We start from the raw sequence: 57,671 nt of genomic DNA, 5'->3' as shown, positions 1-57,671 counted from the left end.
TGCTGAACCCGGAGCGGCGGGATGGGGAGAAGGAGAACGGCGAGTCGCGGATTGCGTTGACGGACGCGGGGATCGAGGTGTTGGACAGCAATCCTTGCTTTGACCTGACGCATGAGAAGTCGATGGTGATCGATGACAGGATGGCGTTTGTCGAGTCGCTGAACTGGGAGACGAAGAATCTTACCGAGACGCGGGACTATGCGATTGTGACGACGCATAAGCACGAGGTCGAAGAGGTGATGGAGTGCTTCGACGCGGACTGGAAGCGGGAGGACTTCAAGGCGGGGGATCACTCGCATCTGATCTGGTGTATCGGCAATGGGAGGCAGCGGCTGGGGCAGCTGATCGATGAGGCGAAGGAGTCGCTGTGGCTGCAGAATGAGCGGTACCAGGACCCGACGATCATTGAACACCTGGTAAGGGCGAATCAGCGGGGGGTGAAGGTCCATATTATGGCGCGGCCTCCGCATAAGCTGAAGAAAGACAAGCTGATTGAGGGTGTGAGCGGGCTGAGGGTGCTCGAAGATATCGGCGTGAAGATTCACAAGCTGAAGCACATCAAGCTGCATGCGAAGCTGCTGCTGGCCGATGATGCGCGGGCGATCATTGGGTCGATCAATCTTGCTCCGGGGAGCTTTGATAGCCGGCGGGAGCTGGCGATCGAGGTGAGGGATGATCACATCCTTGATCGTTTACTCAAGACCGTCCGGTATGACTGGGAGAACTCGAAGAAGTTGGACTTGAGCGATGAGGGACTGCTGGCTGAGTTGGAGCAGTACGATCCGAATGTTGCTGAGGATCTGGGGTTGGAGACGCACAAGGGTGGGAAGAAGTGTTGAATGGGCCGTGTTTGAGACGCTTCTGACTTGAGGCTGGCCCTTGGTTCGCTTGAGAGGATGGCTCTGCGCAGGGCGGTCGAGGCATGTGCACGCAAAGGAAAGAACAACAGCAGATTCCTTCGCTGCGCTGCGGAATGACGAACAAAAGAACAGGCAACCGCAACATCAAAATGCAGATGTTGTGGTTCCGCAGTACTCTTCAACGGAGGAACTTATGCGATCGTTTCTTGCCTCAATCGGTTGCTGTTTCGCGGTGGCCGCTAGTCTAACGGGTTACGCCCGATCGACCCATCCGGCCACAGAGGAGCAAGGCGTCACCACCGTAACGGACAAATTAGTTGGCACATGGCGGCTCGTCAGCGTTGAGACGGTTCGCCCGAACGGCGAAGTCATCTATCCGTTCTACGGCCGACATCCGGAAGGAGTGTTGATCTACGACCGCAGCGGTTGGATGAGCGTGCAGATTGTTTCGGACCCAAAACCAACTTTGTCTAGCAGTAGCTCTCGCGAGGGGTTGCTGGCGGCGGCGCCGTCTGAAAAGGCTAATCTGGTTGACGGTTACTATGCGTATTGCGGTACCTGGACTGTAGACCAGTCAAACTCCACAGTGACCCACCACATCAAACAATCACTATATCCAGCCGAGCGGGGCACGGAGGGTGTCCGGAACTTTTCCCTGGATGGTAGCCGGCTGATATTGGTCGCAAAAGGGATTCATGAGATGGGAGAAGTTCACAAACGGAGTCTAGTTTGGGAGCGCGTTCCGTCTGAGTTGCCATAGCTTCGCGTGGCGACAAGCGGGTAGTGCGTCTAGGGGAGCATGGCCGGCAGGTGAAGGCGGTGGGGGGCGGTGGTGTTGAGCCAGGATTCGAACTCGGGGGCTGGGCGGAGGTTGAGGAGGCGGCGGAGGTAGAGGGCGTCGTGGAAGGATGTGCTCTGGTAGTGGAGCATGATGTCGTCGGCTCCGGGGACGCCCATGATGTAGTTGACGCCTGCGGCGCCGAGCATGGTGAGGAGGACGTCCATGTCGTCCTGGTCGGCTTCGGCGTGGTTGGTGTAGCAGATGTCGCAGCCCATGGGGAGGCCGAGGAGTTTGCCGCAGAAGTGGTCTTCGAGGCTGGCGCGGAGGATCTGCTTGCCGTCGTAGAGATACTCGGGGCCGATGAAACCGACGACGGTGTTGACGAGCATTGGGTTGAAGTGGCGGGCTACGGCGTAGGCGCGGGCTTCGAGGGTTTGCTGGTCGATACCCTGGCCGCGGGCGCCACCCTGACCTCCGGCACCATGATGGGCGTTGGCGCTTAGGCTGCTGCCCTGGCCGGTTTCGAAGTACATGATGTTGGGGGTGGGGTTCTCTGGTGCGCGGTTGAGGCTGCGGGCTTGTTGGTGGGCTTCTTCGAGGAGGGCGAGGTTGATGCCGAAGCTCTTGTTAGTGGCTTCGGTCCCTCCGATGGATTGGAAGAGGAGGTCGAGCGGAGCGCCTTGCTGCATGGCCTGCATCTGGGTGGTGAGGTGGGCGAGGACGCAGGATTGGGTGGGGATGTCGTAGCGGCGGCGGATGTGATCGACGAGGTGGAGCAGGTTGGTGAGGGTGGCAACGCTGTCGGAGACGGGGTTGATGCCGATGACGGCGTCGCCGGAGCCGAGGAGAAGGCCGTCAAGGATGGAGGCGGCGATGCCTGCGGGATCGTCTGTCGGGTGGTTGGGTTGGAGGCGTGTGGAGAGGCGGCCGGGAAGGCCTACGGTGGTGCGAAATTTGGTAACGACATTTATTTTGCGGGCTGCGAGGATGAGGTCCTGGAGGCGCATGAGTTTGGAGACGGCGGCGACCATCTCCGGAGTGAGGCCGGGCGCGAGAGCGGCGAGGCTGGCGGGAGTGGCGTCGTCCGAGAGGAGATGGTCGCGCAGCTCGCCTACGGTGAGGCTGGAGATGGGAGCGAAGGCGGCGATGGCGGCGGGAGTGCGGCTGGTGTCGAGGATGAGGCGGGTGACCTCGTCGGTCTCGTAGGGGACGATGGGTTCGTTGAGAAGGTGGGTGAGGGGGAGATCGGCGAGGGTGCGCTGCGCGGCTACGCGTTGTTGGGCGCTGGTGGCGGCGATGCCTGCGAGTTCGTCGCCCGAGCGGGCGGGGGTGGCTTTGGCGAGGAGATCGGCGAGGGAGTCGAAGGTGTAACGGACGCTCGCTATGGTGTGGGCGTGGGCCATTTGGTACTACGCTAGCAGGGTTCGCTTGAGAGGATGGCTCTGCACGCAGAAGAAAAGAGACAACCGCAGATTCCTCCCCCGTTCGACGAAGCTCAGGGTGCGGAATGACAAGCAAAAGGACAGGCAACCGCAAAAGCGTTGCGTTTCTTTTTGCTGCTATGACTGCCACGACAAACAAAGGCGAAATACAGGGGTCTCTCCACTGCGTCGCGCGATGAAACCGCCGCGACTCCGGTCGAGATGACCATTTTTTTGGGGGGTGAAGAACGAGCAAAAGGCAAAGGCAAAATACAAAAAAGCAGATCCCTGCGGGATGACAACAAAAGAACAAGCAACGACGAGATAAAAGCAGGTGCAAGTGCAAAAGATAGCTGGGAAGAGTTGTGGCTTATTAGTGAGTTTCGAGTTTGATTTTGAGGACGGTGTTGAGGTCGGAGAGGCGCTGCATCTCGCGCTTGTCTTCGTCGATGTCCTGGATGGCGACGACGCCGCCGGAGACTTTGCCGTCCGGGTCGAGAACGGGGGCGCCGGTGAGGCTGATCCAGGCGCTTGAACCGTCGCTGTGGAAGCGGAGGTACTCGGTTGGGCCGATGGATTTTCCTCCCATGATGGCTTTGGCGAGCGGATGGTCATGGTCCTGATCGATATTCCGGGTGGCTTCCGAGTTGGGTCCGGGTGTGAACGAGATGGACTCTTTGCAGTAGTCGTCGATCATGGCTGGAGCGGCCTCGGTGCTGCGAAGGATCTCCTCGGCTCGCGGATTGCTCATGACGACGCGGCCATCGGGTGCTTCAGCGATGACGATCCCTACTGGAACCGCGTCGAAGACCGCTTTGAGACGAGCTTCGCTGCGGCGGAGGGCCTCCTCGGCACTTCTCTGGTCGTTGATGTCCTCGACGGTGCCGTACCAGCGGATGATTTTGCCGTTCTTTCCGCGGCGTGCAGTTGCGCGAGCGCGCATCCATCGCCAGGCGCCATCGACGCGATGGATGCGGTACTGAACGTCGAGTGGGCGGCCGGTGCGGAGGGACTCCGTCCAGATGCGGGAGGTTGGTTTGACGTCGTCGGGGTGGAGGGCGCGGATCCAACCGGTTCCGAGAGAGTCCGAAACGGAAAGGCCGGTGAGGCTCTCCCATCTTTGACTGGCATCGAGGATCATGCCGTCGGGGTCGGCGGTCCAGGGAACCTGGGGGTTGAGTTCGACGGTGTGACGGTAGTGGTCTTCGCTTTCGGCGAGAGCCTGCTCGGCCTGTTTGCGACGGGTGATATCGACGACGGAGACGGAGACTCCGATGACCTCGTCGGCCTCGTCGCGGGCGGGGTGGAAGGAGATGAGATGAGTGCGCTTTTCGTTGAGGGGATTGGGGTCCGGGTAGCAGATCTCGAGGTCGTTGCTGGCTTCGCCGTTGAGTGCGCGGAGGAGGTAGGGTTCGCAGAGGGGGAAGACGGTTGGCATGACCTCGGAGATATAACGGCCGAGGTGCGCGGCTACGGGGAGGTGATGCATTCCGGCGAGGCGTTTGTTGACGCTGACGTAGCGCAGGTTGCGATCGACGAAGCAGAGGCCGACCGGGACACCATCGTAGATGGCGTTGAGCTGGGCGAGGCGTTGGGTGGGCAGAGCTTCGAGGCGCAGAGGTAGGGTGGAGTCGGCTGCGGGGGAGCGGGGCTCGGGGATGGGAGGAGCGGGGTCGAGCCTGGCGGCGAGGACCTCGGGGAGTTGTTCGGGCGGGACGGGGCGACCGTAGAGCCAGCCCTGGCCGAGATCGCAACCTAGCCAGAGGAGCATGTCGGCTATGGTTTGGCTTTCGACGCCTTCGGCTACCGTGGTGAGGCTGAGACTGTTGCCGAGGCCGACGATGGCGGCGGCGATCTTGCGGCTCTCTCGGGTGTGGCCCATGGAACGGACGAAGCTGGCGTCGATTTTGAGCTCGTCGAAGGGAAGTGACTGGAGGTGGCGGAGGCTGGAGTAGCCGGTGCCGAAGTCGTCGAGGGCGAGACGGGAGCCTTGCTCTTTGAGTTCGGTGGCAATGCGGTAGGCGTGCTCTGTGTTGCTGGCGAGAGCGCTTTCGGTGATCTCGAGGATGAGACGGTTGAGGGGAAAGCTGGCTTGCTCGGCGGCGGAGCGGATGTGTTTGGGGAGGGAGAAGTCGGTGAGCTGGGTGAGGGAGATGTTGACCGAGAGGGTGAGGTGGTCGGGGATGTTTTTGGCGGCGGCGAAGACGGCTCGGAGGAGGTTGCCGGTGAGTTGGCCGTTGAGTCCGGTGTCTTCGGCGAGGGGAATGAAGTCGTTGGGAGGGATGAGACCGCGGACGGGGTGCTGCCAACGCGCGAGGACCTCGAATCCGCTGAGCAGGCCTGTGCGAAGCTCCACCAGCGGTTGAAAGTACGGAATAATTTCGTTCTTCTCGAGCGCTCTACGCAGATCGTTCGCGTCTTCCGCAGCCATGGCAAAGACGATACTACGGTCCGGATGCAAGTTATACAGGGATTTTTGGTTTGGCCGCGGACGAACAAATGAGGGCTTATTCGTTTTAGTGTGCGCTCTTACGGAGGTGGGGCCTCTGCTTGCGAAGCATCCTTCTACGGGAGCTTCGATCGCGCTGTGTCTTCTTGATTCGGATCAACGCCTGGGTAGATTTTATCGCGAGCAAGGGGTATCCAGAGGCGCGCATTTTTTTTGGGGTTGTTGTGCTAACTAATGGATTAGTTGATCGTCTCTTCTTTGAATGGGTCCGGGCTTCTGATTGTTTGAGGAGTCTGGACGTTGAGAGGGTGATGCCGCCGAAGAAGTCCATCACGTTGACAGAGGCTGAGTTACGGCTCATGAAGATACTGTGGGCGCGCGGCGAGTCGGCTGTGGGAGAGCTGGTGGCTGCGATGCCAGAGGGGGCGGCGCTGGCTTATAACTCTGTGCTGACGACGATCCGGATTCTGGAGCAGAAGAGGTATGTGAGTCACCGGCAGGAGGGCAGGGCGTTTCTGTATAGCCCCTGCGTTGCAGAGCAGGAGGCGAGCCGGTCCGAGGTTCGTCATATGCTGCAGCGTTTTTTTGGTAATTCGAGGGAGAGGTTGCTGCTTTCGCTGCTTGGGGATGACGAGGTGACGGCGGAGGAGTTGCAGCGCTTGAAAGAGGCGATTGCGGTGGCCGCGGATGACCGCGCGGGAGACGAACTGTGATTGGGATGGATTTGAACCTATTGCATGCTGTCGAAGGTCTGTCGCGAGTGGCGGCTGGTGCTGTGGTGTCGGGGTTGTGGCAGGGGCTGGTGCTGGCTGCCTGTGTGTGGATCTGTCTGCGGCTGGTGCCGAAGACTACGGCTGCGGTTCGGTTTGCGGTTTGGACGGCGGTGTTTGCAGTTCTGGCGTTGCTGCCGCTGCTTCATGCTTACGGAATTCATTCTAGTGATGAGGCGGCCGGTCATGGTGCAGTGGTGCAGCTGGATGTGCGATGGAGCTTTGCGATGGCTGCGCTGTGGCTGACGGTTGCGATGGTGCGCGGGGCGAAGTTGGCGATCAGTGCGGTGCAGCTGCGCGGGATTTGGAAGCGCGCGACGCCGTTGGAGACGGGCTCGGGTTGGGATTTGTCGCTGGCGGCAGCGGGGTGGCGTGGGGTGACGCTTTGCACGTCGGCGGATGTGGACCGGCCGAGTGTGATTGGATTTTTTTCGCCGCGGATCTTGATTCCCCTTGAGGTGTATGAGCGGCTTACTCCAGCGGAACTGGAGCAGATTGTGTTGCACGAGATTGGACATCTGCGGCGGGCCGATGACTGGATGAATCTGGTGCAGAAGATCGTTTTGGTGCTGGTGCCGCTGAATCCGGTTTTGCTATGGATCGAGCGAAGGTTGTGCTTCGAACGGGAGCTGGCGTGCGACGACGCAGTGCTTCGAACGACCAAGGCTCCGAAGGCCTACGCGACGTGCCTGACGGGGCTGGCTGAGCAGCGTTTGAGGCGGAGAGCAGCTGTGCTTTCGCTGGGTGCGTGGGAGAGACGATCGGAGTTGGCGCAGAGAGTGCATAGCATTCTGCGGCGCAGTGAAGGGATGGGCAGGACGCAGGCTCGCGTGTTGATGAGTGTGCTTGTGCTCGGACTCGTTGGGGGAGCGGCTGAGCTTTCACGTTGTCCGCAGGTTGTTGCGTTCTCCGGTGGTGCAGCTGCTTTGCATGCCGACATGCAGCGTTCCGCTGCGGCCGATGCAGAGTATCAAGCTGTCGCGTTTCGTCCTTCTGTAGCGAATATTCCTGCTGCGGGCGCGACACACGAGACTCTGCTAAAGGCTTCTATGCCGATGGGTTCGACTGGCCAGATTATTCAGCCAACGAAGGCAACTGCGGCTAAACGGCGTCGCTCGGTGCATTCGGCTGCGCTGCTGCGCGCGAAGCAGGATCGAGGGATGGTGCGGATGCAGAGATGGGTTGTGCTGACCTCTTGGGAGGAGTCGTTGCAGCCAAGGATGGTGCTCACGGTGTCGAGTGAGCGGGTGTTTTCTTCTTCGTTTGCAGCCGTGCCTACCGCGGGCGGCTGGCTGGTCATTCAACTTTAAACAAAGCTGTACGAACCGTTGTGAGGATCGATCATGTCGTTTGAAACTAATAAATTAGTAGGTAATGCGGGACGGGTTGCCGTTCCCGCGGGTGCTGCCGCGGCTCTGGTGCTGGCAGCTGGGATGTTCGTTCATCACAATGGCGTGCATGCGGCAATGATTGCATCGCCGATCTCTTCTCCCGCACCGATGGATGACAACAGTGTGTCTTCACTGGTTGCGCTGGACAACGCTGTGGAGGCGGTTGCGGCGCGGGTTACGCCGGCGGTGGTTAACGTTGCGGTGACATCGCGTGGCTCGGCGGAACACCAGGTGGGTGAGGATCAGGAGGACGGTCAGGAGCAGGGTCAGGCATTGCCGCCGGGGCTTCAGCAGTTCTTTGGACAGCTGCCGCCGGGGATGATGCAGCAGCTCCATCCGCAGCAGCCGCAACTGGAGCATGGGATTGGTAGCGGGATCATCATCTCACCGGATGGTTATATCGTGACGAACAATCATGTGATCGATGGTGCGGTGGAGATGCGTGTGACGCTGCATGACCGGCGTGTGCTGAAGGCGAAGCTGGTTGGGCGTGATCCTCTGACAGACATCGCGGTGATCAAGGTGGAAGCGCACGACCTGCCGAGCATTGCGTGGGGCGATTCGACGAAGCTGAAGCCGGGACAGACGGTGCTGGCGTTCGGTAGTCCGTTTGGATACTTCCAGTTTTCGGTGACGCGCGGCATTGTGAGCGCTGTGGACCGGCAGAATCCGTATCGCGATGATGCGCGGAAGCCTGGCGGATATATTCAGACCGATGCTGCGATCAATCCTGGCAACTCGGGCGGACCGTTGGTGAATGCGCGCGGGGAGCTGGTTGGAATCAATACGTTCATCATCTCGAACGGTGGTTCGTTTGCGGGCGCGGGGTTTGCGATTCCTTCGCAGATGGTGCGGGCGACGGCGGAGCAGTTGATCAAGACGGGCGCGGTGCATCATGGCTATCTTGGGATCGGTATGAACGATGTGACGCCTGAGAATGCGAGCTTCTTCAACCTGAAGGAGGCGACGGGTGCGATTGTGACGCAGGTGTCGCCTGACTCTCCAGCTGCGCAGGCGGGGCTGAAGAACGGCGACGTGATCGATGAGCTGAATGGGCAGAAGGTGATCAACGGAGGCGCGCTGCAAGTCGCGGTGAGCGAAGATACTCCGGGGACGACGATTGCTTTGGGCCTTATTCGAAACGGGTCTTCGCAGACGGTGAACGTGAAGGTTGGCGAATATCACAAGGATGCCGAGGTGGCGAGCAATGGTGAGAGCGCGGGTCCGCAGAAGGGGAGGCTTGGACTTGCTGTTGCTGAGCTGACGCCTGATGTTCGGCAGCAGTTGCATATTCCTTCGCAGGTGCAGGGCGTTGCGATTCAGAGCGTTCGTCCGGGAAGTCCGGCGGATGAGGCGAGCCTTGCTCCTGGGGATGTGATCCTTGAGGTGGATCGGCATCCGGTAACTTCGGCGGAGCAGTTTGTGAATGCAGCGCACGCGAATCCGACAGGGAAGGATCTGTTGCTGCTGGTCTGGTCGCAGGGCGGTGCGAGCTATCGCGTGGTTCATCCGGATGCAGGAAACCAGAGCGGTATGTAAGCGCTTGACGTAGTGAAGGCCGCTGCGGGAGATCGTGGCGGCCTTTTTTTTAGTGTCGTGCTTAGTCTGATGTGTAACCGAGTATGTGGTGTGCGCCGTTGTAGATGTTGAAGTGACCTTCGCGGAGGAAGCCTGCGAGGGTGATGTCGAAGTCCTTTGCAACTTGTACGGCGAGGCTTGAGGGAGCACCGACAGAGGCGACCATGGCGACTCCGCCCATTAGAGCTTTCTGCAGGAGCTCGAAGCTGGCGCGGCCGGAGAGTAAGAGCAGTGTGTCGCGGAGGGGAGTGCGGTCGGCGAGAAACTCTGCACCGAGGAGCTTGTCGACGGCGTTGTGGCGGCCAACATCTTCGCGGACGGAGAGGAATTCACCGGCGGAGTTGAAGAGAGCTGCGCCGTGAATTCCGCCGGTTTGATTGAAGAGGGTTTGTGCTTCGCGCAGGCGATTCGGGAGCTGATAAAGAGTGTCGGCTTCAATTTGAAAGACGTTTTTTCTGCGTGGTGGACAGACGGTCTGGAGCGCAAGCAGCGAGGCTTTGCCGCAGATGCCGCAGCTGGAGGTGGTGTAGAAGTTTCGCTCGAGATTGGCGAGGCTCACGGCCACATCGGGTGCGAGGTCTACGCGGACGACGTTTTTCTCCGGCCGATAAGGGAGCGCGCTCTCCATCTGGAGATTTGCTGCGGGGAGTTCGGTGCTGTTGGCGAGATAGACGATCTGGTCGATGTCGTTTGGGTCGCGCACGACTCCTTCGGTCATGAGGAAGCCCGCGACGAGGTCGAAGTCGTGGCCGGGTGTGCGCATAGTGACGGAGATGGACTTTACGGATCTTGCGTCGAGAGCGCCGTGGGCAAGTTGGATCTCGAGTGGCTCCTCGACGGCGAGGGAGTCCTGGGCGTGATGCGAGCTGAAGCCCACGACTTTTTCGATCGCCAGAGCGTGGGTGGCCCGGCTCAGCTCTGGATTTGCTTGGAGATTTTGCTGTGAGATTGGAGCGGAGCTCTTCATGAGGGGTGCGAGTCCTTCTGAAAATCTAGCGAGCAGCTTAGTGAACGGACCTAGACATAGTGAGGCGTGTGATGTCGTGAGCCGGCTTTCATTAGATCTTCGATGGTTTCGAGGGGTTGGATTCCGCCTCTGGCGCCTACGGCGGTGCAGTTCAGAGCAGCTGCGGCGCAGGCAAAGTCGAGTTGGCGTGCAAGAGGCCATTCTTGCAGCAGGCCGTAGATGAATCCTGCGTGGAAGATATCTCCGGCGCCGGTGGTGTCGACAACGGAGACGCAAAAGGCGGGAGTGTGATGGAACTGCTTGCCATCCCAGGCGACGACGCCCTCTTCGCCCAGCGTGGCGGCTACGAGAGTGCATTTATAGCGACGTTGGATTAGCTGTAGCGCTTTTTCGAGGCTGGGCTCCGACGTCAGACGTTGGGGGAAATCCCGGCTCACAATGAGGTAGTCGATGTTTTCGATGAGCTCTTCTACGCCGAGATAGAGCTCATCTAAATCGGCGATGACCGGTATGCCGGCAGCGCGAGCCCAGGTCGCCGCGAGGGTTGCAGCGGCGGTGTCGTGTCCATCGACATGAAGCGCCCGCGCGTTGACGATCCATTCGCGGTTGAGGTCGGTCGGCTGAAGGATGAGTCGCTCGTCTCGGCGGCAGAGGACGGTTCTTTCGCCGCCGGCGTCGACGAGGATCAAGGACTGTGGACTGGCGGCGCCTGCGGCTGTGATGATTTGGGTCTCGACTCCCGCGTGAGCGAAGGCTTCGCGATGAAGTGCGGCGGCTGCGTCGTCGCCCAGCTTGCCTACATATCGTGTTTTGATTCCCCAGCGCTGGCAGGCGACGACTGTCGACGCGACTTGTCCTCCCGGTAGGACGGTCGCAGTTTGGTACTCAACCTTAGAGCCACGTGGTGGGTAGTTTGTCAGGGGGATAACGGTGTCGGTGGCGTTGAGCCCCACGCCCACGAGATCGACCTTCGACAGTTTCGTCATCTTGTCACTGTAAATGGAATTATGTGTCCGGCGATATCGCCGGACACATGATGGTTGGGTGTGGTTTAGATCTTGATGAAGATTTTGCGGCGGTAGAGGACGGCTACGAAGAGCCAGCATACGGCTACGAACGCGAGGGCGTAGAGCAGAGAGGCGAAGGGCACGTTTGGAACGGCATGAAGGATGGAGCGAAAGATTGATTGTGCTAGGTTGACGCCGGGGTGCACTGGAATGCTGAAGAGTGCAGCGGCCAGGAGCTCGGAGAAGACGTAGGCCACGATGGCGTTGGTTCCAAAGATGAAAAAGGGCTTGAGGAGGCCGTCGTGATTTTGTTTGGCGTTTTGTTTCTTGGGTAGATCGACGATGAACAGGCTCAGGGCGAGGAGGGAGAGGCTGAGGCCGCCGGCGAAGAGGACGTAGGAACTGGTCCAGAGTTTTTTGTTGATGGGGAAGGAGAGGTTCCAGAGTCCTCCGAGAAGAATGCCGCTGAGGCCTGCTGTGGCGATGCCGGTTATCTTCTGATTGAGCGTGCGCTGGGTGCGCAGCCAGATGCCGGTGAGGACGCCGAGGAGAGCGGTGGCGAGGGCGGGGATGGTGCTGAGAAGACCTTCGGGGTCGCGGGTGTGCTCGTAGAGATGAGAGGCGGAGAAGATCTGTCGGTCGAGCCATGCGGTGAGGTTGGCGTCGCGGTCGAGGAGAGGAATGTCGTGGGTGGGAACGCCGTATCCCGGGACAGGGACGAAGCGCATCAGGATCCAGTAGGCAAGGAGTGCGGAGACGGCTAGAACTGCTTTGCTGCGCCAGCCGGGGCTGATGAGATAGAGCGAGGCAACGACGAAGTAGCAGATGGCGATGCGGGGGAGCACTCCGTAGAAGCGCATGGTGTGGAGGTTGAAGAAGGGAAAGCTGTTGACCAGGAGGCCGAGCAGGAAGAGGATCACGGCACGGCGGAGGACGTGGAGCAAGAGGGATTGTCGGGTGGCGCCTTGAGCGAGCCTCGAGGCAGTGGAGAAGACGGTCGAGATACCGACGAGAAAGAGGAAGGTGGGAAAGACGAGATCGGTTGGGGTGAAGCCGTTCCAGGCGGCGTGTTTGAGGGGCCAGTAGGCTCGGAGTTCATCGCCGTTGTTGTTGACGAGAATCATGAAGGCGATGGTGAGGCCGCGCAGGAAGTCGAGTGAGAGAAGGCGTGCTGGACGGGCGCCGGTAAGAGAGGGCCAAGGGGTTTCGGAGGGTGCGCTCATTGTGGTCATAGTTTACTTGTGAGCCTCGGATTGTTGGTTGGGAGCGAGGTGAAGGGTGCGGGCGATAGCAAGAGCAGCGGCGTAGGAGTCGCCGTGCGGCTCGGCGTCGTAGGTTTTGCGGCTGTGATTCCAATCGTCGCCGAAGGAATACCAGTCCATGGGCTTTGGGGCTTCGCCGGTATCGAGCGAGGCAGAGAGCGAGTCGAAGTACATCTGCCAGCGGACCATGTAGTAGTCACTCGTCAAGCCAGCCCAGTCTCGGTTGCCGTACTCGTGAAGGCCGTACTCGCTGGCCTTGCGGTCGCCCCAGGTGGTGAGGATGGAGCGGGCATCGTAGTTGAGCCGTTCGAGCTCCCCTGGTGACGATGCCCAGGGCGGGACGAAGGAGAGCCATCTGCCGAGAAGGAAGAAGGGGCTGGTCTGGAGGAGTTGGTCCTGTAGCTCCATGTCGTGAAGCCATTCCTTCGTGAGTTTGGCGAAGGCCGTCTTGTCTTTGGAGTCGTAGGCTTGCTTGATCAGCGGCAAGAGGCGGCGGCTCTCATTGGCCATCGCCTGCCGGGCTACGTCGACGAGGTCGTAGTGATAGGTTTCGGTGGAGCGTAATGCGGGGTCGACTTCGAGAAGTTCGGTGAGTGCGGGGGCGAAGTCGGCTGGGTTGTAGCGCAAGACGTCGGGGGACCATGTTGCGGCGCGTGCTGCGGTCAGGGATGGCTGGGAGTTGAAGACGGAGTCTTGTGAGGCGTCGCGTTCTCCGTGCTGTGTGTTGCCGTCGGCTCGGTAGCCGTAGGCTGTTTGGAGTAGGATCTGCCAGGCGCGACGAGCGTGTGAGTCGTCCGCTCCGTATCGGCGGGTTGCGTAGGCGTTGGTCCATTCGGCCAGGTCGACGGAATCAGTGTGCCAGGCCATCTCGGTGTAGAAGTCGAAGGCGAAGGGGTTGGTGTCCATGCCTTCGGTGAAGACGGCGGTCCCGACGATGCGGCTGTTGGGGAGCGCGGCCAATTTGGGGAGGCGAACGGCGTAGTCGTAGAGGGGCGCTCCCATGGTGGTGCGTCCGCCGAACTCCCAGAGTCCACCGTAGAGCCAGGATGCACCACGAAACTCGCGGTCACGGTTCTCTCGGGGGATGCGGCCTTGCTCGATCTCGGCTATGAGAACGTGACTGGTGTCTACGGCAGAGAGTAACTCCTGGGTTGGGTTCTGCTGCCATCCGAGGAGCATCCAGAGCGCGTTGGGGTGGTCGCGCATGAGGGCTTGTTGCACTTTTTTTGCGGCGGCTGGAACCGGGACGTCGCCGGCTGCGCCGCCCTCCTGGAAGATCTCCATGTCGTAGATGGCCGAATCGCCATAGAGGGCGTGCTGATGGCGGTAGAAAGATGTCGCTAGTTTGTCGAAGTTTGGATCGCGGGGATCGAGCCAACCGGGGCGAGTGAATCCATTCCAGTCGCCTTGCGTGATGACGTGTGCGCCGGGGTGAAGGGAGGCAAAGTCGGCGGGGACGATGCCGTAGTAGCCGGGCAGAACGGGCGTGATGCCGAGGCTGCGGAGTGCGGCGATGAGTTGTTGTGCTGAGTGAGAACGTTTTTCGAGAAGCTCCATGGAGATGGGACCCTGGAAGCAACACATGTTGCCCATCAGCTGCCAGTTTTGGTGAGCTGGCTGAACGATCCAGTTTCGGATGGCCTCGTCTGAGTAGCCGGAGTCGCGAAAGGTTTGGTAGAGAACAAGGTCCATGCCGCGTTCGATGAGGATGGCGTTGGTGCCGCTCAGGGCGAGGATGTCTATCTCATGCTGCCAGCGTTCCTGATCCCAGTAAGGAGCGGAGTAGCCATCGACGTTCTCATTCAGGGCGTAGCGCCAGGGGTAAAGAGCGGGCTTCTCGATTGGGACGTCAGGTGCGGGGAGGATCAGGCCGGGAGAGCCGAGCTGTGAGCCATTGGGTGAAATCTGCAAGTGGGCTACGTACTTCAGATACCAGTTGACGCCATACAGCAAGGTAGGCTGCGTGGCTGCTGCAACGAGAATGTGGCCTCGGGTGCCGGTGATCCGGAAATAGTCCTTGTGGTCGGGCTTCGGGACGAGAGCGAGTTGTAACTGTGGCGCAAGATGAGGCATGAGCCGATGGAGCACTCCTTCGGCTGGTAACGTGGACGACTCGGCACACGCGGATGCAGGCGGCACGATGAGGCCGATGGCGACAAGCGGAATTGCGAGGAACAGCCTCAAATGCATGCACACCAATGTAGCGAAGTTTAATGGAGAGCGTAACCACTTACTATGGACAAGATCGTTTGGAGGTTGATGTGAGTTTCGGAAAAAGGGTAAAGACGATTGCTACCGACAGCCACTTCCTAATTCCACTCTGTGTGCTTGTGCTGGGGATTGCTCTGCTGGCGGCGTTGCATTAAAGCGGTGGAATACGGGCGGTTTGAAGGAAAGCATCGAGGGAGTCGAATGGCGCTTGCGTTAGATCGGGTGAGAAGAACGCGGTTGTCTCTGCATGGTTTGGGTGTCATCTGCGGATTGACGGCGGGCGTTTGGCTGGGCGCGGCGGAGGCTCCGACGAAGCTTGTGAATGCAGGGTTCTCTCCGTTTGCGATCTCGCTGTGTATGGTTGCGGGGGTATTTACGGCGCGATGGACCTTTCCTACCCTGTTGAAGGGGACGGGTTACGTCTTCGAGGATCTGTCGGAGAGGAAGCATTTGATCGTGTGGGCGCTGATGGCGGGCGCGCTGTGGGCGGTGGCCAATACTCTCACCGTCTTTGCGATTCGTGATGTGGGATTGGCTGTGGCGTTTCCGATGTGGAATGCGAACTCGCTGATTGGGTTGTTCTGGGGACGAGTTCTGTTTCGAGAGTTGGAGGGAGCGAGCGGAAGGAATATTGCAAAGGTTGTCGTGGGCGCGATGGCAATCGTGATTGCTGCGGTGATGCTGGGTTTCAGCACGATCCACGGCGGAGTGGTAGGGAGTCATGCTTTTCGCGGGATTATTGCGGCGTTGGGCGCGAGCCTGATGTGGGGGACCATGTATGTTCCGTATCGCAAGGCTTATCTGAGCGGGATGAATCCGCTGTCGTTTGTGACAGTGTTTACGGTGGGCGAGTTGGGAACAGTGCTGGCGTTAACGCTGACTCTGGATGGCGGGCTGCACTCGTCGGCGTTCCGGCTGTTTCAAATGCCGGGAGTGTTGTTCTGGCTATTTCTTGGGGGATTTGTGTGGGTGATCGGGGATCTGTTTCAACAGTTTGCGGCGAAGTATCTGGGGATTGGACGGGGGATCCCGCTTTCGAATACGAATCAGCTTTGGGGACTTGCGTGGGGTGCGCTGGTATTCGGCGAATTAGCGGCGGCTGACTGGCAGCATAAGTCGATGGTGATTGCAGGGTCAGTCATTATGATCCTTGGTGCACTCGCTATCAGCACAGCGGTGGCATCGGCAAAGGAGCGAAGTTCGACGAATGAGGCTGTAATGCGGGAGTGCAATCGGTACGGCTTGAACTACCAGCGAACGATGATGGCGCAGGCCGGAGATGAACTCGACGGAAGAGACAGACGGCGTCGTTGGTGGGACTACGTCATCGTTCTGACTGCGACTGCGGTCTTTGTCACTCTGGGAGTTCGGGCAATGACGCCACCGCTGACGATGGACTTTCGTTGGGCCGTGTTTCTGAGTGTGGTGTTGATGATTAGTCTCTTCGTCGGAGGGTGGTGTCTTTGGCGGCGGACTCGATTCACGTGAAGTCGCAGCCGCGTTGATGATCTTATGGGGCCATTGGTTCAGGCTACAAATCGGGTCTGGTCACTTCTTTATGGGGCCAAACGCGACTCTAGATAGGCAGCGAGAGCGAGTTTGTATTCCTTGACAAGTTCTTCCCGTTCTTTGAAATTGGCTTCTGCGTAGAGCTTGTTCATGCTTTTGATGATACCCAGAGAGACGTTCGCCATTCGGAACGCCATTTCTTGCGAAATGGCAGGTCTTTTGCTGCGGAATACGTTGGCGATTCTCTCCCTTAGTCGGTTTCTTGCTTCTTGACTGCGCTTGTATTTCACCGGAGCGTCAAGAATTGCGAAATAGGCTGGGTGTTCGTCTACGAAACGAGTCGTCAGTTGGACGAGATGGTGAGCTATCTGCCTCACAGTCATCTCCGCCACGGTCTGCTCGTTGAGGTGCGCCCAGCGCTCTTCCATCTCTGCGACGTATTGTCTCCGGAGTGCCAGGACGATCGCCGGCTTATTGGGAAAGTATTGATAGAGGGTTCCGATGGAAGCACTGGCGCGGTCGGCGATCTCAGTCATGGTGGCAGCGTCGTAACCAACCTCAGCCAGCAGAGACGCGGCGGCTTCCAGCAACTGGCTAAGACGTCGTTCTCCTCGCTCTTGCTGTGGAGCCCGCCTCGGGCTTGACATTGTTGAGGACATGCTCATATTCTAAGCCCTTAGAACGAACTTGAGGGTTACCTCATGTTTAGACTCACCGATCCCTGCTCGACAGCTCTCAGGCTTATCAATCCAGAAGCGGCGTTATTGGTGTGTCGCTAGCTCCGTACTCGACGACCGATTCACCAGTAGCTCACGGTTCCTGTCGAAATTTTTCTAATGCTCCGCATTCCAGGCTAACCGCAGTTCGAAACAAAAGAAGGAGAACACCATGGCAATAACGGCTGTTGACCCGAAGACCGCTCTTGTGATCATCGATCTGCAGAATGGTATCGTTGCGATGCCCACCGCACATCCCGTGGGGGGTGTCGTGAAGCATGCCAGTTTATTAGCGGATGCGTTCCGTCGACATGACTTGCCGGTAGTGTTGGTCAACGTCTCCGCCGGAGCACCGGGGCGAACGGAACAGGCACCCAGAGTTCGTGAGTTTCCTGCCGGATGGACGGATCTCGTTCCTGAGTTGAACCAGCAGCCGCGAGACCACACGGTGACGAAGCGGACGTGGGGAGCCTTCACGAATACGGGTCTTGAGGAACATCTGAAGAAGCTGGGTGTCACGCAGGTTGTGGTCGCCGGGGTCGCCACGAGTTCCGGTATCGAATCCACTGCCCGGCAGGCGCACGAGAACGGTTTCAACGTCACCCTCGCTGTGGACGCTATGACGGATATGAACCTCGATGCTCACATCAACAGCATCACCAGGGTCTTCCCGCGCTTGGGTGAAACCGGCACGACCAAAGAGATCGTCGCTCTCCTCGACAGCACCCGCGCGTGAGGTGGCGTCACCGCGCTCTGGAACAGGTTTGAGGCGAATGTAACTAAGAAAAATTCTTGTTCAACGAAAAGGAGCATCCTTCCAAATGGAATGGGGTCAATCTGCAGCGTACTTGTTTGGCGGCGTTTTTCTCACAAACGCTATTCCGCATTTTGTGAGCGGCGTGATGGGACGTCCCTTTCAAAGCCCATTTGCTAAACCGCCTGGCGAAGGACTTTCTTCTTCGTTGGTGAACGTGCTTTGGGGATTTTTTAATCTGATGGTTGCTTATGTTCTGATTTGTCGTGTTGGCAGCTTCAGTTTGCGTTCTACGGATCATGTCGTTTCTTTGGGATTGGGCATTCTTCTGATGGGTGTGATGACGGCGCGCAGTTTCGGACGGTTCCACGGCGGCAACTCACATGGGAACTCATGAGCGGGCCGACGAAAGGGACCTTCCGTTCGCTGAACAGCTTCAACTATCGAGTGTGGGCTTGTGGGGCGCTGGTCTCTAACGTGGGAACGTGGATGCAGCGCACCGCGCAGGATTGGATCGTCCTCACGCAGTTGACCCACCACAATGCGACGGCTGTCGGTGTGGTCATGGCGCTCCAGTTCGGACCGCAGGTGCTCTTATTGCCGCTGACTGGTTTTGCCGCAGATCATCTCGATCGGCGAAAACTCCTGATCGCTACTCAGGCGGCGATGGGAGCGCTGGCCCTGGGACTGGGGATCCTCACTGTTGTTGGACTGATTCAGCTGTGGCATGTGTATGTGTTTGCGTTTCTTCTAGGTTGCGTGACTGCGTTCGATTCGCCGACGCGCCAAAGCTTCGTCTCAGAGTTGGTGGGAGAGGCTGATTTGTCGAATGCAGTGGGACTAAATTCCACCTCGTTCAACGCTGCGCGGATGATCGGTCCGGCGATCGCAGGCGTTCTTATTGCTGCCGTGGGCTCCGGGTGGGTGTTCCTTATCAATGCGGCTTCTTTTGTCGCCGTGCTTTGCTCGCTGAGCCTTCTTCGCGTGGAGGACCTTCATCGCGAGGCGAGAGCCGTTCGCAAACGTGGGAGCCTCATCGAAGGGTTTCGTCACGTTTGGAAGAGACCGGATCTAAAGGCTATTTTTCTAATGCTCTTTCTGATTGGTACGTTCGGAATCAACTTCCCGATATTTATCTCAACCATGTCCGTGACCGTGTTCCACGCAGAGGCGAGCCTGTACGGACTCTTGACGTCGACTATGGCGATTGGATCAGTTGCCGGGGCGCTTCTCGCCGCGAGACGAGAAAGACCTAACATGACTCCGTTGCTGGCAGGTGCGGCAGTCTTCGGGGTCGGCTTGGCACTAGCGGCGATCATGCCCAACTACTGGCTCTTTGGCCTCGCTCTTATCGTTATCGGCGTGTCTGCGCAGACTTTCACTACCTCGACGAACAGCTTGGTACAACTCTCAACCGAGCCTGCCATGCGTGGACGTGTGTTGGCCATCCTTCTCGCAGTAGTCTTCGGTGGCACACCGATCGGTGCGCCAGTTGTCGGGTGGGTCGCTGATAGGTTCGGTCCGCGTTGGGCGCTTGGCATTGGGGCTGCTTCAGGGTTTGCCGCAGCGATTGTCGGCATCTACTATCTCGCGAAGCACCGTCATCTGCGGGTGAGCCTCGACGCTGGCCGTCTCCGCTTCACCGTGGACGAAGGTAGCCTCGTTGCACGTTGATGCCGCGTTCGGGTTAGTTCGGGCACCATCTCAGGCATAGACCACGCGGTTGTCGGAAGCCGGTGTGGTCACCACGCAAGGCCTGTTGCTTTGGATGATCGACTCAGATATTCATCGCTGGGCGAGCTTGGCCTGGCCGAAGTGGTACGCGAGATGAGCTGTTCTGCCGAGCAGGACGGTGAATCGGTTGCGATGAGGTTCCAGCTTGAAGTCCTCTGCGAAGACAGCGGTGTGTCTCTGTGCCCAGTCCGAGGGTGACAAGTTTGAAAAAGCCGCCCACAGCGCATTGTTGACTTCATCCCAGACTTTCTTCAGGTCCGCTCCTGAGAGCACGTCCTGCGAGTATCCGTCAGGATTGGATATAAAGATCGAATCGAGTTCCGGATGGAGTCTCCGACCTAACCCGAGCAGAGGAAGGAGCGCATCGCTGCTGGCCGTTAGGTGACCCCAGAGATAGATAAGCCTGTTCTTCCCGGGAGCGACCTGTTCGAGAAGCTGCTCTTCTGTAAGAGCGCCGAAGAGTTTCGTTGTGCGGTCAACGTTTGACTTCCAACCGCGGAGCGCCGAGTCGATGAGCGAAGCTTCTGGGTTCATGCTGTAGTACCTCTCTTATCGAAAAAGCCAAAATGACTATGAATTCAATCATTGGTAGTTCCTACTCTGGTCTGAACTGGGGCCGCCACGCTGCTTGATGCTGACGGACAGCGTGGCGAGTTCACTCAGTTTGTTTCATCGATATCTAGTTGTGTTAGATCTGTGCTGTTCCGCCGTCTACGAATAGCTCAATACCGTTGACGAAGCTTGAGTCGTCAGAGGCGAGGAAGAGCGCTACGGTCGCGATCTCTTCGGGGCGACCGATTTCGCCACGTGGGATAAGTGTCTTGAAGTACTCCTTCGCGTCGGGTCCTAGAGGATCGAGGATTGGGGTATCGATGGTCCCTGGGCTGAGGACGTTGACGCGGATTTTGCGGTCCTTGAGGTCATTGAGCCATGTGCGCGCAAAGGATCGCACCGCGGCTTTGCTGGCGCTGTAGACGCCGAAGGCAGGGAAGCCCTTGATGCTGGCGATGGAGCCGTTCATGAAGATCGAGCCGCCGTCGTTGAAGAGCGGGAGTGCCTTCTGCACGGTGAACAGTGTGCCGCGCACGTTGAGGTCGAAGGTTTTATCGAAGTGCTCTTCGGTGACTTCACCGATCTTCGCGAACTCGCCCTGGCCTGCGCTGGCGAAGAGGATATCGATCTTTCCTTTTTCTTTCTTGACGGTTTCGTATAAGCGATCGAGGTCAGCGAGGTTTGCAGCGTCGCCCTGGACGCCGGTCACGTTCTTGCCGATGGCCTTGACGGCTTCATCGAGTTTGTCCTGACGGCGGCCGGTGATGAAGACATATGCGCCCTCTTTCACGAAGAGTTTTGCTGTGGCAAGCGCCATGCCTGATGTTGCTGCTGTGATGACTGCTACTTTTCCTTCGAGCTTTCCCATGTCAATCCTTCCTTTCACGGTTGGTGTTCTTGCTTTTCGGTTGCGATTTGAAGGCACCCAATTGCGGAATGATGCTCGGCGTTGAGTGGCCTTTGTGAAGTTAGCGGAGACCGCCGCCGGTGATCACGCGCTCGCCGGTAATCCACTTTGCGTCTTCGGACGCGAAGAAGGTTACGACGGAGGCGATGTCGTCGACCTGGCCGGCGCGGCCGAGGGGAGTTTGCGCGACGAGAGCCTTCTCGAAGTCGGATCCAATAAACCCGGCGGACTGTGTGCCTTCGGTGTCGACGATGCCGGGGTTGACTGAGTTGACGCGGATCTTACGCGCACCAAGTTCCTTTGCGAGGACACCGGTGATGGCATCGAGAGCGCCTTTGGTGCCTGTGTAGACGGCGCTGTTGGGAGGGGTGATACTGCTGACGCCAGAGCCGATGTTAATGATGCTAGCCCCCTCGCCGAGGTGCTTGACCGCTGCCTGGGTGGTGAGGAGCACGCCGAGTACATTGATGTTGAAGATCTTGTGGAACTGCTCTTCGGTTACGGTTTCGATGGGAGAGAACTCATAGACGCCCGAGTTGTTAACGAGGATGTCGAGGCGGCCGTAGTTCTTGATGGCTGCGTCGATTATGCCCTGTGCTTCTGCGGCCTTGGAGACGTCTCCACCGACAGCGACGGCTTTGCCTCCGGCTGCGGTGATGGCGGAGACGACGGTGTCTGCACCAGACTTGCTGGAGGCGTAGTTGACGACAACGGATGCGCCTTCTGCGGCGAGCGACTTGGCGATGGCGGCTCCGATACCCTTGGATGCCCCGGTGACGACTGCTACTTTACCTTTTAGCTTGCTCATGTCTGAGTCCTCTTCGAGATTGCTCTGTCGAACTTGGGATTTCTGAATTGCCCGTGAAGGCAGGCTCTTATTACTGCTGAGTAGATGGAGTTCGATCAGGAGAAGATTCATTAGTTCTGGTTTTATGCACTATTGAACAATTTATGTAAAAAGACTATCGTGGTGTTCATGAGGCCTCTATTCCACCCCTCGGTCCAGGACGTGACGGTTGAAGCGATCCTTCATGCCTTGTCTGACCCGGTGCGTGTGGCGATCTATGCCGACATTGTGGGACAGGAGTGTTCCCACAACTGTTTGGCGTTTTCGAATATCAGCGAGAAACCGATACCGAAGTCAACGCTTTCGCAGCACTTCAAAATACTTCGCGAGGCCGGGTTGATACGGGGCGAGCGTCAAGGTGTCGAGATGCACAACACTTCTCGTTGCGCGGAGATCGACAAGCGCTTCCCAGGGTTGATCGGAGCTATTGTTACGGCGCACAATATCCAGCTGGCCGACGGGGTGCGGCAGACTAAGGCGATCAGACGGAAGTCTTCTCAGCGGATTGTAAGAAGTAAGTAAAGGCACAGCGACAAGATCAGAGACTCGCGACCCCGACCGTGCGTGATGCTGTCCGGCCGACAAGCCACTCCCAACGAAGAATGAAAGTGTGAATCGATCAGGAGCCCGTCTGCTTTCAATGTCCCATCTGGCTCAGCGCATCGAGAATCGGGGTCGGCAATATCTTGAGAACTCCGCTGAATGGCGTATACATCTCCAGGATGAGGAAGATCGCAGAGGAAACCGCCATCGCTCCAAGAGCTAGTATTATCAGGACCGTGGGGTTGGGCGGGGCGAAAAGACCGAAGCTGACAAAGATGGCGGCCAGCCACGAGACCAAGACCAACAGGAGTGGAATCGGAACGGCGTTCTGCTCCGCCCTGAGGAACATTAGCCATTGAGTCTGCCGTAAGCCAAAAACCATTGTCATGATCTGGGCTTTCTCGGCGACCTGTCTGTCATCTTTCGGGGCCAGCAACTCCAGCTTGCCGAAAAGAATTTCGCCGTGATCCCCCGGTCTGAGTTCGAACTTCCGGGATGCCTGACTTGGCCAGATGCGCTCGAGACCAGCCTCCACTGTCTGGTGAAACTCCGCACGAATTGGCCCGGTCTCGGGGCCATACTTTACCAGTAGGCGATCAATGGCGACAATCTCCGAGGACATCTCCGCTACCTCGTTCTTGCGAGCATCGTAGGAAGACTTTGCGGAAGAGATCAGCATCCCGAGGACCAGCGCGGCCATGGTCGCAATGAGCCCAGTCGCGAGCCTGATGACTTCCTTTGCATCTGATTCGACGTGATCGTCCGGAACGACCCGGCGGACAGCCATGCCGACGAGAGCCGCGGCGAAGACGGATACGAAGATGATCGAGCTGACTACGATTGAATTCATCAGTATCCCCTTTCGACTACGCCATTCTTGCAAGGCAGGTAGATTTCTGCCCGTAGCAAAGTTTGGCGCGGACCGTTCTGCAAACTGCGGGGTCCGCCTTCTGTCGGAATCACTATAGGAGGGTGCATGACCCAAAGACAACGTTGCAGACCCTAAAATGCTAGCCGTGTATGCATTAATCCGTTAGCGTCCCGAAGGACCTAGTGGGAAAGCGGCTTGGTCCAGTAGCAACCAAAATTGCAACCGAAACGGTGACACAATGCAACCGGCCCGGGGAAAGGGCGAATAGCGGGCAGCCACAATAGTGGCACAGGTCACCTTCCTGCGACACTATTGTTTTAATTTAGGTCTTTTAGAATCTTTGGTGTCCCCGATGGGATTCGAACCCATGTTATCGCCGTGAAAGGGCGGTGTCCTGGGCCGGGCTAGACGACGGGGACGCACCAGGTAGAAGGCACCCGCAGCACCCTCACCACTTCTAACGCTAACAACCGAGCCATGCTCTGTCAAAAACTGGCGCGCCTCACGTTGGCACGGCATACTGGTATCGATGCCGTCGCAACTCCACACGATCCAACCGGCCCCCACGCCATCGACTCTTCGCAGTTTCAAGTATCTTGACGCCCTCACGACCGCATTCGTCGTCATCCTGCTCGTCTCGAACCTCATCGCGCAAAAGGTCTGCCTCTTCGGGCCAATCTCGATCGGCAGCCGGTCCATCGGCCCATTCGCGGTCAGCGGAGCGGTTCTCCTGTTTCCCATCACCTATATCTTCGGAGACGTCTTTACCGAGGTGTACGGCTTCGCCGCCTCACGGAGAGCCATCTGGCTGGGCTTCCTCGGCACCGCCCTCCTGTATCTCATCGGAGCCGTCGTCATCGCACTGCCCTCTGCTCCGGGGTGGAAGAATCAGCAGGCGTTCTCTGCGGTCTTTGGTTTTATCCCGCGCATCCTGGCCGCCAGTCTTACCGCCTTCTGGGCCGGTGAGTTCGCCAACTCCTATACTATGGCGCGGCTCAAGCTCTTCACGAACGGACGCATGCTTTGGACCCGTACCATCGGTTCCACCGTCGTCGGCCAGGCGGTCGACACGGTTCTTGTCATTATTCTGACCTTTGGCGGAATATATCCCGTCCGCATCCTCCTCAACATAATCGTCACCGGTTACGCCCTGAAGGTAGGCTATGAGGTGGTCGCTACCCCGATCACGTATCTTGTCATAAACTGGCTCAAGCGAGCCGAGCAAGCCGATGCGTTTGATCGTCACCAGAGCTTCAACCCTTTTGCATTTGCTGAAAAGAGCAGTTTGGACGCCTGACACCCCCGGGGAATTGGTTGGGACACCTTCAAAAACTCTTTAGATACATATTCCCGAACCCTTCTCGGGGACGCAGTCATCTAAAATGGAAATCCTGAGTCGTAGCCAGTAAAACGTTGATCCGCAGAATCTTGCGCCGTAAATCTTCCTGTCCACCACTTATTGCAACCCGTTTGGTGGCTTGTCGTCGAAGTCGTCGCTTGTGAAGGAGAAGTTCTGTGCCCTTGATTTTGAACACCCCCCGCGTCCTCCCAGTGCTTGTCTGCGCGGCTGCATGCCTGGTCGCAGGTTGCAAGTCGGCACCGCCCGCGCAGCCTCCCCCGCAGGCCATGCCGGTGAAGGTAGCACCCGTCTCGTTGTCGCCTGTTCCCAACTCCGACACCTACGTCGCCACCATCAAGAGCCGTCGCTCGTCCACCATGCAACCGCAGGTCGACGGCAACCTGGTCAAGATCTTCGTGAAGTCCGGCGACGCCGTAAAAGCCGGTCAGGTGCTTATGCGAATCGATCCCTTGAAGCAGATGGCATCGGTCCAGTCGCAGCAGGGAACTCAGGCGCAGAAGAAGGCCCTCTACGACTACAACAAGATCGAAGTCGACCGGCAGCGCAAGCTATTCGAAGCCGGGGTGGTCTCGCGGGACACATACGACCAGGCGAATCAGGCCTACGAAAACTCCAAGGCCGACTTCGAGTCCAACCAGGCCCTCACCGATACCCAGAAGCAGCAACTCGCCTACTACGATATCCGCGCCCCCTTTAACGGCGTTGTGGGCGATATCCCAGTTCACCTCGGCGACTACGTCTCACCCACCACGCTGCTGACCACGGTGGACGAGAACGCTGACCTTGAAGCTTATATCTACATCCCAACTGAACGCGCCGGCAGCATTCGTAATGGACTTCCGGTAGAGATTCTAGATACGGCAGGCAACGTCCTGGTCAAAACGAAGGTTGACTTCATCTCGCCGCAGGTTGATAACGGACTGCAAAGCGTCCTCGCTAAGGCAAGTGTCCCACGGACGGCGGACATTCTTCGGAACCAGCAGCTGGTGAAGGCTCGCATCACCTGGAGCACCGCACCTGCGCCCACAGTGCCGGTCCTTGCCGTCAGTCTCGTCGGCGGCCAGACCTTCGTCTACGTCGCAACGCCTAAAGGGGACGGCTACGTTGCGCACCAGGTGCCGGTCACCGTCGGCGAAACAGTCGGTAACACCTATCCCGTTCTTGGGGGTCTCAAGACGGGAGAAAAAGTAATCACCTCTGGCCTGCAGTTTCTGCAGGAGGGTGCGCCGGTCAAGCCACTCGGCTAATCAACTGATTCATCGATCCCTGCGGACTTCATCCTGACTCCGCACAGTCTCACGCTCCACCCCGGGGCCAGCCGCTCCGGTTAGAGGTCAGCCTTGTTCGTAGACTTTTTTATTCGTCGTCCGATCTTCGCCACGGTCTGTGCGCTCCTCATCGTGCTCGCTGGCGCGGTCTGCATTCCGAGCCTTCCGATCTCGCTCTATCCGGATCTCGCGCCGCCTCAGGTCATCGTCTCCAGCAACTACATCGGCGCCAACTCGAAAGACGTCGAGTCCGCCGTCACCATCATCCTCGAGCAGGCCATCAACGGCGTTGAAGGTATGCGGTACATGAGCTCCACCAGCTCCAACGATGGCACCTCTTCTATCATCGTCACCTTCCAGACTGGCTATAACCTCGACATAGCCGCTGTTGACGTACAGAATCGCGTTGCCACCGTTCAAGGCCGTCTCCCCGCCACCGTCAACAACACCGGTATCAGCATCACCAAGGCAAGCTCGAACTTCATCTTCGCCGCCGGCTTCATCTCTCCCGACCACTCCCTCTCCCCGGCCTTCATCTCCAACTACCTCGACGTCTATGTCTCGGATGCACTCAAGCGCGTCCCCGGCGTCGGTGCCGTCATCATCTTCGGCGAGCGCAAGTACGCCATGCGCCTTTGGCTTGATCCCAACCGGCTCGCGGCCCGCGGTCTCACCGCACTCGATGTCACCAATGCCCTCGCAGGGCAGAACGTAGAAGTGCCCGCCGGACAACTCGGGCAACCTCCCTCCGATCCCAAGCAGGTCTTCCAGATGGCGGTTCGAGTCATCGGCCGCTTTGACGACCCGAAACAGTTCGAAAACATCGTCATCAAAAACAATCCCACCGCCGGCGGCGTTGTTCTGTTCAAAGATATCGGCCGCGCGGAGCTAGGCGCCGAAACCTACAGCACAGCCCTCAAATACTCCGGCGGAGATGCCATCGGTGTCGGCGTCCAGCAGCTCTCCAACGCCAACGCCCTCGACGTCGACAAGAAGTGCCGCGCCGTCCTCGCAGAGCTCCAGAAGAACTTCCCCCCTGGCATGAAGGGCATCATCGCAGTCGACACCACCCTTGTCATCGGCGAGTCGGTCAACGAGGTCGTCACCACCATCGGCGAAGCGATCGTCATCGTCATCATCGTGATCTTCCTCTTCCTGCAGGACTGGCGCGCCACCATCATCCCCGCCGTCACCATCCCGGTCTCGCTCATCGGCACCTTCGCCTTCATCAAGATCTTCGGCTTCAGCATCAACTCCCTCACCCTCTTCGGCATCACTCTCGCTACAGGTCTAGTCGTCGACGACGCCATCGTCGTGATCGAAAACGTGCAGCGCCACCTCTCCGGCCACTCCATCATCCCGGAGCGCCACGAACTCAGCGAACCCGACCCCTACGCCCCCGACACTCTCGCGCAGGAGAAGGTTGGCAAAGGCATGCAGCAGACCTCCTCCGATCCCCACAAGGCCACCAGCATCGCCATGGCCGAGGTCACCAGCGCCGTCATCGCCACCTCGCTCGTCCTCATCTCCGTCTTCATCCCAGTCAGCTTCTTTCCCGGCACCACCGGCATTCTCTATAAACAGTTCTCGCTTACCATCGCCTTCTCCATTGCGATCTCAGCCTTCAACGCCCTCACCCTCTCGCCGGCCCTCGCCGCCATCCTCCTGCGTCCGGAACAAAAAAAGACCGGCATCATGGGGCTGCTCCTGAACCCCATCGAAGCCGTCATCCAGTGGGTCATCCGGACTTATGCGCGCATCGTCACCTTCGTCGTGCGCATTCGCTACGTCATGCTTTTGTTCTTCGTCGGAGCTCTCGCAGCCACGGCGTTCATGTACAACTACGTGCCCACTGCCTTCATCCCGCAGGAAGACCAGTCCTACTTCCTCATCATCGTGCAGACGCCCCCGGGAGCCTCGCTTAGCTATACTGGCGAGTTCGCCGATCGCGTAGCTGATCTCGTACGCAAGAACGACGGCGTCTTCGGCACCTTCTCCGTCATGGGTTTCTCGCTCGCCGGCGGCAGCTCGCCAAACTCCGGCCTCATCTTCGCACCGCTTAAGCCCATCAACGACCGCACCAAGATGGGACCCAAGTTTACCGCTCACAACATCGTCCTCGACGTAGGACCCAAGCTCTTCGGCGTCCCCGGCGGTATCGCCTTCGCAGCCGAACCACCCGCCGTCGCTGGCCTCGGCACCGTCGGTGGCTTCCAGTTCATCCTGCAGGACGGTGGCCGCAACTCCTTCGACGATATCTCCCGCGTAGCCCACACACTAGTCGCGCAAGGCAGCGCCCCTGGCTCTGGCCTCACCGCGATGAACACGCAGTTCACTTCGAACGATCCGCAACTTCAGGTCATCATCGATCGGCAAAAGGCCGAGACCATCGGCGTCCCCTTCGCCCAGATCACCGCCGCCCTCGGCACCTTCATGGGCTCCAGCTACATCAACGACTTCAACTTCAACAACCGCTCCTACCGCGTCTACGTTCAGGCCGACGAGCAGTTCCGCCGCAACGCGCAGGATCTCCGCCAGTACTACGTTCGCTCCAACACCAACCAGATGATCCCGCTCGACAACCTCGCCACTGTCACTCAGATCTCGGGCCCACAGGTCATCAACCACTACAACCTCTTCCGCTCGGCCGAGATCGACGGCTCGCCCGCCCCCGGAACTAGCTCGGGTCAAGGCAACGACGCCATGGTCAAGCTCTTCCAGAAGAACAAGCTTCAGGGGATGACCTACTCCTGGACCGGTCTCGCGCTTGAAGAAGTTGAGTCCGCCGGCAAGGCCATCATCATCTTCGGCCTTGGCCTGCTGGTCGTCTACCTCACCCTCTCGGCCCAGTACGAGTCCTTTGCGCTGCCGTTCATCATCCTCCTTGCCGTTCCTATGGCGATCCTCGGCGCTCTCTCTCTCGTCTCTCTCCGCGGCCTGGTCGACGACGTCTACGTCCAGATCGGCCTGGTCATGCTCATCGGCCTCTCAGCCAAAAACTCGATCCTCATCGTCGAGTTCGCCGAGCAACTCCTCGAGCAGGGCCGCTCGATCATCGACGCCGCCATCGAGGCCGCAGAACTCCGCCTCCGACCCATCCTGATGACCTCCATCGCCTTCATTCTCGGCGTCGGTCCTCTCTTTTTCGCCACTGGAGCCGGAGCCTACGGCCGTCACTCCGTCGGCACAGCCATCGTTGGCGGCATGGTGCTCTCTACCGTGCTCAACCTCTTCTTCATCCCGGTCCTCTATGTCATCCTGAAGACTATCCTCGTTAAGTACTCGCGCAAAAAAGCCGTAGCCCCAAACACGGAACTACCCGCTAAATAGGAGCGATGTCCTGCCGGACGGGAGCCCTGCGCGGCGGCGGTCAGTTCGTGTGACGTGTGTACCGTTCCAGGCAGGAAGAATATCCACGGTCCTCCCGCTGGACGGCACGGGCACTAGCTTGCGACCAACGGGAGCACCCCGCGAAGCAACTACAAGTCACGAAGTGACCGCTGCCCGCGCAGGGCGCCCGTCCGGCAGGACAAGATCTCCAGAAAACGCTCAGCCCTCTTGGGTCGGCTATCATGCTCCATGGCAAAACAAAGCATTGCGGCTCACAAGAGCTGGCTTCCCGACGCCAACCACCCCACCACCGACTTTCCGCTCACTCATCTCCCCTACGGCGCTTTCGCGGTCGAGGACCAGCAACATCTCTGCGTCGCCATTGGAGCCCACCTCCTCGATCTTCACGCCTGTGCCGCATCAGGCCTGCTTCCCGCCACCCTCACGGAAGCCTGCCAGGCTCCCACCCTCAACCTGCTCATGTCTCAGGGCTCTCAATCCTGGGCTCTCCTCCGCAAAACCCTCACCACTCTTCTCCACGCCGACGTAAAATCCGAGCACAAGGAAAAAGCCGAAGCCGCGCTACACTCCATCGCCGGATCAACCTTCCAAAAACCGGTCCACATCCCCAACTACACCGACTTCTACGCCTCCATCCACCACGCCACCCGTGTCGGTCAGCTTTTCCGCCCCGACCAGCCTCTCCTCCCCAACTACAAGCACATTCCTATCGGCTATCACGGGCGGGCCTCTTCCATCCTGGTGAGTGGCGAACCCATCGTCCGACCCATCGGCCAAACCCGCCCGTCCGCCGAAGAAATCCAACCCAATTTCATTCCCACCAGCAAGCTGGACTACGAATTGGAACTGGCGCTTTACATAGGGAAGCCCAGTACTCAGGGCACCCCTGTCCCCATCTCCGATGCAGCCGATCGCCTCTTCGGCATCAGCCTCCTCAACGACTGGTCGGCCCGCGACATCCAGTCCTGGGAGTACCAGCCTCTCGGCCCCTTTCTGGCCAAAAACTTCGCTACCACCGTCTCCCCCTGGGTCACCCCAATCGCCGCACTGGAACCCTTCCGAGTCCCCGCAGCCGGTCGCTTGGCCACCGATCCGAAACCTCTTTCCTATCTCCACTCCGCCGCAGACCAGAAGTCCGGAGGATTGGATGTAGCACTTGAAGTCTTTCTCCTAACCGCAACCATGAAAGCTAATAAACTTGAACCTTTCCGGCTCAGCCAATCCAACGCCCAGGACCTTTACTGGACCCCCGCCCAACTGATCACTCACCACACGAGCAACGGCTGCAACCTCCAGGCAGGCGACATCCTCGCCACCGGAACGATCTCCGGCCCCGCCGAAGCCTCCGCCGGCTGTCTCCTCGAGCTCACCCGCAACGGCGCCCAACCCATCCTTCTCCCGACTGCCGAAACCCGCACCTTCCTCGAAGACGGCGACGAGATCATCCTTCGCGGCTCCTGCGAATCGCCAGGCCATCCCCGCATCGGACTAGGCGAGTGCCGCGCCACCATCCACTCAGCCCGCACCTGACCGCCCTAGCCAACTCCAACCCAAGTGAACTATCCTCATCTTGCGCCGCGGGCTACCCACGCCCGCCGCATCGGAGACCTCCTCATGGCAACACACGCCCCGACCCATCCCCAACAAGAATCAGCCACCACCGACTTTCTCCCCCTCAAGGGAACCGACCACGTCGAGTTTTACGTCGGCAACGCTCGTCAGGCCGCTTATTTTTACCGCGCCGCCTTCGGCATGTCGCTCGTCGCCTACTCCGGCCCCGAGACCGGTCAGCGTGACCGCGCCAGCTACGTCCTCCAGCAAGGCAAGGTGCGTTTTGTCCTCACGACTACCCTTCGCACAGACTCCGATATCTCCCGCCACGTCGACAAGCACGGCGACGGCGTCCACTCGATCGCCCTCTGGGTCGATAACGCCCGCCAGTCCTGGCTCGAAACCACCAGTCGCGGAGCGCGCAGCATCCAGGCACCCACCGACGCGAAGGACGCCGGCGGCAGCGTCACCACCGCCAGCATCGCCGCCTACGGCGACACCATTCACACCTTCGTCGAGCGCACCCACTATAGCGGTCCCTTCCTCCCCGGGTATCAGGCCGTCTCCAATGACAACATCGCCCGCCCCGTTGGCCTCCTTCACATCGACCACATCGTCGGCAACGTCGGCTGGAACTCCATGAATCAATGGGTCGACTTCTACCGCGACGTCATGGGTTTTGGTCTCTACCAGCACTTCGACGACAACGACATCTCCACCGAGTACTCCGCCCTCATGTCTAAGGTGATGGCCAACGGCAACGGCTACGTCAAATTCCCCATCAACGAACCCGCCGAAGGCCGCCGAAAGTCCCAGATCGAGGAGTACCTCGACTTCTACCAGGGCCCGGGCGTCCAGCACATGGCTCTCGCCACCAACGACATCCTTGCCACAGTCGCCGCCATGAAGCAGCAGGGCGTCGACTTCCTCACCGTCCCCCACTCCTACTACACGGAGCTGCAGACGCGCATCGGTAAGATCGACGAGCCCATCGAAGAGCTCGAAAAACTGGGCGTCCTCGTCGACCGCGACAACGAAGGCTATATGCTCCAGATCTTCACCAAGCCTGTCGAAGACCGCCCCACCGTCTTCTACGAGATTATCCAGCGCAAGGGAAGCCGCAGCTTCGGCAAAGGAAACTTCAAGGCTCTCTTCGAAGCTATCGAGAGAGAGCAGGAGTTGCGCGGAAATCTGTAGACAACAGGAGCGACGCGGTAAGCTCTAACTAGGCCGCCTCACGCCAACTTCATCGCAGGCAGGTCGAACGAAAGGTAGACTTGGTGGCTCTGCTGACAGAAAAATCACATTCAGCATTGTCGCGTCTCGCTGCCTGTTGCTGTCTCGCCTGGCTGCTCCTTCTGCGCCCAGGCAACGTCTCCGGGGCCATAACACCCGGAGCCGTCTGGCTCGATAATCGCGGCCAGCAGATTCAAGCTCACGGCGGCGGCATCCTGAAGGTCGACGACACCTTCTTCTGGTTTGGGGAGGATCGCTCCCAGGGTCTCGATCCGAATAAGCGCTACGTCAGCTGTTACGCGTCGAAAGATCTCGAGCACTGGACCTTCCGCAATCAGGTCCTCAAGCTCTCCGACCCCGAGAACTTTGGCCTAGGCTGGCTCATTGAACGTCCTAAGGTCTTCTACAACGCAGCGACAAAGAAGTACATCCTCTACGCCCACGTCGACGACGGCACTTACAAACTCGCCCGCGTCGGAATTGCTATCAGCGACACAGTCGACGGAAACTATCGCTACCTCAAAAGCTTTCGCCCTCTCGGATTGGAGAGCCGCGACATAGGCCAGTTCATCGACGACGACGGCACAGCTTACCTCATCTTCGAAAGCCGCCCCACCAAAGGATTTGTCATCGCCCGCCTCTCTCCCGACTACCTCAACGTCGAGAAGCAGATGAGTCTCGTCCCCGCTCCGCTCGAAGGGGGCGCCGTGGTCCACTATAAGGGCCTGTACTACGTCATCGGTTCCCATCTCACAGGATGGAATCCGAACCCCAACGTGTACGCCACCGCCACCAGTCTCGAAGGTCCATGGACAGAGTTCAAAGACATCGCTCCTCCAGCGCTCAAAACCTATAACTCGCAATCCTCCACGCTGCTCAGGATCATAGGCACAAAGACAACCTCGGTGATCTTCATGGCCGATCAGTGGAAGCCAAAAGAGTTATGGGACTCGCGCTACCTATGGATGCCTCTGCAAATTGATGGAGGTCAGCTTCTACTTCCCGAGCCCAGGCCGTGGACGATCGATATCAATACCGGGGAGGCAAAGTATTAGCGCGATCGGCAAGACGCGTTGCCCCATAATGCTTGGTCGAAATAGTGATAGACACGAGCACTTACAAGAACGATGATGCTGGGGCGACGACTTAATCGCCAGCAAAGGGGCAAGATCACGCGCTTATTGGCAATCCTTCTGGGACTATGTGCTCTCGCGGGACGGAGCATGCCGGGTTTCGTGAATGTTTCTTCTCGCTTAAGCTTCGAACCCAGCGCTTGAAAGTTAACGGATGAGAATAAAGAGGTTATGAAACACCTTCAAAAAACGATCCTAACGATCGCTTTGACAGGCGAGCTCTTCGCGGGCGCACTCGGGGCGGCACAGGAAACAGGTAAGGCTGGCGCGGGTTCGACTCAAGACCAGCCCGTCCCGACTGTCCCACATGGCGGGTCTGCGACAGCAGGTGTGTTTGCTGCGGTAAAGGATTCAGAGTTGCGTCCAATTACGGCTGGAGGGTTTGTTAACGACGGACCAGTGATCTTCAAAGATGTCGCCAAACAAGCCGGCCTGACAGGGTGGCATCACGTGATGGGCACGCCGGAAAAGAGGTACATTTTGGAAGCGCCTGGATCGGGGGTAGCCTTACTGGACTATGACAATGACGGCTGGCTTGATATCTACCTGGTAAACGGCTCCACCTACGACGCTTTGAAGGGTACTGCTGATCCACCTCATGCAGCACTGTTTCACAATAACCACGACGGAACGTTTACCGATGTTGCTGCCAAGGCCGGAGTTGCCAACGATCGTTGGGGTTACGGCGTCGCAGTTGGAGATTACGACAACGACGGCTGGCCGGATATCTATGTCTCCAACTTCGGCAAGAACCGGCTCTATCACAATAACCACGATGGAACCTTTACTGACGTGGCAGAGAAGGCGGGCGTAACGTTGGGGAACTGGTCTACCGGTGCCACGTTTGGAGACTACGACGGAGATGGCCGACTCGACCTCTTCGTTCCCGGGTATGTTCACTATGACGTGAACCATCCGCCTGATCCCGGCTCCGAAACAGTCGGGCTAAGTTACTGCCAGTTTCGGGGTGTAAACACCCTGTGCGGTCCGCGTGGACTTCAGGGAGAGGCCGATCATCTCTTTCACAACAACGGGGATGGGACCTTTACTGACGTCAGCGAAAAGGCGGGCGTCTCAGATAAGGCGCGCTACTACGGATTTACGGCAGTGTTCGTCGATATCAACAATGACGGCAAGGTTGATCTGGTCGTGACGAACGATTCGTCGCCGAACTATCTATATATGAACAACGGAGATGGGACCTTTGAAGACGCAAGCTACTACTCTGGTTTTGCATTGAACCAACAGGGACGCGACCAGGCCGGCATGGGCCTGGCTGTTGGTGACTACCTCAATAATGGCTTGGTCGACCTCTACACGGGTACATTCTCCGACGACTATAAGCCGCTCTTCAGAAACGGAGGTGACCAGGGGTTCACCGAGATTAGTCCGGAGATGGGGATCGCAGAGATCACTTATCCTTTTCTCACCTGGGCGACCGAGTTTATTGATTACGACAACGACGGCTGGAAAGATATTTTTCTAGTCAATGGACACGTATATCCTCAGGTGGACAAGTACGACTGGGGAACCTCTTACGCACAGCGTCCGCTGCTATTCCATAACGTAGACAAGGGAAAGAAGTTCGAGGTAATGCCGGCGGTGATCGGAAGTGGGTTGGCGGAGGTGATTCCAGGCAGGGGAGCCGCATTCGGCGACCTTTTCAACGACGGTAAAACGGATGTCGTTATCAACTCAATGGATCATGTGCCGTCGTTGATGCGGGATGTAAGTCCAGATCACCATCACTGGGTTGGATTGAAGTTGATCGGAGGCCCAAAAAGTCCGCGAGATGCTGTGGGGGCTACGGTGTATCTGGTGGCGAACGGAGTGCGTCAGCGAGCAGATGTACTGAGCGGTGGCAGCTATGAATCTTCCAACGATCAGCGGCCACACTTTGGGATAGGTGACGCAACTACCGTGGATTCTGTGGAGATTCGCTGGCCGAGTGGAACTGTGGAACAGCTAACGCTCCCGAGTGTCGATCGTTTTTTCACCGTTCAGGAGGGGAAAGGCATTGTGCCGGGCCTTCTCGATCCGCCGGTAACGGTAAAGAAGACCGCAGAAATCAGCAGACAGAAGACTCACTAGATGAGTAGAATTCCGTCAACCTTCGCAGCAGAGTGGCTTGTAAGTCCGCGAAGAAAAAGTTGGGTACGATGCTGTTTTTCAAGTGGGCCAAAACGCGGGTGAAGGGTGTGGTTGTCAATCGTCGGCGACTGGCTGTCGCGACGGGAGCGTACGTCAGTCTGGTCGGGGTACTCGCCCTTGGGAGCGTCTTTGCTTTTCTTCCTCGAATTCAGGCTCACTCAGATTTGAGCCAGACACAGCAAAAGATTGCAGACGAAGCTGCAGTCCGCAAAGATTATGCAGATAGGGTTGGCAGAACCTACAACTTTGCCTTTGGAAAAGGAAACATCTCAACACCCGGAAATGCTGCGGTCGAGGGCGACAACTTTCTCGAGCCTGATGCGTTTCCGACGGCCGACTACTGCGGCCACTGCCACAAAGAGGCTTACCACCAGTGGCGACAGTCTTTGCATTCCAACTCATTTCGAACGCCGTTCTATCGCACGAGCGTCAATATCCTCATCAGGACTAAGGGGATAGAGTTTTCCCGCCACTGCGATAGCTGTCACAACCCGATCGCCGTCCTGGGCGGCGGGTTGACGCAGAACTCAATGGTTGACCGAAAATTTGATCAGGACGGGTTGACCTGCACCACGTGCCATTCCGTTCAGAAGCTGCAATCGACGCTCGGCAACGGTGGCTATGTGATGGGCGTACCGGCAGTTCTGGTTGATGAAAAGGGGGTTCGTATTCCAGGCTTGGTGCCGGACTCGGAGATATTGGCGCACCTTGATAGGCATTCGAAGGCGGTGATGCAGACCTTCTACCGTACGCCTGAGTTTTGCTCCGCCTGCCACAAAGCCAACTTGCCAAACCCACTGAATGATTACAAATTCATTCGCGCGTTTACCGCATACGATGAGTGGCAGAACTCAAAGTTTTCGCAGCGAAATCCTCTCACGTTCTATCAAGCTGATTTCACCACCTGCCAGGGCTGTCACATGAAGCGCGCGTCGAATGCGCTGCCCGAGCCGGGAGCGAAGAACGGTACATTCGCATCGCATCGCTGGACAGCGGGCAATACCGCCGTTCCTTTCTACTACGGGTTTGATGAGCAACTGGAGAAGACAGTCGAATTTCTGAAGACAGGCAACTATCTAAACGTCGATCTATTTGCAATTCGTAAGGCGAGTGATGACAAGCTGATCGCACCGTTGGGTTCGACTGCGTTCACTCTTGCTTCGGGTGATGTAGTACAGGTGATGACTGTTATTCAAAACAAAAACATCGGCCATTCCCTGATTCCCGAAGTGCGCGATCTGTATGAGGCTTGGGTAGAGTTTGTCGTCACGGACTCGAACGGCAAGGAGATCTATCACAGCGGTTTCATCAAGCCGGATGGAATGCTGGACGAGCGGGCACACAGTTTTACGAACCGTCCAGTCAACACAGACGGGGTGTTCGTCGACAATCACAAAGTATGGACGATCCATTCTGTCGCTTATGACAACACAGTTCAGGCAGGCAGGTCGTCTCTCATTCGCTACGAGTTTCGCATTCCTCCCGAGGCGAAGGGGGCGGTAACTATAACCGCCAAAGTGAACTATCGACATCTCCGGCAGAGCTATCTCAATAACGTTTTTGGCAAGGATCACGTTGCATATCCAATCGTCGAGCTCGCCTCGCGCAGCCGAACGCTCAACATCGGAGACAATCCTGTTAGCGCGCCTGATCCTCACGATAACGCTGACTGGATGCGCTGGAATAACCTTGGCATCGCCTATCTCGATCAACTGCAGTACAGCGACGCGATCCAGGCTTTTTCCCAGGTAATCAAGCTCCGTCCTGACTATGCGGATGGCTACACCAATATCGGCCTAACGAATATCGAATGGGAAAAATATGCTTCAGCTCGCGGGGGTCTTGAAAGAGCGCTAGAGCTAAGTCCCAACAATGCGCGTGCTCTTTACTATCTTGCATTGGTAGAACGACGAGCAGGGCATCCCGATGCTGAAGTAGAAGATCTGAAAAAAGTTCTGGCGCAGTACCCGCAATCGCGAGATGCTCGTCGCGAGCTCGGGATCTCTTACTATCAACAACGCAGGCCTCAGGAAGCGATGGAACAGTTTGAGGCGTTGCAAGCGATCGACCCTGATGACCTGACGGCCCATTACAACCTCGCACTCCTTTACCGTCGTGCTGGAATGAAGGATAAAGCCAAAGAACAATCCGCGAAGTTTGTCACGAAGAAGATAGATCCTGGCGCTCCGACTTATTCCCTGGATTTTCTCCGCAAGCATCCTGAGATCTCGATCGAAAGCGTGCCGTGGCATGTGCATAAGGATGTATCGCAACCGGAAGTAGTGAGTGCGGGGGGAGAGCACTAAGGCGCGTCGTGGGCAACCTCCTCCGCCCTTCGGCATACTCGACAACACTTTACGGTGAGATACTTCCTCCCCAGAAAGAATTACGCTAAGGGAAATAACCGTGAACACAAGAAGTTGGACCACACTAGCCTTTGTGGTGATAGCTGGCACACTCGTCAGCCCCGTGCGATGCAGGGCCCAAACTCAATGCCCTTGGCTAAATGCAGCAACGGCCGCAGGTGTTTTGGGCGGTGAGGTCCAGGCGACCACGACCCCTCTTACGTCACAGGGCGATACCACCTGCGACTTCAAGCGCAGTGAGCATTCGACCGTTTTTGAGTTGACAATTGCTGTGCACACGATGGCGCTTCCCTCGAAAGACTTTGCCATGTATCTTGCGCGATGCTCCGGTACGGCAGTTCCGCTGAAGGCGATTGGCAATGAAGCAGTCCAGTGTGTCCCGAGTAACAACTCCCTCAACGGAGGCGAGCAGATCATCGGCCGGGTACGAGATCGTGTTTTCGTCATTGACATCCAGAGAGGCTCGCCCAGACAGTCAGTTTCAACCCAAACTGGCCTGAGTGAAGAAGCGAGAAACGTTGCCGAGCAAGTAGCGGGAGCGCTCTTTTAGACATGTCCTTTATCGCTCGTTCTCCGCGCATGCATCTGGACTTGATTAAGCTGTGCTTGGTTTGCTGTGTGGGATTAACTCCGATCTCTTATGCGAAGGCACAGCAGGACGCTCGCGCGAGCGCATCAAATACTTCAACTGATTCAGTCCAGCATAGCCCGAGCCCGACAGAGGAAGTACAACGGCTAATCTCCCGTGGCCAGTTGAGCGAAGCCGAGACACGCTTGAACTCCTTGGCAACGCAACAGCCGGAGCCGGCGGGGGTAGAGCGTATGCGTGGAATGATTCGATACCAACGCAATAGCTTTGCAGACGCGAATTTAGCCTTCGAAAAAGCCATAGTTCAGGATGGCAACGATCTGCTGGCGATACAGATGCGCGGTGTGACGCTGTATCGCATGGGGCAACCGGCCGTAGCGATTCCTCTGCTTGAACGTGCGAACAGTCCAATTGCCAGCGTCAACGCCGATGGAACCTATGTTCTGGCGGTCTGTTATCTCGAAGTGCATAGATACGATGATGCGCGTCGCATCTTTGCCCAACAGTACAAAATCCCAGCCGACTCCGCAGCGGCGTATTTATTCTTGGCGCGTATGCTGTTCCGTCGCAACTACCCCGCCGAGTCCGAGCAGATGGCACGCAAAGCCCTCCAAATCGAACCAAGACTGCCTTTAGCTCATCTGTTGTTGGGACAGCTCGCCCTGTCGCGTTCAAACGCCGCTGGAGCTGTCGTCGAATTTGAAGCCGAACGGGCAATCAATCCAATGGATGGAGAGGTGTATGAGCGTCTGGGCGACTCATACCTGAGAGCTCTGCGATACGAAGATGCGCAACAGGCGTTGAACTGTGCGCTTCTACTAGAGCCGAATTCGACAGGGCCATATATTTTGCTGGGGCAGGTTCTGTTGAAACGAGATGATGCCTTGACGGCGCTAAACTATCTGTTGCGTGCGGAACACATGGATTCCAGCAATCACCTTATCCACTTGCTTCTGGGGCAGGCCTTCCGCGCTTTGGGGCGCAAGGAAGATGCGACGCGCGAGTACAAGAGCGCAGAGACTATCCAGAATGCTGTCGAAAGCCAAAGATAGTGTCATGCACGACGCCGTTCTCACTATGCGAATCTTCTTTTGCATGTGGATGCTCGAATCTCTCAGCCAACACTGTCCGAGCAGACCGGACCGTTCGCAGCGTTAGGAACGCTGTTCGTACAGACGAGCTCTAGGGTTGCACTGAAGACTGGCTATCTACTTAGTCTGATTGCGAATTGCACGACTCGAGGGTCGGTTGTAGTAGCGGTGATGCTGCCGAACGCGGGGGAACCAAAACTGCCGTTGGGCTGCGCGAACTCCGGCGTATTGGTAACGTTGAACATCTCGGCGCGGAACTCCAGGTCAGCTTTTTCTACCAGCCGGGTTCGCTTGATGAGCGATACATCCAGGTCGCGGTAGGCAGGGCCACGCACGGGGTTGCGCGATGCGGTGCCAATAACGAATTGAGGGGCTGTGCTGAATGCGGCAGTGTTGAAGTAGTGCGCGGGGGTACGCTGGCCGGCCGTCAAATTGGGGTTGCCAACGATGTCGGGGCGCTGAAGAGAAAAACCTGCGAAAGCGTTGTTATTGGTGGCCTGTGTGACGGTGACCGGCATCCCCGATTGCAGCGACAGGATGGTATTCAAGCTCCAGCCTCCGAGCATCGCGTTGCCTACCCCGGTCGAGGCGAAGCGATGGTTTCGCCCAGCCGGTAAATCGTAGATGCCGCTGAACGAGGTTACATTGGGCATATCGCCATTCGATGAGTCGCGTTCCAGATAAGGGCGGTAGGTGTCCGCTGCGATGAGAGAGCTTGTGTTGGGTGAGGAGAGAACGGTGGAGGAGAAGACGGAAGACGCATCATCGATGAGTTTGGAGTGAGTATAGGCGAAGAGGAAGGAGATACCGTGCGAGAAGCGTTGTTCGGCCTTGGCCTCAATTGCGTTGTAGTTGGTGGTTCCCGAGTTATGGCGGTACGTCGCAACGTTTTGGAAGCGAGGATAAGGTTTGATGAGTTGTGCGGCAGCGATGTTCTTCGTATTCAGAGAACTGGATGGCGGAAGTTGGCCGAAGTAAGGATTTGTGACTGGGGTGAGGAGCGAAGCGCCCTCCGCTAGCTGATCGGCCGTGAGCTGGTTAAGATTCGAGTCGGGGATACCGACGTGAATAATGTTCGACCCTACGTATGCAACCTCAACAGAGAGATTGTTAGTCACGGCGCGCTGGACGGCGAGGTTCCACTGCTGGACGTAACCCGAACCGGCGGTGCGATCGGCAGTGTATACACTTTGGCCAAGACCGGCGTTGGGAGTAAGTGGAATTGGAGCCACGGAAGGTCCGTGCGAGAGTGCAAAGGCGGCGTTCACGCTGTCCTGAGTCTTCTGCGTAACACTTTGGATGAAAGGGAATTGGGGAATAGTAAATGGAGTTGTGATCCCTGACTGGTCGATAAAGACAATTCCAAAGCCAGAGTGAATTACCGTCTTCTCGGTCGCGAGATAGGTGAACCCCACACGAGGAGCAACGTTGCCGTAGTGGAGTTCGCGGGCACTGCGCGAGTTTCCATCGACGCCTACGTAGTCAAGCTGTTGCGTCCCGAGGTTGAAGACAGCTCCTTGGTTGTTCTTTTCGGTAGAGGGATGGTGCAGGGTCCAGCGCGCTCCGATGTTGAGTGTTAGGCGATTGGAGGCCTTCCAGTCGTCTTGAAGAAAATACTCCTCGATGTAGTCGCGAGGACGGAGCTTAGCCTGTTGCAGGTCTATTTGAAAGATGTCGACCTGTCCTAGAAGAAAGCTTGCGATGGAATTACCGTTGGTGAGCTTATCGCCGGGGGCGATGACAAGACCCTGTTGATTTGTGCCGGTGGTGGTGAAGGCAAAGGAGCCGGTGGGGTTGGGCGGCGAAACAGTATTGAGTTGGTACCAACGGAAGTCGATGCCAGCCTTAATGGCGTGGGCACCGCGTGTGTAGACAGCCGTGTCGACGACCTGCCAAACCGAGGTCTGGAAGTTCGCGAAGGTGCTTGCTGAGGGACCAAGCTGCTGGATGCCAGTGAGCGTAAAGAGGGGAAGGGCATTATTGAATTCTGCGTTGGTAGGGATGCCGGGGATGCCGAGCGTGGCGGAGGCGGTACTGTCGAGTTCAGGACCGATGATATTGTTGCTGCGACGGGTGTACCCACCCGTGAGGTTGTTGACCATCCTCGGGGAGAAGATATGGGTCTCGTTGGCGACGGCCTGTTGTCCTCGCACGTTCGAGAGTCCAGGGACTCCGCCAGTACCGAGAGCTGATCCGCTGATGAGGCCGCTACCATCGGGCAACGGGGTGACGGGCTGCTCGACTTCGTTGTAGTAGGTGTAGCGGCCAAAGGCGTGGTCACGAGTACCGTACGCACCGTCGACGCGAACGTCAAACTGATTCTGATGGTCCGCGTCGTTTGCAGTGCGGCTGTAATTGTTGGCGGCATTGCCGTTGGTCGGAAGTGGAAAGCGTGCAAGGAGAGCCTGGGCGGCAGGATCGAATGGTATGTTGATGACGTCTCCGGGAAATTCCTGCCTCACATTCTTTCCATTGACGATGGTTGTGGTGGTGGGATTGTAGATATGCGAGACATTGTGGAAGATGCCGTTGCGTTCGTTGATTGTGGGGATCGTCGAGGTCAGGGTGCGGCCGATGAGCTGCTTGATTCCTTGATAGTCGCCGAAAAAGAAGAGACGATCGCGGAGAATAGGCGCGCCGAGTGTAGCGCCATAGAGGTTGCGACGATACTCAGGCTTGCGGCCCGTCGGCGCGAAGTAGTTGCGGGCATTAAGATCTTCATTGCGAAGATATTCAAAGAGGCTGCCATGCACCTCGTTAGAGCCCGACCGGGTGGCAACGTTGACCACACCACCGTTGAATCGGCCGAACTCCGCCGGCACGTTATTGGCTTCGATGGTGAATTCCGCAATGTCGTCGAGGATAGGAAAGAAGGCTACTTGACCAGGTTCGGGCTGCAGCGCAGAGATGCCGTCGTAGATGTACTCATTGGTACGGGGGCGACCGCCATTGATGCGAGGAAGCAAGGTTCCGGGAGGCAACTCGACCCCCGGGGCCAGTGTCGTGAGCTGAATGAAGTTTCTTGTATTGAGTGGAATCGCGGCAACATAGGCGCCGGAGATGTTGGTCTCGATATTGCTGGTCTCCGCTTGCAGGAGTGGCGCGTCGCTATTGACGGTTACAGTTTGTCGATCGCCTCCAGGACTCAGCGTGAGATCAAGGCTCACCGTCTGTCCAACGATGACGTTGACGCCCTCGCGATCCAGATTTTTGAACCCGGGTGTCCGTACTTCTACACGATAAGAGCCCGGGTTGAGATGGATGAAAAGATAATCGCCGGAGCTGGAGGTGGTCGTAGACTGATGCAGGTTCGTGGAAGACTCGGTTAATTCAATCGGCGCGTTTGCGATCGCGGCGCCAGAGGGATCGAGAACGCGGCCCTTCAGATCCGCTGCGATTTGAGCGGAGGCAATGGCTCCATCTATCAAGATAAAGAGGAAAAAGGCGCAAGAAAGGCGTTGAAGCTTCATGAAATCCGCTCCTGGAAACGCAGCTTTGAGGTGCGTCCGGTGGTAGTAAGGATTAGCGCGAACAGTCGAGCTGAAGACTGGCCTCCCCGCACGTGTTCCACTCGAATAGTACGAAGCTAGTCGATTTAAATCGTATAGTCAAACGATTCATCTAGGTGCCGGAGAGGCATCTACTGTGTCTATGAGGGATCGTCAAGGCGCTCAATCATTACGTCGGTCGACTTAATGAGAGCAGCTGCAAGATCGCCTTTCTTCAACTGAAGCTCGCGAACCGCATTTGCGGTGATGATTGCCGTGACATGCGTGTCTCCTACAGAGAGCACAACCTCGGCAAGCAGCCCTTGTATCTGGATACTCACAACCTTACCGGCGAGTTGATTTCTACCGCTCACCCGGCGATATCGTTGTCGCGAGTCGACTGCGGGTTTCATCTGGTCTCTTGTCAGAAAAGGCTTCAAAGCTGCCTCCGACAAGCGATGGTGCCCACCGGGGGTCTGGACGGTCTTCAACTTTCCGCTCAATATCCATTGTTTGATCGTTGGGTAGCTCACGCCCAGCATTCGGGATGCTTCTCGAGGCGTCAGCATTTGGCGAGTAGTCGACATGGCCTACAGTTTTAGCATTTTTTCGGAGTAGGAGAAACCCTGAATTTGAATTTCACCTAAGTGGTGTCATCGATTGGAGCATCGTGGGAATCAGCTCCGAAACCGTCGGATGAATGTGAACCGCGTGAGAGAGAGTAGTGTAGGGGGCGCCTGCGTACATCGTACTCAGGATGCAGTGAATGGCCTCGTCTCCGCCGGTTCCCAGGATGGCGGCTCCCAGAATTTTTTTGCTCTCTGCGTCCACTAGTATCTTCATGAAACCCTGCGACTCTCCCTTCTCGACGGCACGTCCAACTTTCGTCATTGGGCGAGTTCCAATCAAGGCAGCGCGTCCACTCTTGCGTACCTGCATTTCGGTGAGACCGACCTGTGCCAGAGGCGGGTCAACGTAAAGGGCGCTCACAGGGATGCGGTCACTGACTCGCCGCGAGGCCTTGTCGAGGAGATTATCAGCAACAATCTCAAAGTCGTTGTAAGAGGTATGAGTAAAAGCTCCTCTACCGTTACAATCTCCCAGCGCCCAGATTCCCGCAACGGAGGTTTGGAGCTGATCGTCTGCAGTGATGTAGCCGCGCTCATCAGTCCGCACGCCAGCGGCTGCCAGTCCAAGATCGTCGGTGTTCGGCCGTCTTCCAACGGCAAGCAGGATCCGCGATCCTACGACCCTAGGATGACCCTCAAGGCAGTCGAGCCCGATCGCTACTCCTTCGCCGTCGTTTTCAAGTCGGATACAGTTTGCGTCGAGACGAAGCTGAATACCCTCGGACTGCAGGATCTCCTGAACGCCGGATGAGAGGTCGTGATCCTCGTTGGGTATGATCCGCGCTTTGCGTTCGACAACTGTTACCTCAGCGCCGAAGCGGCGATACATCTGAGCAAATTCCAACCCGACGTAGCTTCCACCTACGACAATGAGGTGTTGTGGCAGTTCATCAAGATCGAGGACGGTCGTGCTGGTCAGAAAAGGAACCTCGTGGACTCCAGGCATATCTGGTACAGCCGGCCTCGCGCCAACGTTCAGAAAGATATTCTTCGCGTGAATCACCTCGTCGCCAACCCGAATCTCATTCGGAGACACGAAGCGCGCAGTCCCTGTAAAGACCGTGCATCGCTCCATGCCTCGCAGCCAGCTTTCGATGCCTGTTCGAGACTTCATAACGATGGCGTCTTTGCGAGCCAGGACTTGCTTCATATCAACGCTCACCGGTTCGCGTCGTATGACTCCGAAGTCGCTTCCTCGGCGCGCAATATGCGCTGCATGCGCGCTCGCGACCATGGCTTTGGTCGGAGTGCATCCGTTGTTTACACAGGTGCCCCCGAATAGCTTGCGCTCGACGATGGCGACCGTCCAGCCGGCCTGCGTGAGTCGGCCTGCCAACGATGGTCCTGCCTGTCCGGCACCAACGATGATTGCGTCGAAAGACTGTTTCATCCGAGTCTCGTAACCACCACGATAGCAAGTATGATCGCCACGGCGTCCTCAAGCAAGGCGGCAGGGAGATCTTTTCCAAAGACCTCACCAAGTTTGGTGCGTACGGCGGCGCCCCCAAGTGTGCCTGCAACCGCGCCCACGGCGCCGGCGACAAGGCCGAACGTCAGCGACTGTCGTGCTGCTCCCACCGCCGCTCCAGCGAACGCCCCGCTGATGACCCGCGCGATGAATTGAGGAGGCACCTTGCGGCTGGGAGTCTTGGGCAGTTTGTCGTTGATCAACTCACCGATAGCGAGGAGCGTAAAGATGTAGGGTGTCGCCGCATATCCTAAAAAGGCGAGAGGAGTGCCCTGGAGTGGCAAGATACCCAGCCGGGCTGCCCAACTTACGGCCGCGGGTGCGGTCATAGCGCGGAGCCCGGAGACAATACCAATCAAAAATGCAAGCGCAATGATGAACATAATGCTCCTGTTGCGGAGAGATATTTTACTTGTCGTGTTGACGGGGGCTTTGCGACCGCATATGAGCCGAAGATAGCTTGCCTATTTACTAAGCGTTGTTGGCTGAGGATATGTCAGGGGTGTGATAAAAGAAAGACCCCAAAAGCATACGCTGCCACCAACCCTTTCGAGGGGCTTCGGTGGCAGAGCCTCACGTCAAAGGGTCGTCGAGCCTAAAGGCCAAGCTCCGTAAGGCCCGGGTGGTCGTCTGGGCGCCGGCCAAGTGGCCAATGAAAGAGCCGCTCACTCTCTTTGATAGGGAGATCGTTGATGCAGGCATAACGATGGTGCATCACGCCGTCGTTGTCGAACTCCCAGTTTTCATTGCCGTAAGAGCGGTACCACTGGCCGGTTGCGTCATGCGATTCGTAGGCAAAACGAACCGCGATGCGGGAGCCTCCAAAGGCCCACAGCTCCTTGATGAGCCGATAATCCAACTCCTTTTGCCATTTGCGAGTGAGAAACTGAACGATCTGCTCTCGTCCGTTGACGAACTCAGAGCGATTGCGCCACTTGCTGTCAAGGGTATAAGCAAGGCAAACCTGTTCGGGATTGCGCGAGTTCCAGCCGTCTTCGGCCTTGCGTACCTTAAGGATCGCCGTCTCCTGCGTGAACGGCGGGACGAGTGCGATTGCCTGTTCCTTGCTCATGTCTATGCTCCTTCGAACTGCGCCGATTGGCCGCTAAACATACCCTATCTGTGAAGCATTACGGTCAGAACAAAAGCAAACAGAGCAATGATACCGACAACTGTGCCAAGAAGGCCCGTCGCGATAAAGATCGTTGCCGAGCGTTTGTTCTCGGGTTTGGGCGGGGTGATGCCGACTGTCATGATGAAGCCGTCGACTACTCCCTGGATAAGTCCCATCTCAGTTTCCTCTCCCTAGAGATACCGGATTTTCAATGGGCGCATGTGGCTGATCTTGCGGTAGGTTGTCTGTTCTTGCTGGATCTATGATGAATAAGGAGATCGTGCATGACTGGGTTCGGTGGCGGGACAGGCAGCGAAGGTCGAGGAAACGGAGTGCTTAGTAGGCTCGACGCCACCCCTTGCCACGACCCGATGAGGTCGAAACGCATCTCCGTCTTGATGGAAGGGGAGTCGGTGCCTCTGCTCCCTGGACAACCCACTACCAATAACGCACGCTCACCCTGGACTGGCATGATGCTGGAGAGGCATCGCCTCGGCGCAGTAGCCATACCGGAACATGAGCACACAACGTTTTGTCTGCATCTTCAATCCAGTGGTCCGGTCGAGATGGACTGGCACAGCTCCGGACAGAAAGGCTGTGTCCGATCAGATGTTGGCAGCCTAATCCTACTGGCGCCGGGGACCCGAGACAGCCTGCTCTGGTATGGGCCTTCGCAGCGTATCGTGGCATCCCTGGAGCCATCGCTGCTTAGTCAGGCTGCCGAACAAATTGGTATCAGAGGGCCGTGCGACTTCGAAAATCAGTGGTCGTTTCAAGATGAACAGTTGCGTCTCCTGCTAACGGAGATGGAGCGAGAGATGAACGCAGGCTGGCCCATGGGATCTCTTTATGGAGATATATTGGGGATGTCCTTGTCGATAGCTCTCATCAAGAAGTATGGGCTTACTTCATCGGCCCCCGCCAGAATAAAAGGCGGGCTTTCGCGCCCGAATCTCCGGCGAGTGCAGTCATACATAGAAGCAAATCTGCATCGGGATATTCGCCTCCAGGAGTTGGCGGCCCTCACAGACTTAAGTGTCTTTCACTTCGCACGGTCTTTTAGGGAGAGTTCAGGATCCACGCCGCATCAATACATCGTGAGTATGAGAGTCCAGAAGGCGAAGACACTTCTCTTGCGAGCAGAGTGGACTATTCAACAGGTTGCTTCCGCTACCGGGTTTTCGGATGGAGGTCGGTTCTCGAAGATCTTCCGGAAGTTCACGGGGATAAGTCCGACCGTCTGGCGACGAACGGTTTAGCTCATCGCACCGGGGATCGTTGCGCAGCGTGCTCACAGACTGAATTACTCAACTGCTGAAACCGTGAAAATCGTCACTGGAGACAATCCTGTTGATATCGCAAACTTTTCTCTTATGCTAGTTTGTAAGAGAAACATCCTAGGTGCCCGCGAGGGCATAAAAGGGAAGCCGGTGTGAGTCCGGCATGGTCCCGCCACTGTAATCAGGAAAAGACCCTTCACTAGCCACTCAGTCCATCGGGGAAGGCGAAGCGTCAGGAGCCGCTCAACAGCAGCTTCGCCTGTAAATCAGGAGACCTACCCAGGAGAAGTCGTGATTCTACCCCGCGTGGAAACGGGGGCGATCGCTCACTCATCCTGAGCTTAGCCTGATTACCACGCCATTTTTTGAGGCGTAATGCTGCTATCGAAGTCAAGCTCTCCTTCCATCAAAACGCTCCTGTCTCTTCTAGCGTTCGCATCGCTCGTTCTAACACATCGCTTCTGCGAGCCGCAACCGGAGGCAGCATCTCCGGTGCCATCACCGACCGGAGCGGGGCCGTTGTCGTAGGAGCAGCGCTCAAGCTGGTCAACACCGCTCAGCAGACAACCTACAACACAGTCTCCGACAAACAGGGCTTCTACACCTTTCCAAATCTTCCAGTAGGTCACTACGACATTGACATCGCCGCGATAGGCTTCAACGCGCAGCGAAAAACCGGCCTGTCTGTAGACGCCGACTCCGCTCTACGCATCAACGCCTCCCTGGAAATCGGTACACGATCCGACGTCGTAGTCGTCACCAGCGAAGCCGGCGTTCAGGTCGACACCACCGCCACCCATCTGGGCGAAGTAGTCTCCGGAGATCAGATGACCGCTATCCCCCTCAACGGCCGCAGCTACACCGACCTGCTCGCCATCCAGCCCGGCGTCGCCCCTATCTCAACCCTTCTGCCCAGCTCCGTCATCATGGCCGGAGTCACTGGTGGCCTCGATCCCTCCGGCGACGCAAACCCCGGCAACCTCTCCATCAACGGTCAGCGCGAATCCTCCAACGGATTCCTGGTCAACGGAATAGACGTTCAGGAGCACATGAATGGAGGCACCTCCGTCATCCCGAACCTAGACTCCATCGAAGAGTTCCGCGTCCTCACCGCCAACTTCGATCCCGAGTATGGCAACTACAACGGCGGCATCGTCACCGTTGTCAGCAAATCAGGCACAAATCGCTTCCGCGGCAAAGCCTTCGAGTTCTTCCGCAACACCAACCTCGACGCCAGGGGCTACTTCGATCGAACCCGCGCCCCCTTCAATCAAAATCAGTTCGGCGGAGCCATCGGCGGCCCCATTTAGCAGGACAAACTATTCTTCTTCGCCGACTATCAGGGAACCCGGACCACGCAGGGCGTCTCCACGGGGAACATCTCCGTCCCCTCCCTCGCACAACGCTCCGGCAACTTCGACGACCTCACCGGATCTGTCAGCGGTTCCTATCTCGCATCGCTGCTGAGCCAGCAACTAGGACGCACCATCACCGCCGGCGAACCTTACACCAGCGTCTTTCCTGACGGAAACATCCCCCAGAGCGCATGGTCCGCCCCCGCAAAAAATCTTCTCCAATACATCCCCTCCCCAAACGTCGGCCAAAATCAGTTCTCCAGCTCCTCCTTCTCGCAAACCGTCCGCGACGATAAAGGGTCAGCACGAGTCGACGGCAACAGCCGGTTCGGCCAGCTGTCCGGCTACTATTTCATCGACGACTACAGCCTCGACAACCCGTATCCTGGCTCCGTCGCTGGTGCGAGCATCCCCGGATTCGACGCTCTCTTCATCGGTCGTGCCCAACTCTTCTCCGTCGGCGACACCAAGGTCATCGGAGCAAACAAAGTCAACGAATTCCACATCGGCTACCTCCGCAACGCCAACATCATCGGCCAGCCAAAAGGAGGCCTCGGCGTCAGCCTCGCATCTCAGGGCTTCACCGACCCTGCAAACGGAGGCATCTTCGTTCAGGCCCCGCAGTTCGAAGGCGTCGAAAACATCACTTTCCCTACCTTTGTCATGGGCGTCCCCATCACGAACCTAACCCAAATTAACAACACCTTTTACTTCAGCGACGGACTCTCCCGTTCCATCGGCGCGCACACGCTCAAGTTCGGCGTCCAATTTCACATCGACCAGGTCAACGAACACCCCAACGCTACCTTCAACGGCACCTTCAACATCAACGGCACTGAAACCGGTAATCCCTATGCCGACTTCCTCCTCGGCACGCCCAGCAACTTCACCCAATCCTCCGGCCAGCCCTTCTATCTGCGCAACCGCTACCTCGGTCTCTACGTGCAAGATAGCTGGCGCGCCCGCAGCGATCTCACTATCAACGCCGGTCTCCATTGGGACGTGATCGCACCTTGGTCCGAAAAATACAATCAACTCCAGACCTACATCCCAGGAGCGCAATCAACGCTCTATCCCGGCGCTCCCAACACCATCGCCCCCACCAGCTACAAAAACTTCGCCCCGCGCCTCGGCTTCGCCTACTCTCCAAAGTTCGATCACGGCTTTTGGAGCAAAGTCTTCGGAGCCAGCGGCCAGTCCAGCATTCGCGCCAGCTACGGCCTCTTCTACACTGCCTTTCCAGGCCTCTCCGCCGGAATCATGTACGCCGTCCCACCCTTCGGCTTCAACTATCTCAGCCCCGGCCCCCCGCTACTTGCAACTCCCTTCATCACCGCCGCCACCGGAGTCAACAACAGACAGCGCTTTCCCTTTCGCTTTCCCTCTCACAGCGTCTCCCCGTCCAACCCCGACACTTCAGTCAACTGGGCCAACTTCACTCCCATCGCCGCCGACCCCTTCTTCTACTACCGCAACCGTGCCCCCTACACCAACAACTACATGCTCTCCCTCCAGCGTCAGATTACGGGTCACACCCTGCTCACCGTAAGCTACGTCGGCAATCAAGGCCACCGCATCCTCACGCTTGTCTCCGCCAACACCGGCGACCCCGCGCTATGTCTCAGTCTCAACGGTTGCGGTCCCTTCGGCGAAGACTCCACGTACACCAACAGCGCCGGCCAGACAGTGCAGGGAACTCGCGTAGGGCAGGGTCCCAACTACGGCGAAAACACAGCCGACAAATCTGCAGCCAACTCCAACTACAACGCCCTCGAAACCACTCTCCGCTACCAGCATCACGGCTCGCAGTTCCTCCTCAGCTACACCTACGCCAAATCGATCGACCAAGGCTCGAGTCTCGGCGAACAGCTCAATCCTATCGACCCCCGCCAAAGCCGCACCATCTCAGCGTGGGACCTCAAGCACAACTTCGTAGCCAGTTACACGTGGGCGCTCCCTCTCGCCACTCTCTTTCACAAAAGCAATCACCTCACCGAAGAATGGAGCCTCTCCGGTACCACTCGCTTCGCTACCGGCTTTCCCGTCACCCTATTCGACAACTCCGACAACTCCCTCCTCGGCACCCTGGGCAACGGCGCCAACAACTATCTGCTCGACACCCCGCAATATCTCCCCGGCGCGCTCAAGATCAACACCAACGGCCGCAACGGTCGCCCAGCCTTCAACACTGCACTCTTTCCAGAAGAAAATCTCGGAGAACTCGGAAACGCCAAGCGCCGCATCTTCTACGGTCCCGGCATCAACAACTTTGACATGGCCCTCCAGAAGAACCTCCGCTTCGCAGAAGCGAGATCCCTCGAGTTCCGCCTCGAATCCTTCAGCACCTTCAACCACAGTCAGTTCTACGGTCCCGCCTCAGTCGATGGACAAGTCGAAGACACACAAAACTTCGGCAAAATCGTCAGCGCCGCAGCCCCTCGTCTCGTCCAGCTTGCCGCTAAGTTCTCGTTTTAAAGTAAGCGCGCGCAGAAAACTCTTTTATGGACGGGCCAGAAAATGCTCATCTGTGGACTACTGTCTGAGCACTACCTATTCAACCGGCATGCGTCGTATCAAGCTCACAGGAGCGGTCAAGAGTATCCTCGAACGCGCAAAGAGCGTCTTGCAGCGCGATCTGTCTTTAAACGAAGAAGATGCCTATCAAATGATCAAAAGGAGAGCCGTCAACGGCGAAAATCAATGCGAGAAATCGCGGACGCAATTCTTCTGGCCGAGGACTTGAGACGGGCGCGGTCAGCCACCTGATGGTAGACATCAGCAGGCGTGGCCCAAAATCATACACAGCCCTCCGGCTCTGGCCACCATTTATATTCGATGACTTGCGTCGCGCGGCATTTGTGAATCCAGTAGGAGGCCCTGCATGCCGAGAAGTCCGGGTATTTAGGACTACTGTTGCTTTCAACTGTTACCAAATCGCCGAGTCACTCAGCGAGATCTTACGGGGACTATCCACAATTTCGAGTCAGAGGGCAACTGACGTTTCAGCTCGAATTATCGACCATGCAAATTAGCATCACTAGACTCAACTGATCTAAACCGGGAGGCGGTCCATGAAGCTCTCAGTATTCTGGGAGTCAGCATAGATGGCTTTCTGGCTCGGCCTGATAACTCGCTCGATTTTTTCTGCGTGCTGGCGAGCAGGAGCCGCACGGTTTCAAAGAATTCTATGGCAGCGTCGATGTCGTCGTAATCGGTCGAAGTCGTGCTGGCCTTCGGCAAATGGTTTACGGCAGGAAGCCGGTGGTCGTGAGCCGCCGTCCGCTCAATTTCTCACCGGTCAAGGAAGGAGTGGTCGAGCAGATGTCCGGCGAACCCTCCGAAATCGTAGCCCGGCTCAAAGCTCGTGGCCTCAAACAGGACCCACAATTGGAACCCTTCTGAGGCCACTGTTGTATTTGTGAAAATGCGTTGGTTGCCATTTGTGCGGCATTCTTGGAAATTTCACACAGACCTGAGTTCGGTCCGCGTGAGTCGGATGCGACATTGCTGCTACTGAACCACAAGGGTCAACTTTTGAGAGACTGTAGTGTTCCCCGCCACGGCGGTGACGGATAAAGCGTAAGTACCAGGGGGCGTCACCGCAGGACTTACAGGTTGCGAACTTCCTTTGGAACCACCACTACAAGCAGTGAGAGTAATCAGCAGTGCACTCGCTGCACATAGCATCTGGATTTGAGTGGAAGTCCACTTGCGAGTGGGGAGACGCTTGCGAATGAGCAGGAATATTGGTGCGGTGAACAATGAAAACAGACCGAGACCGGCCACGATGGTGTTTGATCTCGCCTCAAGATAGGCCGTCTGAGCTGAGGTAGAGACTGTCACCGCGAAGTTGGCCGAACCACCTCCTGGCAGGGTCACAGTAGATGGAACGATGGAACACGTCGCATTCTGTGGAGCACCGGAACAGGTGAGCGCGACCGTACCACTGAATCCGGGGCTGCCCGAAAGAGAAAGATTGTAAGTCGCTGTCTGTCCACCAGTTACAGTCGTAGTTGTGGAACCTCCTGTGCCAACGCCGAGGGTCAACGGCTGCACTCCCGCACCACTCAAGGTAACAGTTTGTGGGCTGCCCGTTGCATTGTCACTCAGCGTGAGCGTTCCGGTGCGTTGTCCTACGACCGTAGGAGTAAAGACGATAGAGACCTGGCATGTGGCGCTTACCGCCAGCGTCCCTACGCAAGTGTTCGTCTGTGAAAAGTCCCCGCTTGCCGCAACACCGGAGATACTCAAGACAGCTGTTCCACTGTTGGTCAGAGTGATCGCCTGAGCAGCACTGGACGTTCCCAGAGAGATGCTGCCAAAAGTCACCGACGTAGTTGAAGAGGCGAATTGAGGGATCGCTGCCATGATGGTGAAGACCTGAGTAGAGGAGGTCCCACCACCTGGAGCTGGATTCGTCACCGTGACCTGAGCGGTTCCGCTTTGAGCTAAATCGGAGGCGGGTACTGACGCAGTGAGTTGGGTGCTGCTTACATACGTCACCGCCAGCATGCTTCCGTTCCAGGAAACAGTTGAGCCAGTAAGGAAGTTGCTGCCGTTCAGGGTGAGCGTAAAAGCTCCGCCGCCAGTAGTCGCGGAGGAAGGCGATAACCCTGCCAGTGCGGGGACAGCGTTTACTGCTTGAATTGTGATGATGCTGCTGCGCCCGAGGTAGAGCTCCTGATCTGTAAGCCCGGGACCTGCAGCAATGAACGCGAATCCATTCGATCCCCAACGAACAAGATTTGTGACATCAGGATACCCGATGAGCGGAAACGCAATCGTCCCGGTAAGTCCGAGCGACTTCATTCCGTAAACGGAAAGCCGAATCCGGATCGCCGATTACGATAGCGTCCAGATTTGAATCGAGCACGATGCCAGTGCCACCGCCTGTGCCCAGGAAGGTCGAATAGCTAAGACTGGACGCATCCGGAGAAAGTTTCGTTACAAAAACCCCTCTGAAAGGCGTGGAGCCGGGTATCTGGGTCGCATATGCGTTCGCAGTTGTAGGCCATAGCGTTCCCGCACTCCGGTAATATAGGCGCTTCCCTGCGGGTCAACTGCTATTGCCTCTACTCCGATCAAGCCTCCACCGCCATTTTGCGGCTCAACGTTGCCGATCAGCGCACTGTAGGCGAGCGTACCTGTCGGAACAAACTTCGAAACAAAAGCAATAGACGCTAGATACTGAGGAGTTCCCGAATTCAAGGCGCCCGGCGTGGTCGGAAATACCGGTGAGTCCGTCGTCCCCGTAACGTAGGCATTCCCATTTGCATCGATCGCAACGGCATTCGCAATTGTTGTGGAGGATTGAAACGCCTGGCTGCCACCGCCCAGTAGGCTTGAATAGTTAAGGGTACTTCCGTCCGGACTCAGAGAGGAGATGAAGCCAAACTGAGTACCGGTGCCCACGGTTCCGGAATCAATCGGATTCTTGACCGGGAAATCAGTTGAATGGGTATAGCCGACAACGACCGCATCCCCGTTGGCATCAACCGCCAACCCGAAAGGCTGGTTATAGGCACTTCCCCCAATGAAAGTCGAGTAGACATCAGCCGTTCCAGTTGAGTTTAGTTTAGTAACAAATACGGTAGGCCCGTTAGGGCAGGCTGTACAAACGCTCTGAAAAGCACCGGACGTGGCGGGATAGGAAGAAGAGAAAGTGTATCCGGCAATATACGTTGATCCTGCTCCGTCAACCGCGATGGCGGTAACACCGAGCGAAAGCTTATCAAGATAAGTGGAATAACTTAATGCAGGATCAATGACCAACGGCAACGTATGATCATACCGTCCGATCTTGAATTGAATCACGCCATTGCGACCGATCACGTAGGCAGCATCTACCACGTTTCGGCCAGTCGATGTCATTTGATAGGCGACGGGTTTATCCAGAACGAGAACACCCTCGTCAAGATGGAGCTGTAGATCGCCTTTCTTCGAGAGACTTGCTTTGCTCACTGCTTCAAATTCAAAAGCAATCCTGGAGGGATTAGCACCCGCAGCAAGCTGAAAGTCATGTTCGAGCTTATCTGAATTGCCGTAGAAGACGAGGTCAATATCGGAATAAACACCTTCATATTTGAGGCGTGAATAGTTGGGAACACCTTGAATCCAGCGGGAAGGATCAGACCCCAACAAATAGTTGCTCCGCCCCTCGGCTTGCTCGAACGATCTGATTCGAGTTTTCGCATTTGACCCGACAAGTCTGAGACCCAGATGCTGAGACCTGTTCTTCGTTTGCGGAAGCGAGAAATCCACTCCGTCAGGAAGAAACATCGCTTCAATCTGATTGTAGCGAGAGAGAAAAAGGTATTGCCGAGGTGCCTGGCCCTTGTTCTCTTCAAAAGTCAGTGGTAGGGAGATGTTGGAACGCGAGGTTCCCGACGCAATAGCTGAAAGGGCTGTCAGAAAAATGAAGGCAGAAGAAATAAAACGCAAGGCCCGAAAGCTCATCAAAACTCCAGAAATGACTTGATCACATTAGCCGAACCCGAACAAAAGGTCCAGAAATTACCGCATTGGACGATCAACCAACAGTAGCCCGGCCAAGATATTGGGAACTCCTCTTTTTGGGCAAAAAGTGCACAGAATGGCGAGCTTCAATACCGTCCCCGGGTGGAAGCAACGCTTTCGGTGTACTCCGCGGCGGCACCAGTTCGAACACGACAAATGGCTTGGGCTGTAAATTGTTGAAAAGCAAGAGGGATTTAAATGGTCGGGGCGAGAGGATTCGAACCTCCGACCCCCTGGTCCCGAAACGGAAGCGGATGTTCTAACGTATTGATTCTTCTTGTCCGGTATTGCGTCGTAGTACACCTTTTTACCTAGTATTTGGGCAGATTGGACCCACGTTTGGACCCAAATACTGAGGGGCTGACCGTGCCAGCTTCCCGCTAACGCACTCGAATGCACGGATCGATCCAAGCACCTCATCCAGCTTCTCAATGTGAGGAAAATGTCCAGCTTCGGAGATGACTTCGAAACAACAGCCGGGAATGCTTTCCGCATAGCGGCGACCATACTCAAGATCCACAATTCCGTCGCCGGTGCCTTTGACGAGAAGGACCACCATGATCCTCTTTCGATCAGATCTGCGTTTCGACGCTGGTCAAGCCGCAGAGGGACTCAGTGCCTCCGATTCAAGAAAGATACTTGCCGGCGTTATAAACCACGGCCTCTAACGGTTCCTGCCATTTTTCATCGAGAGTTCCGTCGATCTTCAAACGGCTGATGCCACTTTTCTTCCAAGTTTCTTCTATCGTGGGTGAATAGACGCTGAGTTCGAATACCGACATTGTCTTTTGCGCGCGCTCGGGCAACATACGGTTGTATTCGCTGTGCAACTCTTCTTTGATCCATTGGGCCAGACTTCGAATTTCAGCCTGTGTATCGACCGAGAGGGGCTGCGACTCAAGGAGTTTCAGAGCCTGAGTTCCTTTGTCTCTAATCGTTTGGAGTCGTAGCAGAATTTCCGTGCGTGTCATGATGGGTCTCAGCTGTCGGTTAGAGAAGGGAACTGTCCTCGTTATGATATCCCGATAACGAGGGCGTTCGCGATTCTCTCGGCTCGACGACATCACTCGAATTCGCTCAGGTGATTTCATTTATGCAGCACGTACTCGACAATTCGGCGCCAGAAGGCGCCTCTGGCCGGTGCTACACAGTCCAATTTTGATACCGTCGATCTGCGATGAACCGTATGCTATGTGGCTAGCTCCTCTTTAGGAAGCATTTCTGATTAATATCGGAGTTCAAATAGTGGGATCATTCAAAAAGATTGTTCTTGCATTGGTTGGGATACGGATATGCCGCTGCCGGCAACATCGACTTGGCCAGGAAGACGATCGAGCAGTTGAAGACGCTCTCCGCGCAAAGCTTCCACTCATCGAGCTACACCAAAAGAACCAGGCAAAGCTTTCCACAAAGAAATCTATCGCGCTCAGAGGTAAGCAATGGCATTCGATCAAATCCAACACGTCTTCGTCTTGATGCTTGAGAATCAATAAGGGTCGACGCCGGCGTGCGGGCTGGTGCGGTCGATGTATGAGTCAACACAATCGCGTTTTTCACTACCGACTATAGAATCTCCCAATTGCTTTCTAGGCGATCGCGCCAAAGCGAAATCCTCATGTAGACATTCGACCTGTCTAAGATTAGCGGCTAGTAGCTTTGCATACTTTCTGACATTCAATGCACCTCAGTGAGACTAAAGAAAAATGGCTGTTGGCCGATAAAGTCGAAGACCCAGCATTTGAGCTAATGATGCGAAAACTTATAGCCATATATGTCCTAACAGCTTCGAGCATGATTTCTCTGTCGCAAACTATCGCAGAGCCGCGAGGCGAAATTTCCGTGGTTTTCGGATTGGCCGGAGGCAAATGGCAAAAAGTCATGATTACGGACGAGTTGACTGGAGAATTAAGTACAGCCTACTCACTCGAGGCAGAGACTTCCGCGACCGATATCGAGACTGGCAGGCATCCAAGGATCGCGTTTTCTTGCCAAAAATTAGGCAAGTTTGACCATGTTCGGATTCGTACCGGAACCGTCATTGCAAACCAGTCCCACAGTGTTTCTGACTATTCCGTTGGCTGGGCTCAAGTGTCGATTCGCAGTGACGATCACGAGGCTAAAACGTGGATTGCGGATATCGCGAAGAACGGTTCGGATTTGCTTGCCGGAAAAAGTATCATCTCTGACTTTCTGGCCCACAAAAAAATTGAGATCAGATTTGTGACTGCTTCCGGCAATACAATTACAGACGAATATTTAACCGATGGTTTATCAATACGGTCGCTAAAAGCTGATTGCCCTTCATTTTTCAAGGGAAGATAGACCTTCGTTCTCTCGGCTTTCATTAGGCGTCCCGCGGAGCGTCCAGATCCATCATCCGAGAACATGAGTTGATCAGTTCAACCCAGATGGCCATTCCGCACGCGCGCCAGAGGACTTCTCAGTCCTTTCACTGAGTAGTAGACGCCTGAGGTTCTGAGCACCTGCACTCGACAATTCATTGGAATGAAGTAGGGCATAGACGTTCAGTCTCGCTTATTAGGAGGGGTGCGGAATTCTTGTATTACGTCTTAGAGAAGTTTGAAATGGTGGGCC

Annotated in this window: 44 protein-coding genes, 1 tRNA gene, 1 pseudogene and 1 riboswitch (1 of these 47 only partly in view); of the genes and pseudogenes, 23 read left to right on the top strand and 23 right to left on the bottom strand. The window is 57.0% G+C overall.

Annotation, left to right across the window (positions count from 1 at the left end):
- Both RBB81_RS22235 and RBB81_RS22230 read left to right on the top strand, forming a co-directional pair.
- Positions 1-839, top strand: the 3' portion of a protein-coding gene (locus RBB81_RS22235) for a phospholipase D-like domain-containing protein (protein ID WP_353072195.1). 166 nt of this gene lie to the left of the window's left edge; the window shows 839 of its 1,005 coding nt (coding positions 167-1,005); its start codon lies beyond the left edge, outside the window; its stop codon occupies positions 837-839.
- Between the two features lie 214 nt (positions 840-1,053).
- Entirely contained in the window at positions 1,054-1,620 is a 567-nt protein-coding gene (locus RBB81_RS22230; protein WP_353072194.1) for a lipocalin-like domain-containing protein, read from the top strand.
- Between the two features lie 29 nt (positions 1,621-1,649).
- Here the strand turns inward: RBB81_RS22230 and RBB81_RS22225 are convergent, their stop codons facing one another.
- Together RBB81_RS22225 and RBB81_RS22220 are read right to left on the bottom strand one after the other, a co-directional pair.
- Positions 1,650-3,044 carry an ethanolamine ammonia-lyase subunit EutB gene (locus RBB81_RS22225; RefSeq protein ID WP_353072193.1) on the bottom strand — a complete coding sequence of 465 codons (1,395 nt, stop codon included), beginning with the start codon at positions 3,042-3,044 and terminating at the stop codon, positions 1,650-1,652.
- Positions 3,045-3,435: 391 nt separating this feature from the next.
- Positions 3,436-5,493, bottom strand: coding sequence for an EAL domain-containing protein (locus tag RBB81_RS22220; protein ID WP_353072192.1), 2,058 nt, complete (start codon positions 5,491-5,493; stop codon positions 3,436-3,438).
- A 329-nt stretch (positions 5,494-5,822) separates the two neighbouring features.
- Between RBB81_RS22220 and RBB81_RS22215 the strand changes: the two genes are divergently transcribed.
- The 3 genes from RBB81_RS22215 to RBB81_RS22205 are packed head-to-tail and all read left to right on the top strand — an operon-like array spanning position 5,823 to position 9,211.
- A complete protein-coding gene (locus RBB81_RS22215) occupies positions 5,823-6,224 on the top strand; it encodes a BlaI/MecI/CopY family transcriptional regulator (RefSeq protein ID WP_179585249.1) in 402 nt (133 codons plus the stop codon).
- Between the two features lie 5 nt (positions 6,225-6,229).
- Positions 6,230-7,591 carry a M56 family metallopeptidase gene (locus tag RBB81_RS22210; protein WP_353073964.1) on the top strand — a complete coding sequence of 454 codons (1,362 nt, stop codon included), beginning with the start codon at positions 6,230-6,232 and terminating at the stop codon, positions 7,589-7,591.
- Between the two features lie 33 nt (positions 7,592-7,624).
- Complete coding sequence (locus RBB81_RS22205) at positions 7,625-9,211, top strand: Do family serine endopeptidase (protein WP_353072191.1); 1,587 nt, start codon at positions 7,625-7,627, stop codon at positions 9,209-9,211.
- A gap of 61 nt (positions 9,212-9,272) precedes the next feature.
- Here RBB81_RS22205 and fdhD read toward each other — a convergent pair whose 3' ends face one another.
- The 4 genes from fdhD to RBB81_RS22185 form a co-directional block, all read right to left on the bottom strand.
- Positions 9,273-10,217, bottom strand: coding sequence for a formate dehydrogenase accessory sulfurtransferase FdhD (fdhD, locus tag RBB81_RS22200; RefSeq protein ID WP_179585243.1), 945 nt, complete (start codon positions 10,215-10,217; stop codon positions 9,273-9,275).
- A gap of 50 nt (positions 10,218-10,267) precedes the next feature.
- A complete protein-coding gene (locus RBB81_RS22195; RefSeq protein WP_179585241.1) occupies positions 10,268-11,203 on the bottom strand; it encodes a carbohydrate kinase family protein in 936 nt (311 codons plus the stop codon).
- Between the two features lie 65 nt (positions 11,204-11,268).
- On the bottom strand, positions 11,269-12,456 hold the full coding sequence (locus tag RBB81_RS22190; protein WP_353072190.1) for an acyltransferase family protein: 1,188 nt from the start codon (positions 12,454-12,456) through the stop codon (positions 11,269-11,271).
- A gap of 3 nt (positions 12,457-12,459) precedes the next feature.
- Positions 12,460-14,559: an alpha-N-acetylglucosaminidase gene (locus RBB81_RS22185; protein WP_423248038.1), complete on the bottom strand. Its 2,100-nt coding sequence runs from the start codon at positions 14,557-14,559 to the stop codon at positions 12,460-12,462.
- A 339-nt stretch (positions 14,560-14,898) separates the two neighbouring features.
- Here RBB81_RS22185 and RBB81_RS22175 point away from each other — a divergent pair, with 339 nt between their 5' ends.
- Complete coding sequence (locus tag RBB81_RS22175) at positions 14,899-16,185, top strand: GRP family sugar transporter (RefSeq protein WP_183792685.1); 1,287 nt, start codon at positions 14,899-14,901, stop codon at positions 16,183-16,185.
- Positions 16,186-16,253: 68 nt separating this feature from the next.
- Here the strand turns inward: RBB81_RS22175 and RBB81_RS22170 are convergent, their stop codons facing one another.
- A complete protein-coding gene (locus RBB81_RS22170; protein WP_179585235.1) occupies positions 16,254-16,796 on the bottom strand; it encodes a TetR family transcriptional regulator in 543 nt (180 codons plus the stop codon).
- Positions 16,797-17,094: 298 nt separating this feature from the next.
- Between RBB81_RS22170 and RBB81_RS22165 the strand changes: the two genes are divergently transcribed.
- The 3 genes from RBB81_RS22165 to RBB81_RS22155 all read left to right on the top strand — a co-directional run bounded on the left by RBB81_RS22165 (position 17,095) and on the right by RBB81_RS22155 (position 19,350).
- Entirely contained in the window at positions 17,095-17,658 is a 564-nt protein-coding gene (locus tag RBB81_RS22165) for a cysteine hydrolase (protein ID WP_179585233.1), read from the top strand.
- 85 nt (positions 17,659-17,743) lie between these two features.
- On the top strand, positions 17,744-18,073 hold the full coding sequence (locus RBB81_RS22160) for a hypothetical protein (protein ID WP_179585231.1): 330 nt from the start codon (positions 17,744-17,746) through the stop codon (positions 18,071-18,073).
- Positions 18,070-19,350: an MFS transporter gene (locus tag RBB81_RS22155; protein WP_353072188.1), complete on the top strand. Its 1,281-nt coding sequence runs from the start codon at positions 18,070-18,072 to the stop codon at positions 19,348-19,350. Before RBB81_RS22160 ends, RBB81_RS22155 begins: the two co-directional genes overlap by 4 nt.
- 111 nt (positions 19,351-19,461) lie before the next feature.
- Here the strand turns inward: RBB81_RS22155 and RBB81_RS22150 are convergent, their stop codons facing one another.
- The 3 genes from RBB81_RS22150 to RBB81_RS22140 form a co-directional block, all read right to left on the bottom strand.
- Complete coding sequence (locus RBB81_RS22150) at positions 19,462-19,944, bottom strand: DinB family protein (RefSeq protein ID WP_353072187.1); 483 nt, start codon at positions 19,942-19,944, stop codon at positions 19,462-19,464.
- A gap of 154 nt (positions 19,945-20,098) precedes the next feature.
- Positions 20,099-20,830, bottom strand: coding sequence for an SDR family NAD(P)-dependent oxidoreductase (locus RBB81_RS22145; protein WP_183792676.1), 732 nt, complete (start codon positions 20,828-20,830; stop codon positions 20,099-20,101).
- Between the two features lie 100 nt (positions 20,831-20,930).
- A complete protein-coding gene (locus RBB81_RS22140) occupies positions 20,931-21,677 on the bottom strand; it encodes a glucose 1-dehydrogenase (protein ID WP_353072186.1) in 747 nt (248 codons plus the stop codon).
- A 168-nt stretch (positions 21,678-21,845) separates the two neighbouring features.
- On the opposite strand from RBB81_RS22140, the gene RBB81_RS22135 reads away from it, so the two are divergent.
- Positions 21,846-22,238, top strand: a complete 393-nt coding sequence (locus tag RBB81_RS22135; protein ID WP_179587047.1) for an ArsR/SmtB family transcription factor — start codon at positions 21,846-21,848, stop codon at positions 22,236-22,238.
- 115 nt (positions 22,239-22,353) lie between these two features.
- Here RBB81_RS22135 and RBB81_RS22130 read toward each other — a convergent pair whose 3' ends face one another.
- On the bottom strand, positions 22,354-23,109 hold the full coding sequence (locus RBB81_RS22130; protein ID WP_179585224.1) for a hypothetical protein: 756 nt from the start codon (positions 23,107-23,109) through the stop codon (positions 22,354-22,356).
- Positions 23,110-23,471: 362 nt separating this feature from the next.
- Positions 23,472-23,549, bottom strand: a tRNA-Glu gene (locus tag RBB81_RS22125).
- Between the two features lie 110 nt (positions 23,550-23,659).
- Between RBB81_RS22125 and RBB81_RS22120 the strand changes: the two genes are divergently transcribed.
- From RBB81_RS22120 to RBB81_RS22080, 9 genes are all read left to right on the top strand, one after another.
- Positions 23,660-24,427, top strand: a complete 768-nt coding sequence (locus tag RBB81_RS22120) for a queuosine precursor transporter (RefSeq protein ID WP_353072185.1) — start codon at positions 23,660-23,662, stop codon at positions 24,425-24,427.
- A gap of 218 nt (positions 24,428-24,645) precedes the next feature.
- On the top strand, positions 24,646-25,737 hold the full coding sequence (locus tag RBB81_RS22115; protein WP_353072184.1) for an efflux RND transporter periplasmic adaptor subunit: 1,092 nt from the start codon (positions 24,646-24,648) through the stop codon (positions 25,735-25,737).
- A 93-nt stretch (positions 25,738-25,830) separates the two neighbouring features.
- On the top strand, positions 25,831-29,088 hold the full coding sequence (locus tag RBB81_RS22110) for an efflux RND transporter permease subunit (protein WP_179585220.1): 3,258 nt from the start codon (positions 25,831-25,833) through the stop codon (positions 29,086-29,088).
- Between the two features lie 249 nt (positions 29,089-29,337).
- Positions 29,338-30,639, top strand: coding sequence for a fumarylacetoacetase (gene fahA / locus RBB81_RS22105; protein ID WP_353072183.1), 1,302 nt, complete (start codon positions 29,338-29,340; stop codon positions 30,637-30,639).
- A gap of 84 nt (positions 30,640-30,723) precedes the next feature.
- Complete coding sequence (gene hppD / locus RBB81_RS22100; RefSeq protein ID WP_353072182.1) at positions 30,724-31,857, top strand: 4-hydroxyphenylpyruvate dioxygenase; 1,134 nt, start codon at positions 30,724-30,726, stop codon at positions 31,855-31,857.
- Positions 31,858-31,973: 116 nt separating this feature from the next.
- Positions 31,974-32,951 carry a family 43 glycosylhydrolase gene (locus RBB81_RS22095; protein WP_353072181.1) on the top strand — a complete coding sequence of 326 codons (978 nt, stop codon included), beginning with the start codon at positions 31,974-31,976 and terminating at the stop codon, positions 32,949-32,951.
- Positions 32,952-33,200: 249 nt separating this feature from the next.
- Positions 33,201-35,120, top strand: a complete 1,920-nt coding sequence (locus RBB81_RS22090) for a CRTAC1 family protein (RefSeq protein WP_353072180.1) — start codon at positions 33,201-33,203, stop codon at positions 35,118-35,120.
- A gap of 68 nt (positions 35,121-35,188) precedes the next feature.
- On the top strand, positions 35,189-37,486 hold the full coding sequence (locus RBB81_RS22085) for a tetratricopeptide repeat protein (protein WP_353072179.1): 2,298 nt from the start codon (positions 35,189-35,191) through the stop codon (positions 37,484-37,486).
- 834 nt (positions 37,487-38,320) lie between these two features.
- Entirely contained in the window at positions 38,321-39,187 is an 867-nt protein-coding gene (locus RBB81_RS22080; protein WP_353072178.1) for a tetratricopeptide repeat protein, read from the top strand.
- A gap of 152 nt (positions 39,188-39,339) precedes the next feature.
- Here RBB81_RS22080 and RBB81_RS22075 read toward each other — a convergent pair whose 3' ends face one another.
- The 7 genes and pseudogenes from RBB81_RS22075 to RBB81_RS22045 form a co-directional block, all read right to left on the bottom strand.
- Positions 39,340-42,696 carry a TonB-dependent receptor gene (locus tag RBB81_RS22075; protein WP_353072177.1) on the bottom strand — a complete coding sequence of 1,119 codons (3,357 nt, stop codon included), beginning with the start codon at positions 42,694-42,696 and terminating at the stop codon, positions 39,340-39,342.
- 179 nt (positions 42,697-42,875) lie between these two features.
- Positions 42,876-43,127, bottom strand: a complete 252-nt coding sequence (locus RBB81_RS22070; protein ID WP_257025802.1) for a TOBE domain-containing protein — start codon at positions 43,125-43,127, stop codon at positions 42,876-42,878.
- 69 nt (positions 43,128-43,196) lie between these two features.
- A pseudogene (locus RBB81_RS23535) lies at positions 43,197-43,256 on the bottom strand (molybdenum-pterin-binding protein); the annotation flags it as partial.
- A gap of 97 nt (positions 43,257-43,353) precedes the next feature.
- Entirely contained in the window at positions 43,354-44,733 is a 1,380-nt protein-coding gene (locus RBB81_RS22060; RefSeq protein WP_353072176.1) for an FAD-containing oxidoreductase, read from the bottom strand.
- Complete coding sequence (locus tag RBB81_RS22055) at positions 44,730-45,194, bottom strand: DUF4126 family protein (RefSeq protein WP_179585204.1); 465 nt, start codon at positions 45,192-45,194, stop codon at positions 44,730-44,732. The genes RBB81_RS22060 and RBB81_RS22055 overlap by 4 nt, the downstream gene beginning before the upstream one ends.
- Before the next feature lie 212 nt (positions 45,195-45,406).
- Positions 45,407-45,883 (bottom strand): nuclear transport factor 2 family protein, encoded by a 477-nt coding sequence (locus RBB81_RS22050; protein ID WP_353072175.1) that lies wholly within the window; start codon positions 45,881-45,883, stop codon positions 45,407-45,409.
- 44 nt (positions 45,884-45,927) lie between these two features.
- Positions 45,928-46,101: a hypothetical protein gene (locus RBB81_RS22045; protein ID WP_183792653.1), complete on the bottom strand. Its 174-nt coding sequence runs from the start codon at positions 46,099-46,101 to the stop codon at positions 45,928-45,930.
- Between the two features lie 108 nt (positions 46,102-46,209).
- Here RBB81_RS22045 and RBB81_RS22040 point away from each other — a divergent pair, with 108 nt between their 5' ends.
- Entirely contained in the window at positions 46,210-47,184 is a 975-nt protein-coding gene (locus RBB81_RS22040) for an AraC family transcriptional regulator (RefSeq protein ID WP_353072174.1), read from the top strand.
- Positions 47,185-47,307: 123 nt separating this feature from the next.
- A riboswitch (cobalamin riboswitch) is annotated at positions 47,308-47,502 on the top strand.
- 68 nt (positions 47,503-47,570) lie between these two features.
- The gene (locus tag RBB81_RS22035; RefSeq protein ID WP_353072173.1) at positions 47,571-48,515 is read left to right on the top strand and encodes a TonB-dependent receptor; all 945 of its coding nucleotides are present in this window, start codon (positions 47,571-47,573) and stop codon (positions 48,513-48,515) included.
- A 345-nt stretch (positions 48,516-48,860) separates the two neighbouring features.
- On the opposite strand, the gene RBB81_RS22030 is transcribed toward RBB81_RS22035, so the two are convergent.
- Entirely contained in the window at positions 48,861-49,064 is a 204-nt protein-coding gene (locus tag RBB81_RS22030; protein ID WP_353072172.1) for a hypothetical protein, read from the bottom strand.
- A 159-nt stretch (positions 49,065-49,223) separates the two neighbouring features.
- Between RBB81_RS22030 and RBB81_RS22025 the strand changes: the two genes are divergently transcribed.
- Positions 49,224-51,035 (top strand): hypothetical protein, encoded by a 1,812-nt coding sequence (locus tag RBB81_RS22025; RefSeq protein ID WP_353072171.1) that lies wholly within the window; start codon positions 49,224-49,226, stop codon positions 51,033-51,035.
- A gap of 1,035 nt (positions 51,036-52,070) precedes the next feature.
- Here the strand turns inward: RBB81_RS22025 and RBB81_RS22020 are convergent.
- The 3 genes from RBB81_RS22020 to RBB81_RS22010 form a co-directional block, all read right to left on the bottom strand.
- Positions 52,071-53,369: a choice-of-anchor D domain-containing protein gene (locus RBB81_RS22020; protein WP_353072170.1), complete on the bottom strand. Its 1,299-nt coding sequence runs from the start codon at positions 53,367-53,369 to the stop codon at positions 52,071-52,073.
- A 135-nt stretch (positions 53,370-53,504) separates the two neighbouring features.
- A complete protein-coding gene (locus RBB81_RS22015) occupies positions 53,505-55,016 on the bottom strand; it encodes an SBBP repeat-containing protein (protein WP_353072169.1) in 1,512 nt (503 codons plus the stop codon).
- Between the two features lie 686 nt (positions 55,017-55,702).
- Positions 55,703-56,047, bottom strand: a complete 345-nt coding sequence (locus tag RBB81_RS22010) for a hypothetical protein (protein WP_353072168.1) — start codon at positions 56,045-56,047, stop codon at positions 55,703-55,705.
- Positions 56,048-56,786: 739 nt separating this feature from the next.
- On the opposite strand from RBB81_RS22010, the gene RBB81_RS22005 reads away from it, so the two are divergent.
- Positions 56,787-57,398, top strand: coding sequence for a hypothetical protein (locus tag RBB81_RS22005; RefSeq protein ID WP_353072167.1), 612 nt, complete (start codon positions 56,787-56,789; stop codon positions 57,396-57,398).
- Positions 57,399-57,671: the final 273 nt, after the last annotated feature.

Origin of the sequence: Tunturibacter gelidoferens (assembly GCF_040358255.1) — a bacterium.
Taxonomy (GTDB): Bacteria; Acidobacteriota; Terriglobia; order Terriglobales; family Acidobacteriaceae; genus Edaphobacter; species Edaphobacter gelidiferens.
This window is presented reverse-complemented; position numbering and strand designations above follow the sequence as displayed.

What these genes read in the sequence shown, in the direction of transcription:
- RBB81_RS22185 (WP_423248038.1), bottom strand. Translation starts at nt 14,559, where the DNA reads ATGCCTCATCTTGCGCCACAGTTACAACTCGCTCTCGTCCCGAAGCCC.
- fahA (WP_353072183.1), top strand. Translation starts at nt 29,338, where the DNA reads ATGGCAAAACAAAGCATTGCGGCTCACAAGAGCTGGCTTCCCGACGCC.
- RBB81_RS22230 (WP_353072194.1), top strand. Translation starts at nt 1,054, where the DNA reads ATGCGATCGTTTCTTGCCTCAATCGGTTGCTGTTTCGCGGTGGCCGCT.
- RBB81_RS22070 (WP_257025802.1), bottom strand. Translation starts at nt 43,127, where the DNA reads ATGAAACCCGCAGTCGACTCGCGACAACGATATCGCCGGGTGAGCGGT.
- RBB81_RS22010 (WP_353072168.1), bottom strand. Translation starts at nt 56,047, where the DNA reads ATGACACGCACGGAAATTCTGCTACGACTCCAAACGATTAGAGACAAA.
- RBB81_RS22120 (WP_353072185.1), top strand. Translation starts at nt 23,660, where the DNA reads ATGCCGTCGCAACTCCACACGATCCAACCGGCCCCCACGCCATCGACT.
- RBB81_RS22145 (WP_183792676.1), bottom strand. Translation starts at nt 20,830, where the DNA reads ATGGGAAAGCTCGAAGGAAAAGTAGCAGTCATCACAGCAGCAACATCA.
- RBB81_RS22060 (WP_353072176.1), bottom strand. Translation starts at nt 44,733, where the DNA reads ATGAAACAGTCTTTCGACGCAATCATCGTTGGTGCCGGACAGGCAGGA.
- RBB81_RS22195 (WP_179585241.1), bottom strand. Translation starts at nt 11,203, where the DNA reads ATGACGAAACTGTCGAAGGTCGATCTCGTGGGCGTGGGGCTCAACGCC.
- RBB81_RS22160 (WP_179585231.1), top strand. Translation starts at nt 17,744, where the DNA reads ATGGAATGGGGTCAATCTGCAGCGTACTTGTTTGGCGGCGTTTTTCTC.
- hppD (WP_353072182.1), top strand. Translation starts at nt 30,724, where the DNA reads ATGGCAACACACGCCCCGACCCATCCCCAACAAGAATCAGCCACCACC.
- RBB81_RS22175 (WP_183792685.1), top strand. Translation starts at nt 14,899, where the DNA reads ATGGCGCTTGCGTTAGATCGGGTGAGAAGAACGCGGTTGTCTCTGCAT.
- RBB81_RS22205 (WP_353072191.1), top strand. Translation starts at nt 7,625, where the DNA reads ATGTCGTTTGAAACTAATAAATTAGTAGGTAATGCGGGACGGGTTGCC.
- RBB81_RS22135 (WP_179587047.1), top strand. Translation starts at nt 21,846, where the DNA reads ATGAGGCCTCTATTCCACCCCTCGGTCCAGGACGTGACGGTTGAAGCG.
- RBB81_RS22140 (WP_353072186.1), bottom strand. Translation starts at nt 21,677, where the DNA reads ATGAGCAAGCTAAAAGGTAAAGTAGCAGTCGTCACCGGGGCATCCAAG.
- RBB81_RS22040 (WP_353072174.1), top strand. Translation starts at nt 46,210, where the DNA reads ATGACTGGGTTCGGTGGCGGGACAGGCAGCGAAGGTCGAGGAAACGGA.
- RBB81_RS22015 (WP_353072169.1), bottom strand. Translation starts at nt 55,016, where the DNA reads ATGAGCTTTCGGGCCTTGCGTTTTATTTCTTCTGCCTTCATTTTTCTG.
- RBB81_RS22225 (WP_353072193.1), bottom strand. Translation starts at nt 3,044, where the DNA reads ATGGCCCACGCCCACACCATAGCGAGCGTCCGTTACACCTTCGACTCC.
- RBB81_RS22215 (WP_179585249.1), top strand. Translation starts at nt 5,823, where the DNA reads ATGCCGCCGAAGAAGTCCATCACGTTGACAGAGGCTGAGTTACGGCTC.
- RBB81_RS22210 (WP_353073964.1), top strand. Translation starts at nt 6,230, where the DNA reads ATGGATTTGAACCTATTGCATGCTGTCGAAGGTCTGTCGCGAGTGGCG.
- RBB81_RS22075 (WP_353072177.1), bottom strand. Translation starts at nt 42,696, where the DNA reads ATGAAGCTTCAACGCCTTTCTTGCGCCTTTTTCCTCTTTATCTTGATA.
- RBB81_RS22020 (WP_353072170.1), bottom strand. Translation starts at nt 53,369, where the DNA reads ATGAAGTCGCTCGGACTTACCGGGACGATTGCGTTTCCGCTCATCGGG.
- RBB81_RS22090 (WP_353072180.1), top strand. Translation starts at nt 33,201, where the DNA reads ATGAAACACCTTCAAAAAACGATCCTAACGATCGCTTTGACAGGCGAG.
- RBB81_RS22055 (WP_179585204.1), bottom strand. Translation starts at nt 45,194, where the DNA reads ATGTTCATCATTGCGCTTGCATTTTTGATTGGTATTGTCTCCGGGCTC.
- RBB81_RS22130 (WP_179585224.1), bottom strand. Translation starts at nt 23,109, where the DNA reads ATGAATTCAATCGTAGTCAGCTCGATCATCTTCGTATCCGTCTTCGCC.
- fdhD (WP_179585243.1), bottom strand. Translation starts at nt 10,217, where the DNA reads ATGAAGAGCTCCGCTCCAATCTCACAGCAAAATCTCCAAGCAAATCCA.
- RBB81_RS22050 (WP_353072175.1), bottom strand. Translation starts at nt 45,883, where the DNA reads ATGAGCAAGGAACAGGCAATCGCACTCGTCCCGCCGTTCACGCAGGAG.
- RBB81_RS22190 (WP_353072190.1), bottom strand. Translation starts at nt 12,456, where the DNA reads ATGACCACAATGAGCGCACCCTCCGAAACCCCTTGGCCCTCTCTTACC.
- RBB81_RS22150 (WP_353072187.1), bottom strand. Translation starts at nt 19,944, where the DNA reads ATGAACCCAGAAGCTTCGCTCATCGACTCGGCGCTCCGCGGTTGGAAG.
- RBB81_RS22045 (WP_183792653.1), bottom strand. Translation starts at nt 46,101, where the DNA reads ATGGGACTTATCCAGGGAGTAGTCGACGGCTTCATCATGACAGTCGGC.
- RBB81_RS22220 (WP_353072192.1), bottom strand. Translation starts at nt 5,493, where the DNA reads ATGGCTGCGGAAGACGCGAACGATCTGCGTAGAGCGCTCGAGAAGAAC.
- RBB81_RS22085 (WP_353072179.1), top strand. Translation starts at nt 35,189, where the DNA reads ATGCTGTTTTTCAAGTGGGCCAAAACGCGGGTGAAGGGTGTGGTTGTC.
- RBB81_RS22025 (WP_353072171.1), top strand. Translation starts at nt 49,224, where the DNA reads ATGGGCGTCCCCATCACGAACCTAACCCAAATTAACAACACCTTTTAC.
- RBB81_RS22165 (WP_179585233.1), top strand. Translation starts at nt 17,095, where the DNA reads ATGGCAATAACGGCTGTTGACCCGAAGACCGCTCTTGTGATCATCGAT.
- RBB81_RS22155 (WP_353072188.1), top strand. Translation starts at nt 18,070, where the DNA reads ATGAGCGGGCCGACGAAAGGGACCTTCCGTTCGCTGAACAGCTTCAAC.